This window comes from Amycolatopsis thailandensis (genome assembly GCF_042723255.1).
Taxonomy (GTDB): domain Bacteria; phylum Actinomycetota; class Actinomycetes; order Mycobacteriales; family Pseudonocardiaceae; genus Amycolatopsis; species Amycolatopsis thailandensis.
Genome location: NZ_JBHXJK010000033.1, coordinates 1 through 57,671, shown reverse-complemented (window position 1 = coordinate 57,671; position 57,671 = coordinate 1). Strand labels below are relative to the sequence as shown.

44 protein-coding genes and 4 tRNA genes (1 of these 48 running past the window's edge) are annotated in these 57,671 nt (G+C 67.4%); 22 read left to right on the top strand and 26 right to left on the bottom strand.

Annotated elements, in window-relative coordinates; translation table 11 throughout:
- Nucleotides 1–181, bottom strand: the start of a protein-coding gene (locus ACFWMR_RS15835) for an AzlC family ABC transporter permease (protein ID WP_378378877.1). Its footprint begins 533 nt before the window's first position; 181 of the gene's 714 nt are visible here — the first part of the coding sequence; its start codon is at nucleotides 179–181; its stop codon lies off the left edge, out of view.
- 68 nt (nucleotides 182–249) lie between these two features.
- On the opposite strand from ACFWMR_RS15835, the gene ACFWMR_RS15830 reads away from it, so the two are divergent.
- Entirely contained in the window at nucleotides 250–816 is a 567-nt protein-coding gene (locus tag ACFWMR_RS15830) for a helix-turn-helix domain-containing protein (RefSeq protein WP_378279949.1), read from the top strand.
- Here the strand turns inward: ACFWMR_RS15830 and ACFWMR_RS15825 are convergent, their stop codons facing one another.
- The gene (locus ACFWMR_RS15825) at nucleotides 817–2,208 is read right to left on the bottom strand and encodes an APC family permease (protein ID WP_378378876.1); all 1,392 of its coding nucleotides are present in this window, start codon (nucleotides 2,206–2,208) and stop codon (nucleotides 817–819) included.
- A 142-nt stretch (nucleotides 2,209–2,350) separates the two neighbouring features.
- Here ACFWMR_RS15825 and ACFWMR_RS15820 point away from each other — a divergent pair, with 142 nt between their 5' ends.
- Together ACFWMR_RS15820 and ACFWMR_RS15815 are read left to right on the top strand one after the other, a co-directional pair.
- Nucleotides 2,351–2,962: a TetR/AcrR family transcriptional regulator gene (locus ACFWMR_RS15820; protein ID WP_378378875.1), complete on the top strand. Its 612-nt coding sequence runs from the start codon at nucleotides 2,351–2,353 to the stop codon at nucleotides 2,960–2,962.
- Nucleotides 2,959–4,023 (top strand): DmpA family aminopeptidase, encoded by a 1,065-nt coding sequence (locus ACFWMR_RS15815; protein ID WP_378378874.1) that lies wholly within the window; start codon nucleotides 2,959–2,961, stop codon nucleotides 4,021–4,023. Before ACFWMR_RS15820 ends, ACFWMR_RS15815 begins: the two co-directional genes overlap by 4 nt.
- 145 nt (nucleotides 4,024–4,168) lie before the next feature.
- Here ACFWMR_RS15815 and ACFWMR_RS15810 read toward each other — a convergent pair whose 3' ends face one another.
- Nucleotides 4,169–4,408 (bottom strand): hypothetical protein, encoded by a 240-nt coding sequence (locus tag ACFWMR_RS15810; RefSeq protein WP_378378873.1) that lies wholly within the window; start codon nucleotides 4,406–4,408, stop codon nucleotides 4,169–4,171.
- Nucleotides 4,409–4,742: 334 nt separating this feature from the next.
- Between ACFWMR_RS15810 and ACFWMR_RS15805 the strand changes: the two genes are divergently transcribed.
- From ACFWMR_RS15805 to ACFWMR_RS15795, 3 genes are all read left to right on the top strand, one after another.
- Entirely contained in the window at nucleotides 4,743–5,771 is a 1,029-nt protein-coding gene (locus ACFWMR_RS15805; protein ID WP_378278871.1) for a radical SAM protein, read from the top strand.
- A gap of 359 nt (nucleotides 5,772–6,130) precedes the next feature.
- Entirely contained in the window at nucleotides 6,131–7,330 is a 1,200-nt protein-coding gene (locus ACFWMR_RS15800; protein WP_378378872.1) for an MFS transporter, read from the top strand.
- Between the two features lie 52 nt (nucleotides 7,331–7,382).
- Complete coding sequence (locus ACFWMR_RS15795) at nucleotides 7,383–8,846, top strand: M28 family peptidase (protein WP_378378871.1); 1,464 nt, start codon at nucleotides 7,383–7,385, stop codon at nucleotides 8,844–8,846.
- 250 nt (nucleotides 8,847–9,096) lie between these two features.
- Here ACFWMR_RS15795 and pdxS read toward each other — a convergent pair whose 3' ends face one another.
- Nucleotides 9,097–10,011, bottom strand: a complete 915-nt coding sequence (gene pdxS / locus ACFWMR_RS15790; RefSeq protein ID WP_005159101.1) for a pyridoxal 5'-phosphate synthase lyase subunit PdxS — start codon at nucleotides 10,009–10,011, stop codon at nucleotides 9,097–9,099.
- Nucleotides 10,012–10,211: 200 nt separating this feature from the next.
- Entirely contained in the window at nucleotides 10,212–11,636 is a 1,425-nt protein-coding gene (locus ACFWMR_RS15785; RefSeq protein WP_378378870.1) for an FAD-binding oxidoreductase, read from the bottom strand.
- Nucleotides 11,637–11,811: 175 nt separating this feature from the next.
- Here ACFWMR_RS15785 and ACFWMR_RS15780 point away from each other — a divergent pair, with 175 nt between their 5' ends.
- Nucleotides 11,812–13,920 carry an elongation factor G-like protein EF-G2 gene (locus ACFWMR_RS15780; RefSeq protein WP_378378869.1) on the top strand — a complete coding sequence of 703 codons (2,109 nt, stop codon included), beginning with the start codon at nucleotides 11,812–11,814 and terminating at the stop codon, nucleotides 13,918–13,920.
- Nucleotides 13,921–14,144: 224 nt separating this feature from the next.
- Here ACFWMR_RS15780 and ACFWMR_RS15775 read toward each other — a convergent pair whose 3' ends face one another.
- From ACFWMR_RS15775 to ACFWMR_RS15750, 6 genes are all read right to left on the bottom strand, one after another.
- Nucleotides 14,145–14,603, bottom strand: coding sequence for an XdhC family protein (locus ACFWMR_RS15775; protein WP_378378868.1), 459 nt, complete (start codon nucleotides 14,601–14,603; stop codon nucleotides 14,145–14,147).
- A gap of 11 nt (nucleotides 14,604–14,614) precedes the next feature.
- Nucleotides 14,615–15,097, bottom strand: coding sequence for an NUDIX hydrolase (locus ACFWMR_RS15770; RefSeq protein ID WP_378378867.1), 483 nt, complete (start codon nucleotides 15,095–15,097; stop codon nucleotides 14,615–14,617).
- Nucleotides 15,094–16,239, bottom strand: a complete 1,146-nt coding sequence (locus ACFWMR_RS15765; RefSeq protein ID WP_378279639.1) for a glycosyltransferase family 4 protein — start codon at nucleotides 16,237–16,239, stop codon at nucleotides 15,094–15,096. The genes ACFWMR_RS15770 and ACFWMR_RS15765 overlap by 4 nt, the downstream gene beginning before the upstream one ends.
- 22 nt (nucleotides 16,240–16,261) lie before the next feature.
- Nucleotides 16,262–17,179 (bottom strand): phosphatidylinositol mannoside acyltransferase, encoded by a 918-nt coding sequence (locus ACFWMR_RS15760; protein WP_378279641.1) that lies wholly within the window; start codon nucleotides 17,177–17,179, stop codon nucleotides 16,262–16,264.
- Nucleotides 17,176–17,817 carry a phosphatidylinositol phosphate synthase gene (pgsA, locus tag ACFWMR_RS15755; RefSeq protein WP_378279643.1) on the bottom strand — a complete coding sequence of 214 codons (642 nt, stop codon included), beginning with the start codon at nucleotides 17,815–17,817 and terminating at the stop codon, nucleotides 17,176–17,178. Before pgsA ends, ACFWMR_RS15760 begins: the two co-directional genes overlap by 4 nt.
- 102 nt (nucleotides 17,818–17,919) lie before the next feature.
- A complete protein-coding gene (locus tag ACFWMR_RS15750; protein ID WP_378378866.1) occupies nucleotides 17,920–18,462 on the bottom strand; it encodes a MarR family winged helix-turn-helix transcriptional regulator in 543 nt (180 codons plus the stop codon).
- A gap of 107 nt (nucleotides 18,463–18,569) precedes the next feature.
- Here ACFWMR_RS15750 and ACFWMR_RS15745 point away from each other — a divergent pair, with 107 nt between their 5' ends.
- A complete protein-coding gene (locus ACFWMR_RS15745) occupies nucleotides 18,570–19,112 on the top strand; it encodes a YceI family protein (protein WP_378378865.1) in 543 nt (180 codons plus the stop codon).
- Between the two features lie 417 nt (nucleotides 19,113–19,529).
- Here ACFWMR_RS15745 and ACFWMR_RS15740 read toward each other — a convergent pair whose 3' ends face one another.
- The 5 genes from ACFWMR_RS15740 to ACFWMR_RS15720 all read right to left on the bottom strand — a co-directional run bounded on the left by ACFWMR_RS15740 (nucleotide 19,530) and on the right by ACFWMR_RS15720 (nucleotide 25,522).
- Complete coding sequence (locus tag ACFWMR_RS15740; protein WP_378378864.1) at nucleotides 19,530–20,066, bottom strand: HIT family protein; 537 nt, start codon at nucleotides 20,064–20,066, stop codon at nucleotides 19,530–19,532.
- Nucleotides 20,063–22,123 carry a threonine--tRNA ligase gene (gene thrS, locus ACFWMR_RS15735; RefSeq protein WP_093937433.1) on the bottom strand — a complete coding sequence of 687 codons (2,061 nt, stop codon included), beginning with the start codon at nucleotides 22,121–22,123 and terminating at the stop codon, nucleotides 20,063–20,065. Before thrS ends, ACFWMR_RS15740 begins: the two co-directional genes overlap by 4 nt.
- Before the next feature lie 138 nt (nucleotides 22,124–22,261).
- Nucleotides 22,262–22,876, bottom strand: coding sequence for a malonic semialdehyde reductase (locus ACFWMR_RS15730; protein WP_378278336.1), 615 nt, complete (start codon nucleotides 22,874–22,876; stop codon nucleotides 22,262–22,264).
- A gap of 155 nt (nucleotides 22,877–23,031) precedes the next feature.
- Complete coding sequence (locus tag ACFWMR_RS15725; protein ID WP_378278337.1) at nucleotides 23,032–24,558, bottom strand: sugar transferase; 1,527 nt, start codon at nucleotides 24,556–24,558, stop codon at nucleotides 23,032–23,034.
- Nucleotides 24,559–25,450: 892 nt separating this feature from the next.
- Nucleotides 25,451–25,522: transfer RNA gene (locus tag ACFWMR_RS15720), tRNA-Val, on the bottom strand.
- Between the two features lie 400 nt (nucleotides 25,523–25,922).
- Between ACFWMR_RS15720 and ACFWMR_RS15715 the strand changes: the two genes are divergently transcribed.
- The 5 genes from ACFWMR_RS15715 (at nucleotide 25,923) to ACFWMR_RS15695 (ending at nucleotide 27,805) form a co-directional block, all read left to right on the top strand.
- Nucleotides 25,923–26,348, top strand: a complete 426-nt coding sequence (locus ACFWMR_RS15715; protein ID WP_005159130.1) for an SsgA family sporulation/cell division regulator — start codon at nucleotides 25,923–25,925, stop codon at nucleotides 26,346–26,348.
- Nucleotides 26,349–26,484: 136 nt separating this feature from the next.
- Nucleotides 26,485–26,557 (top strand) — tRNA-Gly (locus ACFWMR_RS15710).
- A gap of 25 nt (nucleotides 26,558–26,582) precedes the next feature.
- Nucleotides 26,583–26,653: transfer RNA gene (locus ACFWMR_RS15705), tRNA-Cys, on the top strand.
- Nucleotide 26,654: 1 nt separating this feature from the next.
- A tRNA-Val gene (locus tag ACFWMR_RS15700) sits at nucleotides 26,655–26,729 on the top strand.
- A 932-nt stretch (nucleotides 26,730–27,661) separates the two neighbouring features.
- Nucleotides 27,662–27,805 (top strand): hypothetical protein, encoded by a 144-nt coding sequence (locus ACFWMR_RS15695; protein WP_378378863.1) that lies wholly within the window; start codon nucleotides 27,662–27,664, stop codon nucleotides 27,803–27,805.
- A 391-nt stretch (nucleotides 27,806–28,196) separates the two neighbouring features.
- Here ACFWMR_RS15695 and ACFWMR_RS15690 read toward each other — a convergent pair whose 3' ends face one another.
- Both ACFWMR_RS15690 and ACFWMR_RS15685 read right to left on the bottom strand, forming a co-directional pair.
- The gene (locus tag ACFWMR_RS15690; RefSeq protein ID WP_378378862.1) at nucleotides 28,197–28,529 is read right to left on the bottom strand and encodes a helix-turn-helix domain-containing protein; all 333 of its coding nucleotides are present in this window, start codon (nucleotides 28,527–28,529) and stop codon (nucleotides 28,197–28,199) included.
- Nucleotides 28,530–28,685: 156 nt separating this feature from the next.
- Entirely contained in the window at nucleotides 28,686–28,952 is a 267-nt protein-coding gene (locus ACFWMR_RS15685) for an XF1762 family protein (RefSeq protein ID WP_378378887.1), read from the bottom strand.
- Nucleotides 28,953–29,999: 1,047 nt separating this feature from the next.
- Here ACFWMR_RS15685 and ACFWMR_RS15680 point away from each other — a divergent pair.
- The 3 genes from ACFWMR_RS15680 to ACFWMR_RS15670 all read left to right on the top strand — a co-directional run bounded on the left by ACFWMR_RS15680 (nucleotide 30,000) and on the right by ACFWMR_RS15670 (nucleotide 33,588).
- Nucleotides 30,000–30,524, top strand: a complete 525-nt coding sequence (locus ACFWMR_RS15680) for an SMI1/KNR4 family protein (RefSeq protein ID WP_378378861.1) — start codon at nucleotides 30,000–30,002, stop codon at nucleotides 30,522–30,524.
- Nucleotides 30,525–31,428: 904 nt separating this feature from the next.
- Nucleotides 31,429–32,301, top strand: coding sequence for a hypothetical protein (locus ACFWMR_RS15675; protein ID WP_378378860.1), 873 nt, complete (start codon nucleotides 31,429–31,431; stop codon nucleotides 32,299–32,301).
- Nucleotides 32,302–33,069: 768 nt separating this feature from the next.
- Nucleotides 33,070–33,588: an SMI1/KNR4 family protein gene (locus tag ACFWMR_RS15670; protein WP_378378859.1), complete on the top strand. Its 519-nt coding sequence runs from the start codon at nucleotides 33,070–33,072 to the stop codon at nucleotides 33,586–33,588.
- Nucleotides 33,589–34,257: 669 nt separating this feature from the next.
- Here ACFWMR_RS15670 and ACFWMR_RS15665 read toward each other — a convergent pair.
- The 4 genes from ACFWMR_RS15665 to ACFWMR_RS15650 form a co-directional block, all read right to left on the bottom strand.
- Entirely contained in the window at nucleotides 34,258–34,695 is a 438-nt protein-coding gene (locus ACFWMR_RS15665; protein WP_378378858.1) for a hypothetical protein, read from the bottom strand.
- 611 nt (nucleotides 34,696–35,306) lie between these two features.
- On the bottom strand, nucleotides 35,307–36,341 hold the full coding sequence (locus tag ACFWMR_RS15660) for a YncE family protein (RefSeq protein WP_378378857.1): 1,035 nt from the start codon (nucleotides 36,339–36,341) through the stop codon (nucleotides 35,307–35,309).
- A 76-nt stretch (nucleotides 36,342–36,417) separates the two neighbouring features.
- Entirely contained in the window at nucleotides 36,418–37,026 is a 609-nt protein-coding gene (locus ACFWMR_RS15655; protein WP_378378856.1) for a hypothetical protein, read from the bottom strand.
- Nucleotide 37,027: 1 nt separating this feature from the next.
- Nucleotides 37,028–43,603: a golvesin C-terminal-like domain-containing protein gene (locus tag ACFWMR_RS15650; protein WP_378378855.1), complete on the bottom strand. Its 6,576-nt coding sequence runs from the start codon at nucleotides 43,601–43,603 to the stop codon at nucleotides 37,028–37,030.
- A gap of 622 nt (nucleotides 43,604–44,225) precedes the next feature.
- On the opposite strand from ACFWMR_RS15650, the gene ACFWMR_RS15645 reads away from it, so the two are divergent.
- Nucleotides 44,226–45,890, top strand: coding sequence for a DUF6531 domain-containing protein (locus ACFWMR_RS15645; protein ID WP_378378854.1), 1,665 nt, complete (start codon nucleotides 44,226–44,228; stop codon nucleotides 45,888–45,890).
- A gap of 15 nt (nucleotides 45,891–45,905) precedes the next feature.
- Nucleotides 45,906–47,270, top strand: a complete 1,365-nt coding sequence (locus ACFWMR_RS15640) for an RHS repeat protein (RefSeq protein ID WP_378378853.1) — start codon at nucleotides 45,906–45,908, stop codon at nucleotides 47,268–47,270.
- A gap of 452 nt (nucleotides 47,271–47,722) precedes the next feature.
- Here ACFWMR_RS15640 and ACFWMR_RS15635 read toward each other — a convergent pair whose 3' ends face one another.
- Both ACFWMR_RS15635 and ACFWMR_RS15630 read right to left on the bottom strand, forming a co-directional pair.
- Nucleotides 47,723–48,436 (bottom strand): hypothetical protein, encoded by a 714-nt coding sequence (locus ACFWMR_RS15635; protein WP_378378852.1) that lies wholly within the window; start codon nucleotides 48,434–48,436, stop codon nucleotides 47,723–47,725.
- Nucleotides 48,437–48,624: 188 nt separating this feature from the next.
- A complete protein-coding gene (locus ACFWMR_RS15630) occupies nucleotides 48,625–48,765 on the bottom strand; it encodes a hypothetical protein (protein ID WP_378378851.1) in 141 nt (46 codons plus the stop codon).
- A 49-nt stretch (nucleotides 48,766–48,814) separates the two neighbouring features.
- Here ACFWMR_RS15630 and ACFWMR_RS15625 point away from each other — a divergent pair, with 49 nt between their 5' ends.
- A complete protein-coding gene (locus ACFWMR_RS15625; RefSeq protein WP_378378850.1) occupies nucleotides 48,815–49,147 on the top strand; it encodes an integrase core domain-containing protein in 333 nt (110 codons plus the stop codon).
- Nucleotides 49,148–49,328: 181 nt separating this feature from the next.
- Here ACFWMR_RS15625 and ACFWMR_RS15620 read toward each other — a convergent pair whose 3' ends face one another.
- Nucleotides 49,329–50,111, bottom strand: coding sequence for a winged helix-turn-helix transcriptional regulator (locus ACFWMR_RS15620; RefSeq protein WP_378378849.1), 783 nt, complete (start codon nucleotides 50,109–50,111; stop codon nucleotides 49,329–49,331).
- A gap of 187 nt (nucleotides 50,112–50,298) precedes the next feature.
- Between ACFWMR_RS15620 and ACFWMR_RS15615 the strand changes: the two genes are divergently transcribed.
- Nucleotides 50,299–51,105, top strand: coding sequence for an alpha/beta fold hydrolase (locus ACFWMR_RS15615; RefSeq protein WP_378378886.1), 807 nt, complete (start codon nucleotides 50,299–50,301; stop codon nucleotides 51,103–51,105).
- Between the two features lie 185 nt (nucleotides 51,106–51,290).
- On the opposite strand, the gene ACFWMR_RS15610 is transcribed toward ACFWMR_RS15615, so the two are convergent.
- The gene (locus tag ACFWMR_RS15610; RefSeq protein WP_378378848.1) at nucleotides 51,291–54,110 is read right to left on the bottom strand and encodes an ATP-binding protein; all 2,820 of its coding nucleotides are present in this window, start codon (nucleotides 54,108–54,110) and stop codon (nucleotides 51,291–51,293) included.
- 238 nt (nucleotides 54,111–54,348) lie between these two features.
- Between ACFWMR_RS15610 and ACFWMR_RS15605 the strand changes: the two genes are divergently transcribed.
- Nucleotides 54,349–56,310 carry a S8 family peptidase gene (locus ACFWMR_RS15605; protein ID WP_378378847.1) on the top strand — a complete coding sequence of 654 codons (1,962 nt, stop codon included), beginning with the start codon at nucleotides 54,349–54,351 and terminating at the stop codon, nucleotides 56,308–56,310.
- A gap of 364 nt (nucleotides 56,311–56,674) precedes the next feature.
- Complete coding sequence (locus ACFWMR_RS15600; protein ID WP_378378846.1) at nucleotides 56,675–57,334, top strand: S1 family peptidase; 660 nt, start codon at nucleotides 56,675–56,677, stop codon at nucleotides 57,332–57,334.
- Nucleotides 57,335–57,671 lie beyond the last annotated feature (337 nt).

Sequence of the window (57,671 nt, the reverse complement as noted above, 5' to 3'; positions counted from 1 at the left end):
GCGAGGCACCGGCGAAGACGAGCACCGAAAGCAGCATCGGCGCCCAGATCGGGAAGCCGGAGCCCACCGCGATCGCGCCGTAGGAGATGCCGACAATGGTGTCGGCGAGGCAGACCAACCCGATGTCACGGAGAAGATCGCGCCCCAGGACACGAGTGGTTGTTCGCCAAATCGAACGCATGGTTTCATACAATGAACGAACGCAGCCGTGTTCGTCAAGGCGAACGCAACGACCGATGGAGCGAACGCATGTCCCCGACCGCGTCCGAAGGCGCACCACTGGACGTCATCGCCACGTCCCTGCGCCGGGAACGCGCCCGCACCGGGCTTTCCCTCACCGAGGTCGCGAAACGCGCCGGCATCGCCAAATCCACGCTCTCCCAGCTGGAGTCCGGGGCCGGGAACCCGAGCGTCGAGACGATCTGGGCGCTGTGCGTCGCGCTCGACGTCCCGTTCTCGCGAGTGGTCGAACCCGAACGCCCTCGCGTGCAGGTCATCCGCTCGGGCAGCGGCCCGACGGTGTTCGCCGAACACGCCGACTACGCGTGCACGCTGCTCAGCTCCTGCCCGCCCGGGGCCCGGCGCGACGTCTACCTGATCCGCGCCGAGCCCGGGAAGCCACGGCTCTCGGATCCGCACATGAACGGCATCGTCGAGCACATGGTCCTCAGCGCCGGGCGGGCGAAGGTCGGGCCGCAGGACGACCCGGTCGAGCTGCTGCCCGGCGACTACATCTGTTACCCCGGCGACGTGCCGCACATCTTCGAGGCGCTCGAACCGGGCACGTACGGCGTCGAGATCGCGGAATACACCTGATCAGGCGGGTTCGTCGGCCTTCTCGCCGTCGACCTTCTCTTCGGTGACGTCGGCGAGTTTCCAGCCGCCCTTCCGCCGCAGCACCACGAGGTAGTACGCGATCGACAACAGGACGACGCACGCTGTGACGATCAGGCTGGGCCGTCCGACCGCCGGGTCGAGCACGTTCTGGTAGACCACGAACACCAGCACGGCCAGCGCCAGCACCGGCGCCACCGGGAACCACGGCATCCGGTACGCGGCGTGCGCGGTGGCGCCGGTGCGACGGCCGATGATCGCGCCGAGGCAGAGGGCCGCGTAGACCGCCACGATGGACGTGCTCGTCACCACGAGCAGCAGTTTCGGATCGACGAAGCAGAGCAGCGCGGCCACCAGGCCGGTGCCGACGGTGGCCACCCACGGCGTCCCGAACTTCGGGTGCACCGCGGACAGCGCCCGGTTCACCGGTGACGGCCACGCGCTGTCGCGGCCGCTGCTGAACAGCATCCGCGAGCTGATCAGCACGATCGCCAGCACCGCGTTGATGATCGCGAGCGCGATCGCCAGGCCGATGACCGTGTCGAGGGTTCCGCCGCCGAGCGAGCCGATGAAGTAGGACAGCATGTTCTCCGAGGCGAACAGCGCGTTCAGATCCGGCGCGCCGACGAGGACCGCGGTCACCGGGACGAGTTCGGCCAGCACCGTGATGCCGAGCGCCATCAGGATCGCTCGGGCGATCCCGCGAGAGGCGTCCTGCGTCTCCTCACCGAAGTACACCGCCGAGCCGTAGCCGTTGTAGGCGAAGATCGCGACCGACGTGGCGATCGCGATGGCGCCGACCGTGGCCGGGCCGCCGTCCGGGGCGACCGGATGCGCGAGCAGCTCGGTGAACGAACGCGCCGGGTTCAGCAGCCCGAGCGCGCTGACCACGACCAGCGCGAGGATCTCGATCGCCAGGAAGATCCCGGTGACCCAGGCGTTGAGCTTGATGTCGAACACCCCGACCACGGCCGCGACCACGCAGGTCACGGCGGCGATCACCGAACCCGGCACGCCAGGGAGGAGCACGCCGAGATAGGTGCCGACGCCAAGCGCGATCACCGCCACGATGAGCACCTGCGTGATGATCATCAGGCCGAGTACGGCGAAGCCGGGCAAGCGGCCGAGCGTGCGGGTGACGATCGCGTACTCGCCGCCCGCCAGCGGGAACGCCGACGCGAGCTCGGCGTAGACGAAGGCCATGAACACGCCGACGACCGCGGCGGCCACGAAGCTGTAGAAGGCGCCAGTCCCGGCTCCGGAGATCACCCCCGGCGCGATGATGAAGACCGACGAGGCGGGACTGATCGCGGAGAGCGTGATGAGCAGCGTGCCGAGGGTGCGCAGACCGCGGCGCAGGGCGGGAGTGGACACGGCCGACCTCCTACAAGGTGGGTTCCTTGAATCTCCTTCGAAGAACTGTTGAGCACGCATCAAAGGCCCTCCGCGTTGTGACGTCAAGACCTGATGGTGATCAGCCCTTGCGTTTTTCGAACAAGATTCGAAGAATGTGGGCATGGCGAGACCGAGCAAGGCACCGGAACGACGAGCCGAACTGATCGAGGTGGCCAGACGGGCCGTCCTCGACCGCGGCGTGCTGAACCTGCGGCTGCGGGACATCGCCGAGGGCGCGGGCCTGTCTTCGGGTTCGGTCCTGTACTACTTCCCCACCCTCACCGACCTGCTCCAGGAGGTGCAGCGCGAGGCGGTGGCCCGGTTCTGCTCGGCGAGGGAGCTGGCCGCCGCCACGAAGTCGAGCCCCGCCGAGCGGCTGCGGGCGATGATCCGCAGTGGGCTGCCCACCGGCCCCGCGGACGAACTCTGCGTGCTGCTCTACGAACTCGGCACGATCGCCCGGCGCGATCCCGTGTACGCCGCCCGGCACATCACGCTCTACGAGCAGCAGGTCCGGATCTACACCGGCATCCTCGAAGCGGGCGCCGCCACCGGCGAGTTCACCCTGACCGCCGACGCGGTGTCGATCGCGCGGAACCTCGTCGCGCTGGAAGACGGCTACGGCCTGCATCTCACTCAAGCCGTGCCGACGCTGGAAACCGCGACCGCCGAAGCCCTGTTGCTCTCCTACGCCCGCACAGCCACCTCGAACCCTTTGGAGGACCGTCCATGACCCGCGCCCGTGACCTGGGTATCCCGCTGCCCGGCCGGACCGGCGAGCACAACGCGCTCACCGACGTCCCCGGTGTCGAGATCGGTTTCACGACGCTCGTCGAGGGCGATTCGGTACGCACCGGTGTCACCGCCGTCCTGCCGCGCGGACGCGAGGACTTCGCCGTGCCGTGCGCCGCCGGGACGTACGCCCTCAACGGCAACGGCGAGATGACCGGCACCGCGTGGCTGGCCGAAACCGGGTCGCTGACCCTGCCGGTGCTGATCACCTCCACGCACGCCGTCGGCGCGTGCCACCGCGGCGTGATCGACTGGGTGGTGCGCGAACGGCCCGACGTCGCCGCCGAATGGCTGCTGCCGGTGGTCGCCGAAACCTGGGACGGCTACCTGAACGACAGCACCGCGCCGACCATCCACAGTGGACACGCGATCGCCGCGATCGACGCCGCGCGAAGTGAGGCACCCGCCGAGGGCTCCGTCGGCGGCGGCACCGGGATGACCTGTTACGGCTTCAACGGCGGCACCGGCACGTCCTCCCGCCGGGTGTCCTACGGAGACGACGAGTACACCGTGGGTGTGTTGGTACAAGCCAACTTCGGCTCGCGCCGCGAGCTCACCGTGGCCGGCGAGCACGTCGGCCTGGAACTCGGCGCCGACAACCCGATGGAGGAAGCGTGGTCGGCGCCCTCGGGCGCGGGATCGGTGATCGTGATCGTGGGTACCGACGCTCCCCTGCTGCCCGGCCAGTGCACGTCGCTCGCGCGCCGGGTCCCGCTCGGCCTCGCCCGCACCGGCACCACGGGCTCGCATTTCTCGGGCGACCTCTTCCTCGCGTTCAGCACGGCGAATCCGGGCGCGCTCACCAGCCGGTTCCCGCGGACGGAGGAGGCCGAGTACGAAAACCTCCGGTTCGTCCCGTGGGGCAGGCTCGACCCGTTCTTCGAAGCCGTCGTGCAGGCGACCGAAGAAGCGGTGCTCAACGCGCTGTTCGCGAACGAGGAGATGACCGGCCACCGAGGTCACCGGGTCCCCGCGCTGCCGGAGGCGCACTGGCGCGGCTGATCGCGAGGTGCCTGTCAGTACCTTCTCCGGAGTTGTTCTCGCAGGCAGCACGACAGCAGGTTTCGTCGCCCGGCGGCGCGGTCCTCAGACCCCGCCGCCGTCTCCACACTCGAACGCCCCGGAACGAGCCGCTCTAGACCGGACGTCAGTCACCGCGTTCGTTCAGCGTGGCCCTGTGCTGTGCCAGGTCACGAACCATGGTGTTCGTCAATCCCATGGAACGCGACAACGACGCCTGGTACTCGGCCGAGTTCCAGCGGGCCCGTATTCCCCGCCAGAGGCAGTGCCAGGAACAAAACGCGATGACGCGCCGCGGCGAGCCACTGATTTCCAGTCGGCGTCCGCAGGTGACGCAGCAGTTCACCTTCGTCTGCTTCTTTGCCACCGGCCGAGTATCGCCGCGCCCGCTCCATGGCGCAACGGACGTCACCCGCAGACTCTCGCTCCGCGCCCCATGGGTTAGACACTCTGTTGACGTGTAGCCAATTCCGCATCCAGCGGTGAGCCGACCGAGTTGTTTCGAATCGCGCCGTCAAGCTTGCCCGACCCGATGGAAAAGGGCAGTCGAAGATCATTTCTTACGCAACGTACGACTACTCCGCCAACCGAGTGTAATCGTTATCTCGGCATTGCGACGGCGTTCGCGGCGACAGTAGCGTGCAAAAAGCAAGCCGACGGAGAAGCGGATTGAGAAATACGAGCGCAGGGGGTTTTTGGCAATGAGCGCACCCGCTCGGCCAACCAACATAATTTGGGATGTCACCTACGCATGCCCATTGCGATGCGTCCATTGCTACTCCGAATCCGGACGACGGCCGACCCGCCAATTGAGCCACGATGAACAATTACGAATAGTGGATTCGATCATCGAGCTTCAGCCGGAAATGGTGGCATTGGCCGGTGGTGAACCCCTCGTGGTGAAGGGAATATTCGAGGTCGCGGACCGCTTGTCCCGAGCAGGCATTCACGTCGTGTGCTACACGGGCGGCTGGCCGATGAAGCCGGACATGGTCCAGGAGTTGATGCGGTGCTGCGACACGGTGACGATCAGCCTCGACGGCGCCACCGCGGAGGTGCACGACAAGATCCGCGGACGCGCCGGATCGTTCGAACGCGCCATGGAAGCCCTGCGGATGCTCGACGACGCGGTGTCCGCCGGGGGCAGGCCAGGGTTCGAATTCGGCATCGACACCGTGGTGGTACGCAGCAACTTCGACAGTCTCGAACAGATGTGCACCTCGATCGCGCCCCGCTTCCCGGCACTGAAGTCACTCGCCCTCGGCGCTGTCATCCCGGCAGGCCTGGCAAGCAGGCCAGGATTCGTGGAGCACGAACTTCTGCTCGAATCCCAGGTCGAACAGATGGGCAGCGCCGCGTGGGCCCGGCACCTGCAGTCACTGGCGCCACGGTCGGTGACCGTCACCTGCACGGACAACCTCGACTTGCAAATGAATCCGGCTCAGGGGGTCGAAAACTTCACGGCATTGCAGATCGAGCCCGATGGCGAAGTGCGGGCGATGCCGATCTACGAAGGTACCGTTGGCAGCCTCCTCGACGAGTCCGGCGAGACATTGTGGCGCCGCGCGATCGAACGCTGGAGCCACCCCTTCGTCACCGAAGCACTTTCCACTGTACGAACGGTCGAAGAATGGGCCGAAGCCACCCGGCGGATCGACTACCATTTCGGTTCGGAATCCGTACGCGCCCGCATCGACCGGCGACCGCAATTCTCCGGCACGCCCGGCTGACACCGGAATTCGACTTCCGCGTATCGCCACGCCTTCACCACCGCACAGGTTTCCCGGATCCGGCGCATCGCGCGCCCCTCTGATGTCCCTGTTCCTTCACGGAGAAGAGGAGGTGAACGACCATGGCTTACTGGCCCCCCACGAAGGTGGATTACTGGCCCCCGACGAAGGTCTCCCACTGACCCAGTCAGTGCATACGACCGAGAAGCGCGATGCTCCCGCCTACGGGTGGGAGCATCGCCACGGTCGAATGCCACTAGCATCGGGCCACAGCGTGCGGGACTCGTCGGTAATTCGATTGACGAAGATGAGCTGGGGGTTGGATGCGAGCGTATCGGCGTTTGCTCGGATTCCGCGGTGTGCCGCGGTTGGTCCTGGCGCTGATCGCGAGCCGGCTGGCCGCACCGATTCTCAATCTCGGCATGCTGCTGGCCATCGTGTCGACGCACGGCTCGTACGCGGTCGGCGGGGTTGCCTTGACCGGGTTTTCCATCGCGCTCGCGGTCTGCGTGCCCCTGTCCGGAAGGCTGGTGGACCGGTTCCACCCCCGCCCGGTGCTGCTGGGAGTGCTCGCCGTCCACGCCCTCGCCTACGCGGCGGCGGTGATCGGCATGACGCGGCAAGCCCCCGCCTGGATGCTCGTGGTCGCCGCCATCGCCTTGGGGGCGAGCACCCCGCCGTCGGCGCCGGTCATCCGGTCCACGTGGCCCGCGATCGTTCCCGCCGAACACACCCGGACCGCCTATGCCCTGGACGCGGTGCTCAACGAAGTCATGGTGGTGACCGGGACGCTGCTGGTCTCGGTACTCGTCGCGCTCGCCTCCCCCGTCGCCGCCGTGGCGGTGGCCGGGGTGTGCACGGTTCTCGGGGTATTGACCCTGCTGACGGTGCCGACGCCGCGAGCACCGGCGACGGCCGAGCCTCCCGGCGGGAAATCCCGATCCCGGCGTGCTCTCGGTCCCCTCGCCGATGGCCGCGTCCGGGTACTGCTGGGGATCACCGCCTTCGACATGCTGGCGTTCGGCTGCATCGTCGTCGGGGTGTCCGCCGCGGCCGCGTCGGGCGGGAATCCCGGCCTGTCCGGCGTACTGCTCGGCGCTTACTCGGTCGGCGCGGTGGTCAGCGCTCTCGGGTACGGCATGCGGCATCGCGAGGCCCGCCCCCGCCGCCAGCTCGTCACTTTCCACACCGCCTCCGCCGTGCTTCTCGTCGCCACCGGGGTCGCGCCCGGACTCGTCCTGGCGGGTGTGGCGCTGCTCGCCGTCGGCCTGGTCAGCGGTCCCCGCGACACGCTGCACCAGATCGTGCTCGGTGAGGTGGCTCCGCCCCGGCAGCGGACCGAGGCGTTCGCGTGGATGAGCACCTTCATGTGGGTGGGCAACGGCATCGGCACAGCCGTCGCCGGCCAGCTCGTGACCCGGAACGAGGGCGACCACACCACGACGTTCCTGGCTGCCGCGATCGCGGCGGCCACCGCCGCGGCGTGCTCGTTGCTCCTGCGCTCCACCCTCCGCATCGGCGCGACCGCGTCGCCCGCCCCGGCCGCTTCCCCGCGTTGACCCGCGGCAGGGACCACATCGTCTCGACATCCCGCTGGGAGGAACGATCCCCATGAATGGCCACCCGAGCAAACCGCGTCGGTCCGGTCGGATTCTGTCCTCGCTGGCTGCCAGCGCCGTCCTGCTCACGACGACCGCGACAGCAGCCCCGTCCGCCGCCGCGTCCGACCCTTGGTGGCTGGCGAAAGCGCTGGCCTCCGACGTGACCGGCCCCAAGGCATGGCACCACCTGAAGGCGTTTTCCGAAGCGACTCACGCTCACGGCGGCAACCGCGTCTCCGGTTCCCCGGGCTACGACGCGGCCGCCGCATACGTGACGAAGACCCTGACCGACGCCGGCTATCAGGTGCGGCGCCAGGAGTTCACTTTCCCCGACTACGAAATGGTCGCGGAGACCGCGACCGAGACGGCCCCGGTCGGCCGGGAGCTGCACCCGCTGCTGGCCTACTTCTCCGTCTCCACCACCGAAGCCGGCATCTCCGCCACCCTCGCCGAACCGGCGGGAAAGGCGACCGGATGCACGCCGGAGGACTACACCGGCCGCGATGTCACCGGCAAGATCGTGCTCGTCGACGCCGGGGGCTGCGCCACTTCCCTCAAACAGGTCGTCGCCGCCGGCGCCGGTGCGGCCGCCCTGTTGATGAACGTGAACTACACCAACCCCACCATGAACATCCGGCATCGGATCGTGCCCCCGGAACAGGCCCGAATTCCCACCGCCACCCTCACCCGGGCCGAGGCCCAGGAACTGAAAGCCGACGCCGCCAAGGGCGAAGTCTCACTTCACCTGGATCTGCGGAGCAGGCGGATCACCACCAAGGGCTACAACCTCATCGCCGACACCCCTACCGGAGACGAGGCGAACACCGTCGTCGTCGGGTCCCATCTCGACAGTGTCGACACCACGCCCGGGATGAACGACAACGCCGCGGCCGCCGCGATGCAACTGGAGATCGCGCGACAGCTCGCCCGGCACACCGGCAAGATCAAGAACCGGGTGCGGTTTGCCTGGTGGGACGCCGAGGAGAAAGGCCTCGTCGGATCCCAGTACCACGTCGATCAGCTCAGCCGCCGACAGCGGGACGGAACAAGCCTGTACCTGAACCTGGAGATGATCGGCTCACCGAACTTCGCGCGCCAGGTCTACAACGGGCAGACGCCAGGGGGCCCCGCACCGGCAGGATCGCGCCAGATCACGAAGACCATCGACGACTACTTCGCGCGACAGAACCTTCCCACGGTCGGGCTGGAACTCGACGATCGTTCGGACCATTCCCCGTTCATCAAGGCAGGCATCCCCGCCGGAGGCGTCAACGCGGGCGCGGAAACCCTCAAACCAGCGGAGTGGGTGCCCTTGTTCGGGGGAAAAGCGGGAGAAATGCTCGACCACTGCTACCACCAGTCGTGCGACACCCTCGACAACGTCAACCCGGCCATCTTCGACCAGTTCGGCCGGGCCATCGCCTGGACCACCGGCCACTACGCCGTGAAAGCCCTGGATCCCCGAGGCCGGTAACCGCGGGGCTTCCCCGCTTCGGACTGGCCCTGTCTCAGGTGCCTACGGCCGGGCGATTTCGCGTGACCGGCGGGACGGCACACGTGATCGGACGGACGGCACGCGTGATCAGACGGACGACACTCGATGGACTCGGCCATCTCCGTGTGTCGTCCGTCCGATCACACGTGTCGTCCGTCTGGACACACGTGTCGTCCACTCCGCCGCGCGAAAGTACCGGCTCGGGCAGGACCCAACTTCGCGAGGCCGTTTACCAGCCGCGCTCGGAAAGACGGTGCGGCTCGGGCACGTCGTCGACGTTGATTCCGACCATCGCTTCACCAAGACCGCGGGAAACCTTCGCGATGACGTCCGGGTCGTCGTGGAACGTCGTGGCCTTGACGATCGCCTCGGCGCGCTGCGCCGGGTTGCCGGACTTGAAGATGCCGGAGCCGACGAAGACGCCTTCGGCACCGAGCTGCATCATCATCGCGGCGTCGGCCGGGGTCGCGATACCGCCCGCGGTGAAGAGCACGACGGGGAGCTTGCCCTTCGCCGCGACCTCCTTGACGAGCTCATACGGTGCCTGAAGTTCTTTCGCCGCAACGTAAAGCTCGTCCTCAGGGAGCGACGAGAGGCGACGCAGCTCCGCGCGGATCTTGCGCATGTGCGTGGTCGCGTTCGAGACGTCGCCGGTACCGGCCTCGCCCTTCGAACGGATCATCGCCGCGCCCTCGTTGATCCGGCGCAGCGCCTCACCGAGGTTGGTCGCACCACAGACGAAGGGCACGGTGAAGGCCCACTTGTCGATGTGGTTCTCGTAGTCGGCCGGGGTCAGCACCTCGGACTCGTCGATGTAGTCGACACCGAGCGACTGGAGCAGCTGCGCCTCGACGAAGTGGCCGATGCGGGCCTTCGCCATGACGGGGATCGAGACGGCCTCGATGATGCCGTCGATCAGGTCCGGGTCGCTCATCCGGGCGACGCCGCCCTGGGCGCGGATGTCCGCGGGGACCCGCTCGAGCGCCATCACCGCGACGGCGCCGGCGTCTTCGGCGATCTTCGCCTGCTCGGCGGTGACCACGTCCATGATCACACCGCCCTTGAGCATCTCCGCCATCCCGCGCTTGACCCGGGCGGTGCCGGTGAGCGAGGTGGTGGCCGTGTTCGTGGAGTCGTCAGACACTGCTGGACCTTTCGAAAAGCGCGCGAAGTGGGATGACGCCTCCGAGGGTAGGCCGCTTTTGGACCTCTGAAGCAGGCCAGTTCGCGGCGATTTCAGCAGTCCACTGGGTGATCTGGCCCGCACCCGGCACGCGTTTCGTCCTCTGAGTGCGGTAGTTCGACGTCGAAGCACCGCACTCAGAGGACGAAATGCGCCAGGGGTCAGCGGGCCAGGCCCTGCTCGAACGCGAACAGACCGTGCGGGTCGTACTTGCGCGCTACTCGCCGCAGCCGCGGGAGGCTTTCGCCGTAGTACGCCTTCGCCCAGTCCGGCATCTCCGGGTCGATGTAGTTGACGTACGCGGCCTGCCCATACTCCCGGCCGAGTTCGTCCCGGACCCGGCCGATCACCTGCCGCGCCTTCGCCTCGCCGCCGTCCAGGCCACGGGTGATCTGGATGCTGCCCAGCGCGGACCGGTGCGGGAAGCACGACTCGTTCGACGGCACCCGCGCGATCGCGCCGCCGTACGCGTCCACGATCGAGTACAGATTCGGATCGCTCGTCAGCAACGCCGCCAGCGCGTCCGGATCGGGCACCTCGTGGGTCAGCATCCTCGACGTGGCCACGTACTCCCCGCGCTGCGCGACCGCGGCGGGGAACTGGACCTCTTCGGCGAAGGAACGCATGGTGGCGAGGTGGCCTTGTTCCTTCACCTCGCGCGTGAGCGGATCCGTGCCCACACGGCGGACGAGGTCGTCGAGCAGCGGATTCAGCTGCGCCGCGCGGCCCACGAAACAGCCGCCGCAGTTCACCGCGGTCGAGCCGAGACCCATCCCGGACCACAGTTCGTCGGGCATCGCGGGCTGCCATTCCTGCCACGCCGCGACGAGGTCGGCGAGCACGGCGGGCGGGAAGGTCAGGGCGAAGTTCGTCAGCGTGCGCGCGGCCGCGGTCTTGAAGGTGAACGACGTGACGATGCCGAAGTTGCCGCCACCGCCGCCGCGCAACGCCCACAGCAGGTCCGGTGCGGTCTCGACCGACACCAGACGCAGTTTCCCGTCCGCGCCGACGAAGCGCACGGATTCCAGGTTGTCGCAGGTCAGCCCGTACTTGCGACCCAGGACTCCGATACCACCGCCGAGGGTCAGGCCCGCGATGCCGACCTGCGGGCAGCTGCCGGCCGGAAGCGCCCGGCCCGCCGCCGCCAGTGCCTCGTACACCTGACCGAGCCGCGCTCCCGCCCCGATCGCGGCCCGGCCGCCCGGCAGGATCTCGATCGTGTCGAGCCGGGACAGATCGACGACGAGCCCTCTGTCCACTATGGAATAACCGACGTAGCTGTGCCCGCCCGAGCGGGCCGCGATCGGCACGTGGTGCCTCGCCGCGAAATCCACGGAGCGCCGGACGTCGTCCTCGTTCGCACATACCGCCACACCGGCGGGCAGCCGATGGTCGTACATCGAGAAGAACCCGAGCCGCGCTTCGTCGTAGCCGGGCTCACCGGGCCGGAACAGCGTGCCTTTCAGCTTGGCACGCAGCCGTTCCCATTCGTCCCCGCCGCCGTGCCCGGGGATCGCCGTGGCCGCCGATGCCAGCACCGGGACCGCTCCCGCCAGTCGCAACACGGTTCGCCTGTCGAGCTCCATCGCTCATCCCCCACCCTCGGATTCGGTTCGGATTCGCCTCCGGGTGTCCGCCATCGAGCATAACGGCGCGTCGACATTCGGGGGTTCCCGCGCCGGTCGCCTTGCCGCGACGGCCGTCGCGGGTGTGTGATCGAGGACACACCTGTACGCGGCATCGTGTGGTGAGGAGATCGGCATGGCCGAAAAACAGAGCAAGAACGGAGACTCCGGGGCCGCCGTCGCTGTGGCCGACCCGGCGAAAGTGCGCAACGTCGTCCTGGTCGGCCCGTCGGGATCAGGCAAGACGACACTCGCCGAGGCACTGCTCGCCGCGTCCGGCACGGTGACGCGGGCGGGTTCCGTCGTGGAAGGCACCACTGTCTGCGATCACGACCCCGCCGCGGTCCGGCAGCAGCGGTCAGTCGGCCTTTCGGTCGCGCCGGTGCTGCACCAGGACCACAAGATCAACCTCATCGACACCCCCGGATACGCCGATTTCGTCGGCGAACTGCGGGCCGGGCTCCGTGCCGCCGACGCGGCGCTGTTCGTGGTCTGCGCGGCGGAGGGCGTCGACGCGGCCACGACCGCGGTCTGGGAAGAGTGCGCGGCCGTCGGGATGCCGAGGGCGGTGGTCGTCTCCCGGCTCGACCATCACCGCGCCGACCCCGAAGGCGAGATCGCGGCCTGCCAGGCCGCCTTCGGAGCCGGCGTCCTGCCGCTGTACCTGCCCGCGCGCGACGGCCTCGTCGGGCTCATCACGCGTCGCTACTTCGACTATTCGAAGGGCTTCCCGCCCGAGGTCGGCGAGCCGGCGGAGGACGATCTCGCGCGGATGACCGAGGCCCGCAACGAACTGATCGAGGGAGTCATCGCCGAGAGCGAGGACGAGACCTTGATGGACCGGTACCTCTCCGGCGAGGAGATCCCCGAGGACACGCTGATCGCCGACCTGGAGACCGCCGTCACCCGCGGCTCCTTCCATCCGGTGATCCCGGTGTGCGCGACGACCGGTGTCGGGCTCGCCGAAGTCCTCGACGGGATAGTGCGCGCCTTCCCGTCGCCACTGGAGCACATCCCGCCGGAAGTCACCTCACCCACCGGCGAGCCACACGCCGGTCTCCGCGCCGATCCCGAGGGCCCGCTGGCGGCCGAAGTGGTCCGGACCGCGGTCGACTCCTACGTCGGCCGGGTGTCGCTGGTGCGGGTGTTCTCCGGGACGCTTCGCCCGGAGCGGCCTGTCCATGTCTCGGGTCACGGTCTGGCCGAACGCGGGCACGAGGATCACGACGCCGACGAACGGGTCGCGCATCTGTACTCGCCACTCGGCGCGAACCTGCGCGAAGTCCCGTACTGCGTCGCGGGCGACCTCTGCGCGCTCACCAAGGTCGGCTCGGCGGAAACGGGCGACACCGTCTCCTCCCCCGACGATCCGCTGATCATGAAACCGTGGACGATGCCGGAACCGCTGCTGCCGGTCGCCGTCATCGCGAAGACGCGCAGCGACGAGGACACGCTCGCGCGCAACCTCTCCCGGCTCGTCGCGGGCGATCCGACGCTGCGGCTCGACCGCAACGCCGAGACCAACCAGCTCGTGCTGTGGTGCATGGGCGAGGCGCACGCCGACGTCGTGCTGTCGCGGCTGCGCGCGGGAGGCGCCGACGTGGACACCGAGCCCGTCCGCATCAGCCTGCGCTCGACCTTCGCCGGACCGGGCCGTGGGCACGGGCGGCACGTCAAGCAGTCCGGCGGGCACGGCCAGTTCGCCGTCTGCGACATCGAGGTCAAGCCGCTGCCGAGGGGTTCGGGCTTCGAGTTCGTGGACAAGGTCGTCGGCGGTTCGGTACCGCACCAGTTCATCCCGAGCGTCGAAAAGGGAGTGCGGGCCCAGGCCCAGCGAGGGCTCGTCGACGGGCATCCGCTGATCGACATCCGGGTGACCCTCGTCGACGGCAAGGCGCACAGTGTCGACTCCTCGGACGCCGCGTTTCAGACGGCCGGTGCGCTGGCGCTGAAGGAGGCCGCCGCCGCGGGCAAGATCGCCCTGCTCGAACCACTCGAAGAAGTGGCGGTGCGGCTTCCGGACGAGCATCTGGGCACCGTGCTGGGTGACCTCTCGTCCCGGCGCGGCCGCGTGCTCGGCACCGAAGCGGACGAGGGTGGCCGGACGGTCATCCGCGCCGAGGTGCCCGCGGTGGAGCTCCTGCGCTACGCGATCGATCTGCGTTCGCTGACCTCGGGCACGGCGACCTTCACCCGCAGGCACGCCCGGTTCGAACCGATGCCGGAAGGAGCGATCGCGAACTAGAACCGCTGGTGAGGGGTAGAGCAGAAGTGGCGTGCGCCTGACGCGCTCACCTGCTGTTTCGGGTGTCGCGAAAGCCACTTTCGCGACGCCTGATGTCCCGAAAGTGGCTTTCGCGACCCATCCGAGCCTCGGCCGCCTACGAGAACTCCCGGGCCCGAGGTGAAGGGGACTTTCCGCTCGTGTGATGAGGGGAAAGTCCCCTTCACCTCACGAACCATCGCGAACTAGAACTCGAAGCCGCCCGGCCGTCCGTTCCGATCGGCGAGCAGACCGGCCAGGGTGGCGATGGCGATCTCCGGAGGGGTCCGGGACCCGATGTTCAGCCCCACCGGGCGGTGCACTCGCGCGATCTCGGGGTCCGGAACCCCGAGTGCCTCGAGCGCGGCCACATGCGGGCCGGCGTGGCGAGGGTTGCCGAGCACGCCGACCCACCGGGTCGGGTGGTCCAGCACGGCCTTCAGCACTTCGCCGAGTTCGGGCCGGTCGTGATCGGTGACGACCACGTCGACCCCCGGTCCGAGTTCCGGCACCGTCGTGACGGCCTCGAAGCCGCCCTCGACGTCCGTCGCCCGTGCGCCGTCCGGCTCGAACAACACCGGTGCGTACCCGAGGTCCTTGCCGTAGCGGAGCAGGAAGGACGCCACCGGCGTCGCGAACACCGCCACCAGAACGCGCTCACTCACGGTTCGTCCTCCTAGAGGTCGGGCTCGGCGATCTCGAAGTACTCCGGGAGCCGGGCGGTACCGGCGAGGCCGAAGTACCGGACCTTCCGGCGCCGCCGCAGATGCAGGGTGTCCCGGACGGCGTCGTTGTGCACGCGCCGCGCGATGACGACCCGGTGCTCGGCGTCGGTCAGCTCCTCGGCCAGCGCCGACGGCAGGGCCGCGCGGTCGACGCGCGCCAGCCGCAGCGTCAGTTCGCTCTCCTCGGCTTCGCGATCCGGCCTCTTCGCCCGCTCGGCACGCTCCGCCAGCCCACGCAGGTCCTCGTCGCCCAGGATCACGGCGGCCGCCCTGGCGACGACGGCGCGCCGCGCGAGGGCCGCGTCGAGGGCCGCCCAGCCCGCGTCCGTGCGGACGTGCAGCCGGTCCAGCCGGTTCGCCGTCGCGAGCAGGAACAGCCCGCCCAGCACCACGATCGCGGCCGCCAGACCGCCGATCCACACCCAGGTCGTCATCGGCTGAACTCGCGTTCACCGGCGCCGACCCGACGCGGATCGGCGGCGATCGCCGTCTCATAGACCCGAAGGACCTGCGTGGTGACCACGGACCAGTCGAACATCGCGACCCGCTCCCCCGCGGCCGCCGCCAGGGAGATGCGTCGCGCGGGGTCGCCGAGCAGTTCACGCAACCCGTCGGCCAGCGCCGCCGCGTCACCGGTTTCGGTCAGCATCCCGGCCTTGCCGTCGTCGAGGACCCGGCGGAACGAGTCCAGGCCGCTCGCCAGCACCGGGGTGCCGGCCGCCATCGCCTCGGTGAGGATCATCCCGAAACTTTCGCCACCCGTGTTCGGCGCGCAGTAGACGTCGACACTGCGCAGTGCCCGTGCCTTCGTCTCGTCGTCGACCTGGCCGAGCAGTTCGATGTGCGGCGCCAGCGCCGGCCCCGCTTCGCGCCGGAGCTGATCGGCGTCGCCGCGGCCGACGACCAGCAGCCGCAGCTCCTCGAACTCCGGCAGCAGCATCCGCAGCGCCTCCAGCAGGACCCCCATCCCCTTGCGGGGCTCGGTGTACCGCCCGACGAACCCGACCGTGCCGCCCGCCCGCGGATAGCCGTCGAGCGGGAGCGCGCGGGAGAAGAAGTCGACGTCGACACCGTTGGGCACCTCGACCGCGTCACCGCCGGCGTGCTCGACCTGGACCCGGCGGGCCAGCGCCGACACGGCGATCCGCGCGGTGATCTTCTCCAGCAGCGGCCGCAGCACCGGCTGGAACGCCGCGAGGGTGCGCGAACGGGTCGTCGCGGTGTGGAAGGTCGCCACGATCGGGCCGTCCGCGACCTTCAGCGCCAACAGGGAGAGACTCGGCGCGGCGGGCTCGTGCAAGTGCAGGACGTCGAAATCGCCGTCGCGGATCCACCGCCGCACCCGGGCGTAGGACACCGGGCCGAATTGCAGGCGCGCGACCGAGCCGTTGTACGGAATGCCGAGCGCCTTCCCGGCGGGGACGACGAAATCCGGGACGTCGGAGTCTTCGTCCGCGGGCGCGAGGACCGAGACTTCGTGCCCGCGCGCGAGAAGCGCCTTCGCGAGATCGATGACGTGCCCCTGTACGCCGCCCGGTACGTCGAACGAGTACGGGCAGACGATCCCGATCTTCATGACCCGCGCCTGCGCCATCGGCTCAGCTCGCTTCGCCGAGTTCGGCCTGTTCCCCGGCTTCGAGATCGGAGAGCCAGAACTTCTGCATCATGTGCCAGTCGGCCGGATGCGCGGCGATGTCCCCGGCGAAGATGTCCGCCAGCGCCTGCGTGGCCGCCGGGACCTCGGACCGGTTCGTGACCCGGATCCGCGGATGCAGCCGGATCTGCCAGCCGTCCTCGGTGAACCAGCAGCCCGCCGGGATCAGCGCGGCACCGGTGGTGGCCGCCAGCCGGGCCGGTCCGCCCGGCATCCTGGTCTGCTCGCCGAAGAACTTGACCGGTACCCCGGAGTTCGTCAGATCCCTGTCCCCCACCAGGCAGATCGCCTTGTTCTCCCGCAACCGCTTGAGCAGCACGCGCATCGCGGAGCTGTCACCGGTCAGCGGCACGATCTCGAAACCGAGCGATTCCCGGTAGGACACGAACCGCTGATACAGCGACTCGGGTTTCAGCCGCTCCGCGACCGTGGTGAAACCGCCGAGGTAGTCCGCGAGCCAGACGCCCGCCGCGTCCCAGTTCCCGCTGTGCGGCAGCGCCATCACCGCGCCGTTGCCCTCGGCGAGGGCGGCGTCGAGGTTCTCCACCCCGGTGATCGACTGGGCGACCTTGCGGCTGACCTCCTTGTGGTCCATCGAGGGCAGCCGGAACATCTCGTGCCAATAGCGCGCGTAGGAACGCATCGCGCGGCGGGTCAGTTCGTCGAGTTCGACGCCGTCGGCCTGCGGCACGACCCGGGCCAGGTTTCTCCGCAGCTGACGTACGCCGCCTCCGTCGCGCCGCACGGCCAGATCGGCGCCGAGCCCGAAGGTCACCGCGCCCGCCGACTCCGGCAGCCAGCGCGCGAGCCTCCAGCCCGCCGCGTAGCCGAAGTCGCTGAGCCGCTGGGAGAGCCCGCTCATACCCCGCCCTCCGCGACGGGTGGCCCGGCGGCCTTGGCGGCCCTCGCCGCCTTGGCCACCGCGGCTGTCCGCTGCAGCAGGGTGATCACCGAAAGCACCGCGAGCAGCCAGAGCGTGATGTCCACGGTGTACGGAACGCCCAGACCGTGCAGTCCGGTTCCCACGAGAGCGATGATCAGGCGTTCCGCGCGTTCGACGAGCCCGCCGTCCGCCTCCAGGCCGGAGGCCTCGGCGCGGGCCTTGACGTACGAGATGACCTGCGCGAGCACCAGGCAGATCAACGCGGCGGCCGCGGCCGGTCGGTTGTCGTCGTGGACGAAGCACCACCACGCGATCGCGGCGAACAACGCGCCGTCGACCAGCCTGTCGCAGGTCGCGTCGAGGACGGCCCCGAAGGCCGTGCCGTACCCGCGGGCGCGGGCCATCGCGCCGTCGAGCAGGTCCAGCATCGCGAAGCCCCAGACGGTGAAGGTGCCCCACAGCAGCATGTCGTTGGGGAAGAACCCGAGCGCGCAGAGAACCGCCCCGGCCGTGCCGATGACGGTCATCGCGTTGGGGGTCAGACCGGCGCGCACGAGCACCTTCCCCATCGGGTCGGTGACGCGGGAAACGGAGGCGCGCGCGAAAATGTTGAGCATCGGTTCTTCAGGTGCACCTAAGCAGCAGGGTCGGGTGGCCGCCCGAAGCCTATCCACCCGCACCGACGCCCGTCGTCGTGCCCGTCCCGGACGGGCTCGAGGTCAGTCCGCTTTGGCCAGTTCGGCCGTCTCCCCGATGTCCGCGAGAGACTCTTCCCGCAGCGCCATTTCCGCCTCCGCCGCGGCGCATTTCGGCGACAGCCGCTCCAGCACGGCCGCGCTGATCTCCCCGAGCGCCTTCACCTGTTCGGGGGTCAGCGGATCGAAAAGACTCTCGCGGACGGCCTCGACGTGCCCGGGGGCGGCCTCCTCCAGCGCGGCGAATCCTTCGGGGGTGAGCACCGCCCAGGAACCACGTTTGTCGGTGGGGCAGGACTCACGGCGCACCCAGCCGTTCGCTTCGAGCCGCGCCACCGCGTGCGAGAGCCTGCTGCGCGACGCCTTGCGCGCGTCGGCGAGTTCGCTCATCCGCAGCTTGCGGCCCGGCGCTTCGGAAAGGGCGACGAGAACTTCGTAGTAGGTGTGGGGCATGCCCGCCTCGTGCTGAAGCTGGCCCTCCAGATGGGCTTGCAGCATCCGCGTGGCCGCGGAGAAGTCACGCCAGACTTTTTGCTCCTGGTCGGAGAGCCATCGAGGTTCGGACATGAGACCCATACTACCCCTGGTTGAACGCTCAACCAAACTACGCTACAGTCATTGTTGAGCGCTCAACCAGCTCAGGGTTCACCACAGACTTTTGGAGATCGACTCACATGACCACCACCGAAATCCCGGGTTACGTCGCAGGCAAGTGGACGATCGACACCGCCCACTCCGACATCGCCTACACCGTGAAGCACCTCGGCCTGGCGAAGTCCCGCGGCAACTTCACCGCCTTCACCGGCGAGGTCGTCACCGCCGACAACATCCTCGACTCCTCGGTCACCGTCGAGATCGACGCGTCGTCGGTCGCCAGCGGTGTCGACGGGCGTGACACGCACCTCAAGTCCGAGGACTTCTTCCACGTCGACGAGCACCCGGTCATCACCTTCCGCTCCACCGGCATCCGCGAGGACGGCGGCGACTACGTCATCGACGGTGAGCTCACCTGGCGTGGCAAGACCGTCCAGGTCTCGCTCGAGGCCGAGTTCAACGGCATCGGCACCAACCCGGCCAACAACGACGCCACCACCATCGGCGTCTCGGCCAGCGCCACCGTGAACCGCCGCGACTTCGGCATCGGCCCGGAGGGCAACGCCTTCCTGTCCGAGAAGGTCAAGATCGACATCGAGCTCCAGGCCGCTCTCAACGCCTGAAGCCGGCTTTCGCTTCCGGGCGCCGGTGGACCTCCGGCGCGCGCCATGAAAGGTCCTTTCCTTGCGAAATTTGCAAGGAAAGGACCTTTCATGGCGTTCGGACCGGACCGAACGTCCACGACGCGCGTGATCCGCTTCCGCCACGCTCAGGTCCGTGAAGGCCTCCTTGAGGGAACCTGAGTCCCTTAAGGAGGCCTTCACGGCCTGCCGCTAGTGAGGATTGCTGGACGACACGCGTGATCCGACGGACGGCACGCGTGACTGGATGGACGACACACCGGCGAGGCCGATCCCGGCGCGAGTCGTCCGGCTGGACACGCGAGCCGTCCACCGGTAAGTACGTGAAGGCCCCCTTCACTACGTCTAGCGCAGTGAAGGGGGCCTTCACGTACTTCAAGACCGCGGCCCGCCCCGGGGTTACCAGGCGTCCGCCAGCAGCTGCCGCGTCTCCCCCAGCAACTGCGGCAGCACCTTCGTGTGCCCGATCACCGGCATGAAGTTCGCGTCGCCACCCCAGCGCGGCACCACGTGCTGGTGCAGGTGCGCGGCGATGCCCGCGCCGGCGATCACGCCCTGGTTCATCCCGATGTTGAACCCGTGCGCCGACGACACCTCCCGGATCACCCGCATCGCGTGCTGGGTGAACTCCGCCACCTCGGTGGTCTCTTCCGCCGTCAGGTCCGTGTAGTCCGCGACATGGCGGTACGGCACGGCCATCAGGTGACCGGGGTTGTACGGGTACAGGTTCAGCACCGCGTACACGGTCTTCCCCCGCGCGAGGATCAGCGCGTCCTCGTCACTCTTCTCGGGAAGGTGACAGAACGGGCAGCCCTCGTCGGGCTTCTTCGCCCCTTGCACGTAGGCGAGCCGATGCGGGGTCCACAGCCGCTGCAACGCGTCCGGGACCCCCACACCGTCCTGTCCGACGACTTCGGGGCCATCGGAGCCCGTCACCGGAGTACCGCCTCCAAGCCCGCCACGGTCGGCGAGGAGTTCTCCCGGCGCTGGACCCAGCCGGCGATCGCCTCGACGGCGTCGGCCACCGGGACCCCGTTGATCTGGCCGCCGTCGCGGAACCGGAACGACACCGCGCCCGCCTCGACGTCCTTCGCGCCCGCCAGGAGCATGAAGGGCACCTTCTGCGTGGTGTGGGTGCGGATCTTCTTCTGCATCCGGTCGCCGCTCGCGTCGACCTCGGCGCGGATCCCCTTGGCCCGCAGCGCCTTCTCGGCCCCGCGCAGGTGCTCGACCTGGTCCTCGGTGATCGGGATGCCGACCACCTGGACCGGCGACAGCCACGCCGGGAACGCGCCCGCGTAGTGCTCGGTCAGCACGCCGAAGAACCGCTCGATCGAGCCGAACAGCGCGCGGTGGATCATCACCGGACGCTGGCGGCTGCCGTCGCCCGCGGTGTACTCCAGCTCGAACTTCTCGGGCAGCATGAAGTCCAGCTGGATGGTCGACATCTGCCAAGTGCGGCCCAGCGCGTCCTTGGCCTGCACGGAGATCTTCGGCCCGTAGAACGCCGCGCCGCCCGGGTCCGGGACGAGGTCCAGCCCGGAGTCCACGGCGGCGGTGCGGAGCACCTCGGTCGCCTCGGCCCAGACCTCTTCGGAACCGATGTACTTGTCCTCGTTCCGAGTGGACAGTTCGAGGTAGAAGTCGTCGAGTCCGTAGTCGCGCAACAGGTTCAGCACGAAGTCCAAAAGGGACTTCAGCTCACCGGGGACCTGCTCCAGGGTGCAGAAGATGTGCGCGTCGTCCTGCGTCATACCGCGCACCCGGGTCAGGCCGTGGATCACGCCGGACTTCTCGTAGCGGTACACGGAGCCGAACTCGAACATCCGCAGCGGCAGTTCCCGGTAGGAACGCCCGCGCGAGCGGAAGATCAGGTCGTGGAACGGGCAGTTCATCGGCTTGAGGTAGTAGTCCTGGCCGGGTTTGCGGACCGAACCGTCCTCGTTGTGCTCGGCGTCGAGGTGCATCGCCGGGTACATGCCGTCGCGGTACCAGTCGAGGTGCCCGGAGGTCTCGAACAGCGCGCCCTTGGTGATGTGCGGCGAGTAGACGAAGTCGTACCCGGCTTCGACGTGCCGCTGGCGCGAGTAGTTCTCCATCTCCTGCCGGATGATGCCGCCCTTGGGGTGGAACACCGGCAGCCCCGAGCCGATCTCGTCGGGGAAGGAGAACAGGTCCAGCTCGACACCGAGCTTGCGGTGATCGCGCCGCTCCGCCTCGGCGAGACGCTCCAGGTAGACGTCCTGCGCTTCGGCGGATTCCCAAGCGGTGCCGTAGATCCGCTGCAGCTGCGGGTTCTTGTCGTCACCGCGCCAGTAGGCCGCGGCGACGCGGGTGAGCTTGAACGCCGGGATGAACTTGGTGGTCGGCACGTGCGGGCCGCGGCAGAGGTCGCTCCACACGCGCTCCTTGGTGCGCGGGTCGAGGTTGTCGTAGATGGTCAGCTCGCCGCCGCCGACCTCCATCACCTCGCTGGTGTCCACATCGGACTTGATGTCGACCAGTTCGAGCTTGAACGGCTCGTCCGCCAGTTCCTTCTTGGCCTCGTCGACCGAGTCGAAGACGCGGCGGGAGAACTGCTGCGAGCCCTTCACGATCTGCTTCATGCGCTTTTCGAGCGCTTGCAGGTCTTCCGGGGTGAACGGGGTGTCGACGGCGAAGTCGTAGTAGAAGCCGTCCTTGACCGGCGGGCCGATGCCGAGCTTGGCCTGCGGGAACTGCTGTTGCACGGCCTGGGCGAGCACGTGGGCGGCCGAGTGGCGGATGACGCTGCGGCCGTCGTCGGTGTTGGCCGCGACCGCCTCCACCTCGACCTCGGACTCCGGAGCCCAGGAGAGGTCGCGGAGGTTCCCCTCGGCGTCGCGCACGACGACGATCGTGTCCGGCCCCTTCGTCGGCAGCCCGGCTTCGCGGACCGCGGTGCCCGCCGTAGTGCCCGCCGGTACCACCACGCGCGAGGCGGTTACGGCTGCTACTGACGACGGCTGGGACACGATGGGCTCCTTAGGAAAGTCGTACAACTTTGCTGTGATGTTAGTCGTCACCCACGACACGGTTCACGCGCATTACCTCAAACACCACGAAGGCCTCCTTCCCATCGGAAGAAGGCCTTCGCGTATCGAGCGGCGAGGTCAGATGGTCTCGACGACCTCGTCGAAGTCCAGCCGCGGCAGGCGGTCGAACCAGGGGTTGTCGCCCGGCTTGCCGACGTTGATCACGACGAGGGACTTCCACGCCTTGTCCGCGAAAAACTCCTTGTCGATGCCCTCGGCGTCGAAGCCGGTCATCGGGCCGGCGGCCAGCCCGGCGGCGCGGACGCCGATGATGAAGTAGCCGACCTGGAGCAGCGCGTTGAGCTTGGCGGTCTCGACGCGGCCCGCCTCCTCGGCGAACAGGTCCTTGGCGCCCGGGAAGTGCGGGAAGGTGCGCGGCAGGTTCTCGTGGAACTCGGTGTCGGCGGCCAGCACGACGGTCACCGGCGCGGTCTCGGTCTTCGCGCGGTTGCCCTCGGACATCAGCGGGGCGAGACGCTTCTTGCCCTCTTCGGTGCGGATCACCAGCGCGCGCAGCGGCTGGTTGTTCATCGACGTCGGGGCCCACTTGACCAGCTCGTAGATCGCGCGGATCTGCTCGTCGGTCACCGGCTCGTCGCTGAAGCTGTTCGCGGTGCGGGCCTCGCGGAACAACAGGTCCTGAACGTCCTGCGGGAGGTTCAAGGCTTCGGTCGGCTCAACGCTGGTGGTCATCGGTGGATCTTCCTTCCGTACGCGTCCTGTACTCGCCTTCAACCTAGTTGAGCGCTGAACTATTTCTCGCTCAACTACCTCTGCGTGTGCGCTCGATCACAAGAACGGCCGCCGTCCCGGAGGACGACGGCCGTCGAGCCGTTGCGACGGAAGGATCAGTAGGCCCCGCGCCCCTGGACCACGGCCCGGAAGGTCTTCCACAGGATCACCAGGTCGAGGGCAAGCGACCAGTCTTCGACGTAACGCAGGTCGAGGCGGATGCTCTCGGCCCAGCTGAGGTCACTGCGGCCGCTGACCTGCCAGAGCCCGGTCAGCCCCGGCTTGACCAGGAGGCGGCGGCGCGCGTCGGGGGCGTACTTCACGGTCTCCTCCGGCAAGGGCGGGCGGGGACCGACGAGCGACATGCGACCGCTCACGACGTTGAGCAACTGTGGCAGTTCGTCGAGCGAGTACCGGCGAAGCATGGAGCCGACCTTGGTGACGCGCGGGTCCTTCCGCATCTTGAACAGCGGTCCCGCACCCTCGTTCTCCGCCTGGAGGTCTTGCTTGAGCTTGTCGGCGTTGGTGACCATCGTGCGGAACTTGAGCATGGTGAAGGTGTGGCCGTCGCGGCCGACGCGGCGCTGCCGGTAGATCACCGGGCCGCGGTCGTCGAGCTTGATCGCGACCGCGATCGCCAGCAGCAGCGGGGAAACCAGGGTCAGAAGCAGCGCGGAGCCGAACCGGTCGAGCACTTCCTTGACGAAACGGCGGCCACCGGTGAACTGCGGCGCGCTGACCCGCAGCAGTGGCATGCCGAGCACACCGGAGACGTTCAACCGGGGACCGGCGACCTCCATCAGCATCGGGGCGACCACCATCTCGGCGGAGGTCCCTTCGAGGTCCCAGGCGAGCCGCTGGAGGCGTTTCGGGTTCCAGTGCTGATCGGCGGTCACGGCGACCACCCGGTAGCCGCCACGGCGGACGTGGCCCGCGAGGTCGTCGAGCTTCCCGACGACAGGGACGCCTTCCACCTCGCCGCTCCCCCGGTCCGCGCCGGCGCCGGAGTACGTGCAGACCGCTTCCACCCGCCAGCCGACGTGGGGATCGGCCTTGGTGCGGGCGATGAGATCGGCGACCGTGTCGGGGCTTCCCGCCGCGAGCACCGGCAGCAGGCATTCACCGAGCCGCCTGCGCCGGTGCAGCACCTGTCTCAGCGCGTACCGCTGCAGGAACATGAAGACCGAGATCATCGGCACGACGATGAAGACCCAGGGCTGGACGGCGAGCGCGCCGAAGAGCAGGCCGCCCAGCGCGACGAGGACCGCGGTGGCCACCAGGCCCCGGCCCAGCGTCCGGTACTCCTCCGCACCCTCGCCCAGCACCCTCGGGCTCCAGGCGCGGCAGACCGACAGCCCGAACAGGAAGGCGACGGCGGTGCCGAGGGCGTGCATGTCATGTGGATCGGATCGATCGATCAAGAAGGCGCTCATCATGATGAGCACGAAGGCCGTGAAAACGTCACTACCGACGACCCAGGCGCGGTAGCGCGATTCCCAAGCCGCGTACGGCGGCCGCGCCGACGTCGTGTCGACCGCCGCGGCATTGCCCGCACCCCTTTGCGGGGGGAGCGGGATCGACTGAAGGTCGATGTGCTGCGGCGTCCCGTTAACGGTGGACGACGGCCGCACCGACTCTTCCATCAGACCTCCCGGAGTGGGGATTCCCGAACGCCGGACCAACACGCTGAGTAAATGAGAACGATTTCGAAGAGTGATCGATTCTCAAGATCCTTCAACGGCTGATGGGGCGACACACGCCAAGGTATCGGCCGCTCTCCGGCCATCGTTACAAGGATTTCCAGCCACATCCTGCGCGAGCTTCCGGCAAATGAATGCCGCGTTGATAACAAGATGATGACGATGGGTAATAGACCGTATCCCCCGAACAACTACTCAAAGTAGTCACGAATTCGCAGCTTTCCCGGCCACCCGTGGCGCCACGCCCCCGATCGGCCGAATAGCCCCGAAAGCTCCACAGTGGACGGTTCACGGAAGTCGATCTCCCGCCGGTCCACAGTGGATTTCACGTCCTCCGGGAAGCCCGGTGCGCGAGCCGTCCTCACCGCGGGCGGATCTACCTTGTCAATCGGTCACCGGAGTGGCGTTTCGTCACATCACGTCAGCGTCACGGCGGCTCCCCCGCCGGAGCCGGACGAGTGAGGCGCTCATCCATGCCCTGCATCACTTCCACCATGGTCTGGACCTTTCACCCGGTGTTACCGTGCCGAGGATCACAGTGTCGTCTCGACGGACGGCTCATGTGACGTTTTCGCGGCGCGACGGGAGGTCCCCGGCGAATGTCCACACCGGCCTGAACGTCGGCTTCGGGGATCTTCGAACCGGCGGCGCCCCACCACCCCCGCCGCACCGGACGCATTCAGCCTCGACAGCGGACCGGCCCGCGACGGCAGAAGTACCGTCCCCACATAACCCGCGTCCGACCTGGGGATCGAATGCCTCCGGACGGCCCCCCGCCATTAGTGTCCGGGAATGAATCAAGGCCCCGGACCGATGGTCCAGGGCCTTCATCCGGTGGGCGATACTGGGATCGAACCAGTGACCTCTTCGGTGTGAACGAAGCGCTCTCCCGCTGAGCTAATCGCCCGCTCGCGGTGTTCGGCAGACTGTACCCCACGACTTTAGGGGGCCTGCAAACGGGTGGTTCCCTCCGACCACACTCCGCTCACCAGCAAATACGGAGCGAACAACCACGAGCTAGCCGGGGTTGTCCTGGCCGGGGGGCGCCTGCGACGCGTTTCGACATTCGTGCGACGGTGCTATCGCGTGACGACTAAACCGCGCAGTATGTACATGTGGACTGCCTGCAGGGCGCATGTAGGGCTGCGCGTCGCGCGGGTGATGATGGGGTGACGAAGTAGGGAGCCGGGGTCCGATGACCCCAACCGGGTGATCTGCGGCAAAACCGCGTTCCGATCGGCCGCCCGAAACGTCACATCATCGCCACTCGGTTCGACCGGGCCGGGAAGGAGACGAAGGGTAGGACGATGCGCAACGATCACGTGACGCTCCGCTCGACGGCGGTGTTCGACCTCCTGGCACCGCGGACGCCCGCGGTTCCGGTCAAGGTGGAACTGCGATACGACACACGCGACCCCTACGCGGTCGTCGCCGCCTTCCGCACCGGCCGCGCCGGCTGGGTCGAGTGGGTCTACGCGCGCGATCTCCTCGCCGACGGCCTCCTGGCCGACGCAGGCGACGGCGACGTCCGCATCCGCCCCTCCGTCGAGGACCCCGAGTCCGTCCTCATCGAACTGAACTCGCCTTCCGGGCACGCCATGTTCGAGGCGTCCGCCCAGGAGCTGGCCGACTTCCTCGACCGGACCTACGACGTCGTGCTCCCGGGCAACGAGCATCTGTGGGTCGACGTCGACGACGCCCTGACCCACCTGATCCCCAACGATCTGGCCTGATGACGGGCTTGCGAACAGCAAGTGGCACCCCGGTTGCAGGGCCGATTCCGGGGTCGGATAGTGTTCACACACACCACGGCGACGGGGTGAGGGACAAAACCGCAAGGTTCTGACCTCCAGCCCGTACCGAGGATGTGCGGATGTAGCGCAGCTGGTAGCGCATCACCTTGCCAAGGTGAGGGTCGCGGGTTCGAATCCCGTCATCCGCTCGGAAGGCCCCCTCGGGCCTGTCACGGTGGAGTGGCCGAGAGGCGAGGCAACGGCCTGCAAAGCCGTGTACACGGGTTCGAATCCCGTCTCCACCTCGCGCGATTAGCTCAGCGGGAGAGCGCTTCCCTGACACGGAAGAGGTCACTGGTTCAATCCCAGTATCGCGCACCACCTTTTGACTGGAGCCCCGCTTCTCTTCGGAGAGGCGGGGCTCCAGTCGTTCAATGGCGATGAAAAGGGCGATGGCCCTCGGAGCGGTCTCCAACTGCCCGTCACGGAACGTGGCGTGCAGGTGCGGGAACCACTCCCCCAGCTTCGTCCGCTCGCTCGGCGTGAGCGAGATCAGCGACCCGATCCACCGGGTCTCGAGCGCTTGCAGGATCTGGCGGCGCATGAGCGGCGTCACGTGGTCGTAGACCCTCGCGATCCCCTTCATCTTCTGCCCCAGCCGCGCCCGCCGGGCGACCTCGGGAATGCCGTCCTCGGCCAGCCAAGTGCTGTGACTGTGCCGTCCCTCGTGGAAGGTGAAGGTCGGCAGGATCGGTTGCACCACTTCCGCGGACCGTGTGTGTTCAGCGTCACTGCCATCCCACACCGGGCGCCAGTACCGGTTACGGAAGTTAGAACGCCGCAGAGGCGCGCCCTCGGCACTGCACAGCACGAACGGGAAGCTGTGGCTGTCGATCAGCTCTTCGTAGAAGACCGCGATACTCGGCGGCAACTCCACGCTTCGCGTACCAGCCGGGGTATTGGTCCGCCCCTTCTTCGCCCGGCCGCCCTGTCGTCTCGGTGTCACCGGGCGAGTCGGCCGCGGCCCCAGGTCGGCCATCCGCGAGGTATCGACCCGACCTCCGCCTTTGAACAGGCGTCCGCCGATCTCCTTCAACGGCTCACGGATTTGGATCGAGCGCGCCTCGCTGTCGTACTCGTGGCGCTGCTGACCGACCAACTCGCCCCACCGCGAACCGGTGTAGAAGTCGAGCAACCCGAGCACGAACCTGGCGAGCCCGAGCCCTCTCTCGTAGAGACGCATCGACGCTCTCAGTGCCTGCACCGGCGTCGCGGCGAGGTTCTCGATCTCGAACTCACCCGAGGTCACTCGGATGCCGGCGCACGGGTTCGCCGGGATCTTCCTCGCCTTGACCGCAGCACCCAAGATCGTGGAGAACAGCGAGAAGATCGACGCCACCGATGAGTCCGCGTTGTCCTCGTGCAACTCCGACAGCCACTTCTCGATCTCGACGTAGCTGTTGAAGATCCCGGCCTGCGGCCGGGACGACCACTGCGGTAGTAGATGGTTGTCCAAAAAGGACCGGTACTTGGCCGATGTCATCGGCTCCAGCCGCGGACCGACCGCGTCCATGAACTCTTCGGCGAAGACACCGAACAACATCTCCGCTTCCTGCGGGTCCAGCCACAGGTTGCGCCGGATCAGCGCCTCCTGCTCCACACCCCACGCCTCGGCCGCCTTCTCTGAGTTGAATCCGGCTCGGCTCCCCCACGTCCCATCAGGACGTTTGAACCGAGCACGCCACCCTGGCGTACTACCGCCAGTCGGTTGCGCATAGGCCATGTCGAACACACTCTCTTCCTAGGGTGACTCCCGGATCAGCCGGGACTGAACAGAACGGTCGGCGCTCACGCCGCACGCATGCCACCGCGATCCGGACGCACCTCGCTCTTCGTCAACTGCACGATCTCCGCGCCGTCCTCACGGCTGAACCGGTAGTGCTTACCGAACCGGCGATGCGGAAACACCCCGGCCGCAGCACGATCCTTCAACGTCCTCGGCGACAAGCCGGGCAACGCCCCGACGTCCTCCGCTGTCAGCAGCGCGTCGGGATCGCGGGGCGCATGTGCCCCCAATGCGCGGATCGCGCTGGCGAGCTCCCGGATCGAAGCCGCCAGCGCCGCACCGCCATCGACGGGATCCAGCGCGGAAGCGCTCACACGCGGACTGTCGTCCGTCACAACATTCACCTTCTCCAGTGATGCGGACAGCACGATTCAGCAACGGATCAGCTGATCAGACGCGGTAGCGTCGGCCGATCGCCGGCTGTACCAGCTGAAACAGCTGCCGCACAAGGCAATCCTGAGCGAATCGGACGACCTACCCGATCGCGTGAACTACCGGTCCGCTCGGATCTCCCACCGCGTTCGCCGGATCCCGTCGACACCGCGCGCCTCGCGCGGTCGCGACACAATGGACCAACCCGGCCGCGGCCGAAGGTCGGCGACCGGACGGAAACCGGCCGCGCGCAGACTCGCGCCGCTCTCACCGGCCTGCGTGTAGGTGATCAGTCGCCGAAACCCGAGTGTTCGAGCGATGCGCCACGAGACTCCGTACAGCTTGGAGTTGGCATTCCGGGCCCCGGTCGTGCAGGTGCGCGTCACCTCGACGCTCACCCCGTCATCGAGGTGACGGGCAACCGGCCTGGCAACGGATCACGGTCTGGCTGCGCACCCACGCCCCCGCCACCGCCGCCACTCTCCGGTCCCCCGCACCGGCGCCCGACATCCAGTCCGTCCAGGCCGCGTTAGGACAAGCGCTCCCAGAGGATCTTTCTCGTGTGGTGGAGCCTGGTGGACGGTGTCGATAGTGAACGCGATCTCCGCACCGCGTTCACCGTCCCTGGCAGCTACTTCCCACTGCCAGTAACACAAGTACAGAAGACCTGGGCGAGCCTGAGCGAGCACTCCGACGAGGGCTGCTGCCGACGCGGAGGACACCACCAACGCGCCGCTGGCACCGCCATCGTCGGCTTCTGCTCCGCCCTGATCCCCGTCTTCCATGCCCTCGACGGCGCAGTTCTCGCCGTCGACCTCCGTCCCGGCACCGAGCGAGCGGATGGCCCAAGCAGGCCCTCACCGCACCACCTGGACCAGCATCGGCGCCTTGCTCACCGATACAGCCCAACGCCTGGACCAACATGACAGCGCTCATGGAACCCCGTCCCGTCCCGGCGACCCCGCGACCCGCGAGGGCGTACTGATCTGGACATAAAGCCACGTGGCTTGGTTCAGAACCAGTGCGATGGAATCGATCGCGACTTCGAACCAACAGGCGATTCGCGCCGGAGAGCAACGTGATCCGCAACTGGAACTGGACGAGCTGCTGGGCTGGATCGAGCCAGTGAATACCAACCCGCACACGCGTGCGGCCGCGGAGAAACTGGCCGCGACCGGCCTCTTCACCGACGTGACCGGGGGAACCCATCGACGCCGAGAGCACGATGGTCGAGGCCATCGGAACCCCCTACCTCGCGACCGCGGCCGACTGGTTCGAAGAATCCGCCCGCGGCCGCGAGGACGGCCCCGGCACCTGGCGCCCGATTTCCGACGACGGCATAGTGGAGCTTCGCGAAACCATCGCTCTGCGGCATGCCTCAGGCTGGCGAGGATCGCGTGACATCGGTCAGGGGTCGCCGAGGGAGCTGGCTTGTGTTGGACGACGTGGACCGGTTGAAGGCCTTGCTGGGTGCTCCGGAATTCGCGCCATCGCCTGTGCTGTGGAGCAATGTCGAAGCCGAACTCGGGCTGGCACTCCCGCAGGACTACAAGGCCTTCTGCGACTACTACCCGGCCATGGAACTCGACGACTTCCTGTACCTGACCCACCCCACCGCGCACGACAAGAACGACAACTTCCTCAGCGACGCCGTCATCCAAGGAGCCGCACTCGGCGAACTGGTCGAGGAGGACCCACACCAGTTCGCCTACGGCTCCTACCCCGCCCTGGGCGGGCTGCTGGCGTGGGGCGTCAACGCCTTTGGACAGAACCTCTACTGGGCCACCGAAGGAAAACCCAACGACTGGAAGGTCGTCACCGGAGACCTGGTCGACTACCACTTCGTCTACGACGGAAACTTCAGCTCGTTCCTGCTCGAAACCCTCGAAGGAACCATCCAGAACCCGATCCTCGGACACTACAACAACCGCCTGCAAAAGATCGTCTTCAAAAAATGAGGCCACCTCGTGGCAGGCTCCACTCACCACAATCGACAGACTTTTCAGATTAAGTACATGGCACACAAGCACCGTCTTCGCGAGCGGCGTCCGCACAGGGGTACCGAACCGGAACAGCAGTCTGGCCAGCCGCCTTCCCGCCTGGATCAAGTCGTAAAAGAACCGTGACGACGTCTTGCGCGCCTTGAGCCGGATGCGCGCGTCCTGGCCCGCCGGGGAACGTCAGCCGGCCTCGCGTAGCTGCGCGGCTGCCTGCGCCGCCAAGGGCGGCGCAGGCAGCAATGACCTGAAAGGGTGCTTCGGGCGGAGGGCAACGGCGTCACGCGGCCATACCGTGGGCGCCCGCGAGATCTCATCCAGGACGGGCGTCGTTCACAGAAGCCGGAGTACGGTAGCGGCGAACTGGTGAAGAGGTTGCACGAGGTCGAGGTGATCGCCGCCCTCGCCCCGGCACAACAGCTTCGGGGTCGGCCAGGGCGACGGGATCGCCGAAGCAGTACCACGAGGGACCAGCGTCAGGACCCGGCCCTGCAGGTGGATGTCCAGGGCGACGGGGTAGGGGGTTTCAAGGATCCGATCATCGGCAAGCCACAGTGCGACCGTCCCGGCAGGGACGCGGCCACCTGCGAATGGACCCGCATGCTCCGGGTGACCGCTCGTGAATCCGGCCCGCTCGCAATCGTCACCGTGTAACTTTGCATCGCACGCCGATGAGATCCGGGGGCTGGTTGTGGCGGTTCGGTACGGGATCCTGTCCATCACACTCGGCCTGGTTCTGTTGGCCTCGACGTCCGGTTCAGGTCCGGGACTGGTTGGGGTCGGCCTGTGGTGGTGTGGTGCGCTTTTGCTCGTTCATTCTCTTCTCGGCACGGGTCGTGCCGCGCGGATACTGTGGGCGGGCGGAGTGGCCGCAGCAGCGGTGGCGTACGCGGCGGGCTGGACGGTGTACGTGACCGGCGGGCTCGGCGGGCTGATCGCCCTGGTGCTGACCGCGCCACTCGGCTTCTACGCGTTGATCCGCTCACCTCGGCCAGGCAAACGAGCGACGGCGGTCAAAGCCAACGACGACAACATGCGGCTGGCGTTGTCGTACTGGGCCTCGGCCCGCGACAAACGGGCGGCCGGCCACCATCTGCGCGCGGGCCTCGCCTACCAGACAGGCATCAACCATCTGCTGACTCACGTCAGCGCCGCCCGGCTGGCGACGGGAGCGGCATCGCGGGACGACCTCGTAGCCGCCTATCACGCCATAGGCGCGATGGGCGCGGAAGGCATTCCCCTGATGGAACAAGCGAACGCGTCGACGGCACTGCGGTTTCACGGCAGGATCGTCCTCGCCGCAGCGCACCTCGCGGACCCGACCGGAGGGCGCCCGGATCTGATCACTGAAGCGTTGGCCGCCGACAGCTCGGCGCGACCCGACTTGAACGGCGACGGCCAGCTCACCGCCGCGACGCGGATCGCCGGCGCGGCCGAGGCACGTCTGCTCCTGGCGCGGCTCATGGCGCAACGACCCGATCTCCGCTGGGAGGCGAAGCCTGCTTGGCTGGTCGGTAGCGGTGCCCCGGAGCCGTTCACACGCGAGCGTGCTCGGTTCCGGCAGGCCATGCTGCCGAGCTGCTCCAGCCTCGCCCCCGCCGAGGAATCGGTGAGACTCGCCACGGAAAGCGTCCTCATCTACAGCGAACTGAGCCGGTCAGTACCCACCCACGCCACCGACCTGTCCCGAGCCGAGAAGGTCTTGGACGCCATTCGGAACCGGAAGAGCTCCGCGTGAGAGATCCTCACGTCGAATGACGACACGACGAAAGAACCCCGTACTGGGAGACTATGTCGAACCGCTGAGCGAAGTCTGATTCTTCAAGCAGGGGAAGGAAACGGAACCAGCCGTCCCACCCACCTCGCACAGTCATCAGAAACCACCACCGCCGATCTCCGCACCTGATCACCCGCGCCGCCGCCCCGCCCGACCAGCGTGCTGCCGACACCTGCCAGCACTGCCACCTCGGAACTGGTCCTCGCCAGGCAACGCGGGGAATGGCTCCCCCGAGCGGATTGCCCACTGGACAGCCCACTGGCCCGTGTACGACCACGGCGGGCACAGCCAGAAACGACCAAAAGATCCCAACTAGACCTTCACGACGATCGGCACCACGCCTCGCAACTGCCGCACTATGGTCACACGCTCCCTCGTCCACGTGAGACCAGCCCACGCTACGTGACTGTTGATGGGACCTCCGGCGACGTAGCCGTGGTCGTTCGCGGACCCCCTTTTCGGGATCCACCGAAGGTCGGGATCGCCCGGTCGTGGTGGCCACCGGGCCGTTCCAGAAACCGGCGATCCCCGCCTGCGCAACCGGTTTCGCGTCCCGTTGCGGTGCGCCGGTTGCAGATTCGCTTCTCCGTGGCAAAGGTGGTTCCGGGGCCCAGCGAACCGACCGGCTATGTTGCCGGTATGAGGGCAGTGGACTGGGACGAGGTACGGGATCGAACCGTCGCGCTGTACGCACGGCCTGGGTTCGGTCGCCGACATCTCCCGGACGTCTTGAGCGAGACCCAGGTACACCAGGCCGAAAAGCACTTCGGCATCGAGTTCCCCGAGGATTACCGCCAGTACCTGGTGCGAGTCAGCGCGGGCGGCCAGGTACGGCAGTTGCGGTCCGATGGTTCGTGCTGGGACTGGGACGGCGCCCGATACAAGGACCACGACACGCTTCATGTCCCCTTTCCGGCACCTGACAGTGCATCGGTCGCTGAGGACGTGCTCGACGACGATCGGGTCCCTGGGGCTGTCTTCCTGCAGGACGACGGCTGCGGCTACTACACGCTGCTCGTGGTCAGCGGGCCCATGCGCGGAACCATGTGGTTCGACGGCCGTGCGGCGTCCGACCGCCTGCACCCGCTGCTCAACGATGACCGTCGAGCAGCAACGTTCACGGAGTGGTATCTGGACTGGCTCACCCACGAGGAGGCATTGACTACTCCTCAACAGCGCCGCGCAGCCTTCCAGCGCTGGGACGCTGGCTTGGACAAACCGATCTGGTACCGCTGGTTCGGCGCTTAGAGACACCTGATCGCTATTTCACCAGCTCACCTCGCCCAAGCCCGCATCGCCGCCAACTCCGAGCAGTTCGCTGGCGCGTATCCCTGCCGCTCCTACAGGTGCCCGCATCCGCTTGATCACTCGAGATCATCCGCCCGGATCGCTCGAAGTCCCCTCTGCGCGTCGCAGCCGATGTTCAGGCCCCACCACCTCGCCCCGGCGCCTGGAATCTCGCCCAGCGGCCGACGAGGACATCGACAAAAATCGCGAACACCATCGACCGGGAGGCCCGCGCATGGCACTGACCACTCTCGCCGCCGAGACCCGGATGTGCTGGGATCCGAGCAGACCCCATTGACAAAAAGCGCCGTCCCCGCCACCTGAGAATCGAATCCACTGGATCGTGGAGCCGGATGGTCAGTCACAGCCGTCGTTCGCAGTGAGCTGGCGAGCCGCGGTGGCCCAGCATCATCGGCATGGCGGGCCAGCGCAGGTGAACACCGCCGATGCCCTGGCAAGCAGGACAGCCAGTCAGCCCTGGCAGGAATCGTATCGACGCCGTCATGTACCGCGCCTTGGCAATTGCTGAAGCATATTCGCCAGCCTCAAGCGCGGCTACAGGCCGGGAGTCGGGAACTGGCAGCATGCGGCCGATTGTCCCGACCCGCCCAAGCCGGACGGCATGGAAATCTAGGCGGATGGCGACAAGCAGTCGACGGCCCAGTGCAGTTGACTCCCGAGCACTGCCCACTCCAGCGTCGACGTGGGCGTCACCAGCCGGATCACATCAGTATCCGGACTCACGGAGAGCGCCTCGCGGACAGTGGGACTACGGTGTTCGCTCACCTCGATGTCAGCGACCTGGATCTCCACCGCGCGCCTTCGCAGGAACCGCAACCCGCCGGTGAACCGAACGAAACGGATCCGCCCGGGAGACAGCGTGGCCTCACCTGCCCACCACTTTCCGCTCAGGCCGACGTGCTCACCGTCGACGACCCGGACGCTGCACTCGAGTCTGCTGACGCGCTGCAGACGCCCGGCGCGGCGGCGCTGCATCACCACACCGATTCCGAAGGCGACAAGTCCACTGACGAGCCCGATGAGAAGGATGCGGGCGAGATCGGACAACGCGGTCCCCTTCCGGTGATTCCCACACTCGGCGACGCGGCCGACTTCGGAGCGGTTGAGCACGCATGGTCATTACACCAGCACGTCTGGATCTACCGAGCACGACGCCCGCCATAGCGCCCGCCCCCCGTGCACGTCGACGTGCTCACCGACGCTGAAGCGCACTCCCTGCTCGCCTCTGCGCTCGAAAACGCTCACGCTCGCGTCACCACCTCCGAACCGTCGGTGTCCTACGGTCACCCGCGGTCTGGCAAGGGCCCGGTTCAGTGGCCAAACTTCCGCTGCCCGACGGTTTCGCCGTGGGGAGGGCCTACGCGATCAGCGAGGCCGGCGCGACGACGACCGATACCTGCTGATCACCGAGTTTTCCGACCGTCCCTGCGTGATGTGACCGCACGGTTTCGAAGCTTGCCTCGTTCGACCAGTCCCCTCCAGCCGCGGACGGCACCCGCTCCAGGAACCCAGTGCGCGGCAACCGCATGGGCCCGGTCATCACACGGTCGCGGACGGCGGGACCACCGCGCGTACGCGGCTGATATGGACCCTGCCAGGCAGGCTGCTGAACCGGCAGGAGAACCGTGTCGATCACGGCGCGCCGCGCCGCACGCCGTTCACCGGCCGGCCGGATGCCTTTCCACTTCGAGATGCGGCTCGGGATCGTTCTGGTATCGCGTCACGACGAAAAGGTGTTCCTTGTCCGCCGACCAGGCCAATCCCCTCGGTTGCACGGTTTCACCGCTGTCGAGCGCGACCGTGTCGACGGGGGTCGTGCCACCCACCTCATACACGAGAACGTCATTCGGGTCCGTGGTCAGTGCGCCGACGGCGAGATGGCGGTCGTCGGGAGACAGCGCGGCCGCGACCGGGCGCGGCCGGGCCGCATACGCGCCTCGCCGGGCCAAGTCCGCGGACGCGAACGCCTCCGCCCGGTCACGGCCGCCCGCCGCGCTGTAGAGAGTCGTCCCGTCGGTGGTCACGTCGACGTCGTACAGGCCGGCACCGACGACGTCCCCCGTGGCACCGACGGTCAAGCCGCCACCGTCCACGCTGTACACCTGCACCAGGGACTGGCTGAGGGACAGCTGTCCGGCCACCAGCGGGCCGTTCGCCCCGCCGCCGGAACTCACCAGGGGCGCGCGCTGGTATCGCACGTCTTTCTGCTGGTCGCCGGAAACCGGCTGAGCCGCCGCGGGGTCCAGTTTCCCGATCTTGCCCGACCAGGTTCCGTCGACGCAGCCGTAGCCGAACCAGACGAGGTCGCTGGTCCGCGCCAGATGTGTCGGGCAGGTGCCCGCCCCCGTCGCGTAGCGCGCGGTCTCGGTCAGGGTCGCGGTGTCGATCACCGAGATCGCGTCGCCCGCGGACAACGCCGCGTACAGTCTGGTCCCGTCCGCGCTCAGCACCAGCCCGTCGGCACCGAGCTGGTTCGGAATCGTCCGGCGTACCCGGCCGGAGAAGTCGGTGACGACGATGCCGTTTCCGGCGCCACCGCCGGAAACGAAGACCCGCTCGTGCGCGTCGTCCACCACGATGTCCCCGAACCCCGGCAGCGGCAGCTCCTGCCCCGCCGAGGCAGCGGGTGCCACGAGAGCGGAAGCCGCCATGGCCACCACCGCACCCAACCCCGCCAGCACACTTCGTCTCATCGCCATGCCCTCCCTCGATGCCCTCGACGAGACCCGCGGGCTTCGTCGAGGGTTCCGTTCTGTGTCCCCGATTTCCTCAGATCTTGCGGTCGGTCTCCCGGAACTCGGTGGCCCGGCGGTCGCCGTAGCTCCCGTCCGCGGAATCCCACAACGCGGTGAAACACAAGCGCGACAGGCCGGCTTCGGCGATTTCGCCGACCAGTGTGTCGGTGAAAAGCACAGTTCCGTTCGACTGTTCCGGCACCACGAACGCCCCGAGCCCGTCGACCTTGTCCGCGTCGAACACATACGAGCGGATGCGCTTCACCCGGCCGCTGCTGCGGAAGTGGTCGAGTTCGGACTTCTCGGTGTCGAGTGCGTCCACGACGGTCGTGCAGTTGAACACCGCCACCTGGAGGTCGTCGCCTTCGAGAGGCAGCACCTCCCCGTACGGTTCGAGCAGCGGACCGATCTTCTCGATCGCTTCGTCCCTCAGCACCAGCCGATCCGAGCCGCTCCAAGGGAAATGCGTGTACTTGTCGCTCGGTTCGTCACCACGGGTGTCCTCGGTGACCAGCTCCATTTCCACCGGTTCCCAGGAGGATTTCCTCGGTGTCCCGTCGAAACGCAGCTTCCCGAGATCGTCGGGATCCGCGGGGTTGATCCAGTGATACCCGTCGAGCGGGTCGCTCCGGTACACGCGCACGTCATCCGCCCTTCTTCGGGAATTGCATCCCGGAGTTCAGCGCTTCCTTGATGTCCGCGAGGATATCGAACACCTCTTCCTTGGACCGTGCGGCTTTCAGCTCGTCGGTGATGTAGTCGTAATAGCTCTGCCGGAACGTCTGGTTGTGCGGTGTCCTCGACGATCCCAGCGCAGCCGCCGACTTCGCGTTGTGCGGCAGGTTGATCCCGTTCTCGGCGCTGTTGATCCCGATTCCGGCGTCGTCGAGGATCTTGCGGGCATCGGCCGCCTTCGGCGACGCGTGCGGCACGATGTGATGCGATTGCTCGCCCGTGCGCCGGAACTCGCCCTGCTTCTCCATCGCCCGGTTGAGCTTGCAACTCTCCCCCGCGTTGTGCACCAGTACGTCTTCGCCACCGACGGAGACGTAGTAGGTGTGCACGTCCTCCACCGTGAGGTTGCGGACCTTCTGCCACTGGGTCCACGCCTTCGTCGAAAGCACGCTGAGCCGCTTGCCGTCGTCGGCGCGGACCTGGTCGCCGGCGCGCAGGTCCTTGGCGTAGACCCACCGTCCCTGCTGGTCCGCCCAGAACGGGTGCTCGCCGGTGGCGATGACGATCCCGGTGGAGTCGCCGAGGTCGCCGTCGGTGTCGACCGTGACCTCGACGAGGTCCTTCGTGCCTTCGCCGTCGATCACCGCGGTCACCGGCCGGGTCAGCGTGTCACCGGTTTCCGGGTCCGTGGTCAGTACCTCGTCCCCGACCTGGACGTCCTCGATGGGTTTCTTGCCGCCGTCGGCCATCATCACCGTGGTGCCGGGCACGAAGCTGTTGCAGCCCGCGCCTTTCGAGGCTCCGCCACCGGATCCCTTGGCCGCGCTGCTGCCGCCTCCGTTGGCGGCCTTTCCGCCGCCGGAGCCGCCGCCGGACGACTTCTTCCCGGTCGAGGCCGTCCCGCCTGCCTTGCCGCCGCCCGCGCCGGATGGTTTCCCACCGCTGCCGTTGCCCGCTTTCGGCGCGGGTTTCGGTGCCGGAGCCGTCTTGGCGCCGTTGGCGCCCGCGTCGGCCGCCTTGCTCGCGGTCTTCGCCGCCGTCTGCCCGGCGTCGGCCGCCTTGGTCGCGCCCTGCACGGCCTCGGCGCCTTTGACCGCGTACTTGCCGGCCTTCACCGCCGTGGCGCCCCAACCCGCGAACGGGATCGCCGAGGCCGCCGACAGCGCCGCGTTGGCGGCGTCGCCCTCCGCCGCGTACCAGGCCGCGTTGGCCAGGTCCGCGGCCTCGCCGACCACGGGAATGACCCCGGCGACGTCCAGCGCGGCGTGCCCGATGTCCTTCGCGTTGTCCTTGACCCAGTCCACCGCGTCGTCGAACCAGCCGTGGCCGTCGATCTCGACCTGGGACAGCGGGTTGCCGGCACCGAAGGTGTACCGGTTGTTGGTCCACGGGTCGGCCGACATCGACAGATCGGCGAGCGCGCCGTTGTAGAGGTCGAGGGTGAGGAACCGGTTCAGCCCCGGGGAGTAGTCCCGGAAGCCCATGTCGTAGGTGCCGGTCGACTTGTCGTGCCGGGCGGTGTTGAACCGGTAGGAGTTCTCCTCCTGCTTGTCCGGGTTCGCCTGGTCCGGCTTGTCCTCACCGGAGAACTGCTTTTCGTCATCCTTGCCGTAGGCGGAATAGCCGTAGGTGGACTTCGTGTCCCCCTGCGCGTCGGTGACCTGCTCGACATCGGAGTGCGGGGTGAACCCGTAGACCGACTCCTCTTCGGTCCCGTCGTCCTTGAACTTGACCTGCGCCAGCAACTCGCCGTCGGCCCCGTACTGGTAGGCCTTGCGCAGCTTCCCGTTCTCGTCCTCGGTCAGCACCTGGTCGGACAGGCCGAGGTGGTGGAACGCGGTGGTCTTGTCCCCCACCTTCTTCGTCTGCTGCCGGTCGAGCGGATCGTAGGTGTAGGTGGTGGTCTTCTTGCCGCCACCGTCGTCCTTGACATGTTCGGTCTTGCGATCGAACCCGTCGTAGGTGTACTTCTCCAGTTCCTTGCCCGACTGGGTGATCCGGCTCAGCTTGCCGAAGGCGTCGTAGTCGTAGACCGCCTTCTGCCCGTCGGTGGTCGACGACATCAGCCGGTTGCGCTGGTAGTCGAAGGTCGTGCGTTTGCCCGCGACCTCCTGTTCCCACACGTTGCCGTTGTCGTCGTTCTTGTAGGTCTCCTTGCGTTCCCCGTCGCCGCCCTTCTTGGTGACCTCGCGAACGCGGTCCCGGGGGTCGTAGCGGTAGTCGGCGTCGGTGTCGATCGTCTTGCCGTGATCGTCGGCGTTCTGGATACGCCCCTTGTCCTTGACCCGGTTGGAGTTGGAGTCGTACTCGAGGTTGTGTTCGGTGACGATCGGACCGTTGTCCTTCTTGCGCTCCACCTGGGACCGCAGCAGGCCGTCCAGGTAGTAGGTGAAGCTGACGACGTTGCCGTTGCTCTTCACCTGCCGGTCGACGTGCCCGCGTTTGGTGTAGCCGAACGTGGTGACCTTGCCCGGATCGGCCTCGTCACGCTTGTTCGTCGTCTTCTCGACCTGGTCGAGCGGGTTGTAGTCGTAGGTCGCGATCTTGTCGCCGAACTTCGCCGACTTGAGGTTGTCGTTCTCGTCGTAGGTGTAGGCCGTGCTGTGCTCGACCTTCCCGCCTTTCAGCTCCTCGACCAGGTCCGCCAGGTTCACCGCGTCGTAGCGGACGCGGTAGGTGTCGATCGGGGTGCCCGAGGAGGAGTCGGTCAGTTCGACCAGGTTGTCGTTGGCGTCGTAGCGGTGCGCGAAGGTCTTCTTCTCCGCGTCCACGTCGGCGCTGTTGTCTCGTGCCAGTTGCACCGCGTCGGCGGCGACCGAGCCGTTCGCCTGGCCGGACAGCGTCACGTTGCGCACCTGTCCCGCCGACATCGGGTACTTGCCGAGACTGACCCATTCACCCGCCCGGGTGGTCTGATCCACCCGAACCGTGGAGGCGCCTTTGTCGTGCTCGACGGTGTACGCGGCGTCGGTGGCGGTGCCCCGCGGGTATCGCACGAGGACTTCGTAACTGCCGTCGGTAGGAACCGGGGCCGTCCAGGTGAAGGAGGAGCCGGCGGCCCGGCCGTCCGTCGCGCGGTACCGCGTGCCCTGGAATCCCTTGTCCGAGTCGGCGGTGCCCCAGTCACCGGTCGTGCGGGTGCGGTCCGGATTGGCGTTGTCGACCACGACGACGTTGCGCCCGACCGGGACCCCTTCGTCCGAACGGGTCTTCAGCTTGCCGTCCGGGTAGTACTCCCAGGTCTGTACCCGGTTGGCGCCGCCACCCGCACTGGTCAGCGTCCGGTTCGCCTGTTGCCCGGTCGGCGTGTAGTCGTAGCTCGTCCTGATGTCCCACTGGTCGGCCGAGTTCCGCAACCAGCCGTTGTCGTAGTAGGTCATTTTCGTGACATTGCGGACCTGTTCGCCGTGTGACGGCGGCGCGCTGATCTCCTTGACCTTGCCGACCTCGTCGTAGGTGGTGATCGTGCCGACCTGCGTCCGGTGCTCGGAGTCGGCCGGGTCGTAGGGCAGGATCTCCTCACGAACCCGGTTCAGCTCGTCGTAGACGGTCTCGGAGACGAAGTCGTCGGCCACCGCCGGGGTGTCCACACCGCGGGGGTTGACCGTCCTGGTCAGGTTGCCCACCTGGTCGTATTCGTACCGGGTGGTGAAGTACCTCAGGCCGTTGTCGTTGCTGTGCGGGGAACGGACCTCGGTCTGCATCGCCCGCTCGTCGAGAGTGATGAGGGTCTTCTGCCCCTCCTCGTCGGTGCTGGCCACGACGTTGCCGTCCCGGTCGTAGTCGGTCTTCACCGCGTTGCCGTTCGCGTCGAACGTCTCCACCACCTGGTGGTTGAGGTCGAAGCGGTACTTGGTGGTGTAGTCGCCGGGGTCGGGTGTCTTGTTCTTGCGGGCGTCGGCGTGGGTCACGAGGTTGCCCACGTCGTCGTAGCGAGCCGTGATCTGCTCGCCCTTCACGTTGCTCGCGCGCAGGAGCTGGTTCACCTCGTCGTAGACGAAGGTGTAGGTGAAGTCACCGGGGTCGTTCGCCGTGAGGACGCCCTTGGGCTCGGTCTGCTTGATCAGGTTGCCGACGGGGTCGTAGCCGTAGGTGGTGATCTTGTCCGGCCCGTCGGGGGTGTCCTTCGGCGCGTGTTCGGCGACGCGCCGGTCCATCGCGTCGTAGGTGGTGCGGCTGACCGCGCCGTTGGCCGCCGTGCTGGTCACCACGTTGTCGTTGCGGTCGTAGCGCGGGCCGGGGGTGACGATGTAGGAGCCCGCGGCCTGATCCTTCGGCTCCTTGGTGTCGAGTGGCCGTTTGAACACGTCGTAGGTGTACGTGCTGGTCTTGCCGCGCGCGTCGGTGACCGCGACGACGTTGCCGATCTGGTCGTAGCGGTAGAGCGTCGCGCACCCCAGCGGATCGGTGATGACCCTGGGATAGCCGTTGGGGTCGTAGTCGCCGTAGGTCGTGGTGTGACCGTTGGCGTCGACCTGGTCGACGAGGTGCCCGAAGCCGTCGTAGGAGTAGCGCGTCGTGTAGTCGCCCTGCTGGGCCGTCGCGGTGCCTTTCGGATCCGTGACCGCGACGAGGTTCGCCTTGTCGTCGTAGACGAACGTCCACTTGCGACCTTCGGGGGTGGTTTTGTCCGTCAGTTCGGCGACGTGACCGCCGAGGCCGGTGCGGTAGCCGAGCCTCGTGGCGGGTGTGCCGGCGCGGGTGGCCTCGGCGTCCTTGATCTCCAGCGGATAGCCGGTCTTCTGGTCGTAGACCCAGCTCTGCGTCGCGCCGTTGTTCTCCACCATCCTGATGACGTTGTTGTCCTCGTCCCAGTGCAGGTCGGTTTTCTCGTTCTTGGCGTTGACTATCCGTTCGGGACGGCCGTAACCGTCGAGCGTCGTCTTGCTGGTGTGCCCGTTCCCGTCGGTGACCGAGGACTCGACCTTCGACCCGGTGGCCCCGTCGGGATCGGTGTAGTCGAAGGTCATCGCGGCGGGGCCGCGATCGGTGACCGTGCGCACGTTCCACTTCCGCCGTGTGTCGCCCGCGTCGGTGAAGTAGTCGATCCGGGTGCTGTGGCCGTTCGGGTCGACCACCGAAGCCGGTTTGACGTTGTTCTCGTCGTAGAAGAACGTGAACGGTTTGGCGTCGGCGGTGCCCGCGCCGTCGACGACCTCGCCGAGCGCCCCGCGGTCGGTGTAGGTGAACGTCACGGCCCGCCCGGAGACGTCGGTGACCGACTTCAGCTTGTCGATGATGAACAGGTTGTCCAGATTGGTCCCGGTCAGCTTCTTGCCGCCCAGGATGTAGGCGAACACGTCGCCGCGCTGGTAGTAGTCCAGGGTGAGGGTGCGGCGCCCGGTGGCGTCGGTCACGTGCTTGAGCACGCCGGTGTTGCGGTTGCCCAGCAGCGCTCGTTCGTAGGTGAACGACATGGTGTTGCCGTTCTTGTCCACTGTGGACGTGTGATAGCCCTGGGAATCGAAGAAGAACTCGGTGCGTTCGGGGGTGGTGAACACCCAGCGGCGCTCGTCGGCGCCGCCGGGGAGGTAGCGCAGGTACAGGTGGACCCCCGCGGGGCTGTCATAGGTCCACTTCGCCGAATCGGCCGAGTCGTTCTTGTTCAACTCGAAGACGTGACTGGTCCCGTCACCGTCCACCAGGGTCACCGTGGACGGCCAGCCGAGCAGCCCGGGCAGCAGCCCGCCGAACTCCAGTGGTGTGCCCAGCCGGTTCAGCGTCGACGCGGTGACCGACCAGCCGCTGCCCGCGTAGGAGTCCGAAGTGTCCGCGCTGTTGCTGCTCAACCGCAGGAAGCTGGCCAGGCCGCGGCTGGGATTGGTGAAGACGTCGTAGTTCCAGACCGCGTTGCCGGAGAACTGGTTGACCGAGAGGTTTCCGCCCGCGCCGGTGGGCACCCCGACGTAGGAGTAGAACTGCTCCAGGCCGAGCTGATCCGACGTCGGGCGTTCCACCCGGACCTGCTGGTCGAGGGTCGGTACCCCGGCTGTCTTGGACAGCCACTGGCGAGTCTCACCGTCGTAGATGTCCCAGCGCAGCACGAACTGCTCACGCTCGTTGCCGATGTCGGCCAGGTCGGGCGCCTTGACCTTGGCGTCCACGGTGACCGTCGCGCCGGGCGCGAGGTCCGCGGGCAGGGGTGTTTCGAGCCGGGTGCCCGCCGTGGCGTCTTGGCCGTTCGGCAGTTCCCAGCGGTACGACAGGACGTGCCGCCCGGCCACCAAAGGGAACTTCACCGTATTGGTCACCGCGACCCGTACCGGATGGACGTCACCCGGGATCATCCGTCGCGCCGTGTCCGGAGCCGAGTAGGCGGCCGACGCGGCCTGCGCGACGACCGGTCTGGTCAAGGGCGCCTGCGCCGGCGCGCTCTTCGTCTCCGGTGGCGCGGCCGTCCGCGGACAACGCGGCGACGGCGGAGCCGCCGCACGCGAAGCCTGGCCGGTCTCCGCCAGGGCGGACGGCGAGCGCACGATGGTCACCAGTGCGAAAACGATCGCGATCAGCGATACGACAGCACCGAAACGGACTGGTCTCCCCATTATCCCAGTTCCTTCCACCCGCTGAATTCGGGCGTGTTTCGATCCCCGGCCGCAGAATGGACACGGCGGACGGCATGACCGACTCGTAGAAGTCTTTCCCCAGTAAGCGCTCCGCGGCGTCTTCACGACGCGCTCCCCAGCCCCGACGTGTCCACCAGGGACACCGCGTCCAGTGAAGCACTCGAGGACGAGCGCCGGAATAGGCCAAACAGGTGGCCGGGACAACCGGTTAGCTGTTCACGGCGCAGGCCTCTTCACTTCTCGACATGAGGCGAAATTCCGGACCACCGAAATCGTGGTCAAACCGTGCGCGCGTTCGTGAATCCGCATCACGCATTCTTCCGGCGGTGCCGCAGGATAACAGCGGACCGAAGCGGAGTATTGGAAGAATGTCAGATCTCCGCAAGCGACCGAGCAGTGCGAACACCCGTCCGCCGGCCTTCGTGGGCTGACCGGGTGATGTTGCCCCGATCGCCTGGAACACAAGGCTTTTGGCTGCGTAGCGTCCGCGATGTGCTCGAACGCCAGGAGGCGTTGTCCGGGGCGGCACCACAGAAAGGCCCTTCATTCCATGAGATCGAGATGTCTTCACCGATGGCGGCTGCGCGGATTCTTCGCGGTCGTGAGCGCGGTCGTCCTGGCGGTGAGCGGAACCGCCGTCCCCGCGAACGCGGTCACGCCGAAGCCACCGCGGCCGGTCGCGAATCAGGCATGGCACCCCGGGACCGAAGTCGACCGGACACCTGATGGCGGCTCGCCACCGTCGAGCGGCTGGACCCCTCATGGGTCACGGCCGCGAACCGAGGCACAGGCGGCGGGCTTGGCCTCCTGCGGCGACCGGACCGGGATCCGGCCGTTCCATCCGCTGGAGCGGTTCAAGGTCAGCGACCGGATGGAGATCCTCGTCAATCTTTCCAGCGGGAACCTGGTGGTCACCCAGGACGACTTCACCCTCAAGGGCACCGGTCTGGACCTCGCGATCAGCCATGTCTACAACAACCTGGTGCCGAATCGGGGCTCCTTCGGGCTCGGCACGACGATGTCGGTCGGGGCGGACGTCGGCCTGGAGCTCTCCGGCAGCGACGTGATCCTGCACGGCCCCAGCAATTACTGCGCGACCTATGTGCCGAAACCCGGCGGTGGGTACACCACCCCGAACGGGATGAACGCCCAGCTGCGCAAGGAAAGCGACGGGACCTTCACGCTGATCTTCGACTCCTCGGAGGAGAAGTGGCGGTTCACCGCCCAGGGCTGGCTGACCTCACAGGCCGACCGCAACGGCAACGCCAACGGCTACAGCTACCATCCCAACGGGACGCTCGCGTCGATCACGGACTCGCAGGGACGGGTCACCACGGTGGCGAGCGACCCCCAAGGCCTGGTGAAACGGATCATCGACCCGACCGGCGCCGACGTCGGAACCTACGAGTACAACGGACAGGGCCAGCTGACGTCCTTTGTGGACCGTAACGGGCACACGGTCACCCTCGGCTGGGACGCGGCCTCCAACCTGGTGTCGATCACCGATCCGTCCGGCAACGTCTGCCGCTTCGCCTACGACGGCACCGACCGGGTCACCAAGGTTACGGTTCCCCACAGCGCCAAGGCCTTGGACACGACCTTCGACTACCAGAGTGGCCGGACCGTGACGCGGGACCCGAAGGGCAACCCCACCACCTACCATTTCGACGGCGAGGGCCGCCAGGTCAAGGCCGTCGACGCGCTCGGCCACGAACAGTCACGGTCCTGGAGCGCCAACAGTGACGTCCAGTCCACGACCGACAGCATGGGCAACAGCGGCAAGCGCCTCTACGACCCGCTCAACAACCTCGTCGGCACCGAACTGCCGACCGGCGCGAAGAACACCATCGGCTACACCGATGCCGCGCACACCCACTCCCCCACGTCCCTGAAGGACCCGGCAGGGCGGGAACTCGTCCGTGAGTACGACTCGCCCGGCAACCTGACGAAGATCCGGTCGACCGGCGGGCTGACCGCCGATCTGGACATACGCACCTACAACTATCCCCGAGGGACACTCGCCACGGCCAAGGACGGCAACGGCAACGTCACGAGCTACGGATACGACGCGGCGGGAAACCTGACATCGGTGGCGGAACCCGCGCCGAGGGGAGTCACTCGCTACCAGTACGACGCTCTCTCGCGGATCGTGCAGGTCACCGACGGCCGAGGCCGCAAGATCGGCTACGACTACGACAAGTTCGACCGCGTCGTGCGGGTCACCGACGACTCCGACGGCGACAAGACCTTGCTCGAGATCTGGTAAGACCACCAGGGCAACGTGATCTGGAAGATCGCGCCGACCTGGAACATCTACTACTCCTGGGACCGCTATCCGGTGGGCAACCAGGTCAAGACCGCCGAGCGGACCGAGGGAACCGGCAACGAGCACGTCACCTACGACTACGACGAAGCGGGCAACATCGACAACGTGTGGACCAGCGAAACCGGCCAGCCGCTGCTGTTCTACTACGACGCCGCGAACCGCCTCGTCAAGATGACCGATCCCGGTGTCCAGGACACCACGTTCACCTACGACGACGCCGACCGCCGCACCTCGATCCAGTGGCCGGGAGCGGGCACCCAGACGATCACCTACGACAACTCCGGCCGCCAGACCGGGATCACGGTGAAGAACACCGCGAACACCGAAACGTTCAAAGCCACGTACGGCTACACCACCTCCGGCGGCGCGGACAGTGACCAGCTGCAATCGAAGACGATCGCGGGAGTCACCACACCGTACAGCTACGATCCGCTACGGCGGATGACCCAGGCCGGCCCGGAAACGTTCGGCTACGACCTGGCGAACAACCTGACGAACCTGGCGGGAACCGCCTTCACCGTCGACGCGGCCGACCAGTTCACCCAGGCCGGGAGTTCCGTCAACGGCTTCGACGGCGCGGGCAACCTCACCAGCCGGACCAATCCCGGTGAGACCTACGACTACAGCCCGACCAACCAGCTCGTGCGGGCCACCTCCGGCGGCACAGAGACCTACCGAGCCGCCTACGACGGCCTCGACCAGACCCAGCCGCGGTCCATCACCGAGCAGGTCGGCACGACCACCAGCACACACGTCTTCGGGCAGACAGCCCTCGGCGCGATGTGGGTCAAGGAGAACGGCTCCACCACCACCTACAGCCGAGATCCCCGAGGCACCGTGATCACGGTCCGGACCGGTACCGGCGCGCGCCACAACGCCATCACCGACTACCAGGGCACGATCCTCGGCCTGGTCGACACTTCCGGCACCGTCACCGCCAACTACACCTACACCCCCTACGGCGCCTCGACCTCGAGCGGCACCGCCGCGTCCGCGAACAAGCTGCGCTACCTCGGGCAATACCAGACACAGCGAGGCGACCTCCTGCTCGGCTATCGGAACTACAAGCCCGACTGGGGGCGCTTCACCCAGCCGGACCCCACGCGTCAGGAGCGAAACGACTACAACTACGCGACCTGCGACCCGATCAACAACAGCGACGCCTCCGGCGCGCTGTCGATCAAGACCATCGCCAAGACGGTGTGGGGCGGCATCAAGAAGCTCAAAGCCCCCGTCTGCTACGTCAACCGAGCCCTGGAAGACACCGACGATTCACTCAAGGACGAGTTCAAAGACCTGACCGAATGCTTCCTGAATTAGCGTTCCCGTGTTCGAGTGGCCGTCCGCCGATCGGAACACCGGCGGGCGGCCCCACCACGAATTCTCGATCCCCGCGACCGCCAATGCCCCAGCTAGGACGACTGCGATGGCCACGACGATGGCGGCGTAGGCAGCCCAGCGTTTGCGCCCTCAACGCCGCACCAGCACTACGGTCCTCGCATTCCATGGCAGCTTGCTGTTGCCCCTGTCTAGTGTCCCAGCCGCCGGTCTCTCCTCTGCGTGTCGGCCAGGAACCTCGGAGCGCACACCGACACCGCTTGACTTGAAACCGAGATATCGAGTTGCACAAGGCCGCTGAAACTGATGTCGGAGGCTGGCCTTACCGGAGATGTCGACGACTTGCTTTGCCGCCGGCGGCAGCGTCCTCCTGGCAGATCAATCGCAGAAAGCTTGTTGGATCGCAAGAAGGACCCGCGTACCGTCCCTTGCGGCTACCTCGGCGGGGCGTCCGTATCTGTCGTTCTCACCTTGACGAACTCAGCGAGATCTGTCCCGATAGTCCAGAGCTGGTCGAAGCGGTTCTGATGGAACTGCACGAGCTTAGGAGCATCCTCCCGGATACCTCCGATCTGTTGGTCAGTGGGACCGGAGAACGCCATGAACATCGTGTCGTCGTCGATCAGACAGACACTCATCGGTTCCACCGTCTGGTTCCTAGTATCTATGACCCGGACGTTGTACCGCGGATTTCGCTCGACCTCGCCCACCTGGGCGACACACCAGTCTGCCATCGCATCACTGGATATACCGATTATACGCCGGACATTTCCCTTGTTCCGAGCAAAGTTGATCACCTCGCGGAAATACTTACGCGACTCAGCGCTCGACAGCGCCGTTGGCGGCACATGTCGGAAGTACGTCACGCGGACCTCGCGCTTCGCTCCATGGACAGCGTCCTGCGCCGAACTGTAGAACTCTTCGTTGGTCGCGAAGAATACTTCTTCCGGCCCGCCGTTCTGAACCTCGATGCGCAGGTCACGGATCTGCTTGAGCACGAAAAAGACCGCTGCGAACATCGCTGCAGTGAGGCCCTCATCAAGGACAGGGAACAGGTCTTTGAAGAAGGCGAGCAGGAAGCAGACAAGCAGGAAGATAGAGAGCGCCAACTCCTCCCACCTGTCCGACTTGGCGCGGGGCTTGATCAAGTCTTCCTCCCGAGGGCGCAAGCGACGACCGATACCACGGAGACAGTCAATTCGATCTTGATTCTTGTTACGCCACGCTACGTATCGTCACCCAGCTGTGCGTCCGCACCGCATACTTCGCGACCGAACAAGCCGTTCGCAGCCCGGAGACAGCGGCGTGCTTCGCGCGACCGGGCCGTGTACGGAGTTCAGTCGTGGCGGGGGTTTCGCGCCATTTCTGCCGTCGTTTCGGCGATCTTCCACTCCAAGCTCGGTTCGTCGGAGAGCAAGGCGAGAATCTCGTCAGTACTCAGCTTCAGCAGCGTCCCATTGACCTGCGCCGCCAGCACGGGCTGATACCTCTGCACGCGAGGAAGCAAAGCTTCCCCGAGCCACACCTTGCGTTGCTTCGACGAGGCGGAACGGGTCCTCGACCTCGATGATCTCCGCGCCGACCGGGGCTGGATGGATGTCATCGACGCCGACGACTTCGTCATCGGCGAAGCGCCCGCACCGGTCGCGGTGGTCACCGACAACGGGCCGTGCTTCCGCGGGACCGTGTTCGCGGAGGCGTTCACCGGCGACGGCAACGCGTTGGCCGTCGAGATCACCTGCTTTCGCCACACCTACAACACGTTGCGACCGCACCAAGCCCTCAACGACCGGACGCCGCAGCAGGTGTACCTCACCAGCCGGAGAGCCAGTAGCCACCCGGTCCGGTCGTCCCGTTAGGGGATGGGCTACTGCGACAAGCCGATCGTGCTCGGTCGTGGACCAGTGCCAGACATTGAGCTGCGGGTCGCTATCCAAGTGGTGCGTCGTCGTCTCGGCGATGAGTTCCGCGAGCCCGCGGAGTCTGAACTGTCGGCCGGCGTAACCTCGCCACCGATGTCCGGGGTCCGCGGACTGCCGCTCACCCCCGACGACTTCTTGCGCTGACGGCGAGATCCGGGTGTTCGGCGTTCGGTGACTCAGGGCTGGGTGAAACGGGGCCCGGCGACACGGGATCCGGCGGCCCGGGGTCCTGTGGCGCCGGATACCGCACGGCTGCGGGAAAGCAGCGCAGCAGTGCGGCGAGCCGCGCGGTATCGCCCGCCACCTCGGTGTCTGCCCGCTCGACGGCGTCGTGCAGCGCCGCACCGGCGAACACCAGATCGCGCAATGTCGCCGCCTCCGGCACGGTCAGCCACGCTTCGGGTTCGGCGTGCTCACCGCGGTCCAACTCAAGGCGCCCGCCCGCAACGGTGATGCGGAACCGATCGCCCGCGACGTCCAGCTGGCAGCGCAGTGACAGCTCACCCGCCAGTGCCGGATCGAAGGTCGCGCGCAGGGCGAACAGCAGCGCGTCGACGCTCAGTTCCGCCGCGCCGTCCTCGGGCAGCGGTGCGCGGCTGCCCCAGTGGGCGAGCGCGCGGAGCACGGGCTCCAGTTCCTGCCCGCGCTCCGTGAGTTCATACACGGCGGCGGGCGCAGGCGGTCCCAGGCGCCTTCGCCGCACCAAGCCGTCGGCTTCGAGCTCGCGCAACCGCTGCGCGAGGACGTTCTGGCTCATCTGCGGCAGCCCGCGGTGCAGGTCGGAGTAGCGCTTCGGGCCGAAGACCAGCTCCCGCACTACGAGCAACGCCCACCGCTCGCCGACCGCATTCAGCGCTCGCGCGATGCCGCAGGGATCGTCGAACAGCCGCTTCTTGCTCATGCACCCGATTGTACTTGCACAACAGGTGTGAGTGCTCCTAAATTAGGAGTGTGAATCTGTGGCCTTCGTCGACGGCACCGTCATCGGCTACACACGGCACGGCGACGGGGCCCCCGGGTGGTCCTTGGTCGACATGCTCCGACGGTGACGACCACGCATCGAGAAATGGGGAGAAGCAGTGAACGAGATGACACTTCGTGTGACGTCCGCCGACGGTACGAGGATCGCCTACGACCGGAAAGGCACTGGCCCGGCGGTGATCCTCGTCGGCGGCACCCTGGACGACGGCGCTGAGAACGCGCCTCTGGCCCGGCTCCTTGCCAACCATTTCACGGTCTACAACTACGCACGACGCGGCCGGGGCGACAGCGGCAATACACCGCCGTACGCCGTGGCGCGGGAGGTGGAAGACCTCGACGCGCTGATTGCGACAGCCGGCGGCCCGGCTCACGTGTACGGCGCCTCATCTGGCGGCGCCCTCGCACTGGAGGCAGCGGCGGCAGGTTCGGCGATCGACAAGATCGCGGTGTGGGATGTGCCGTACGTGATCGGGGACGACCTGTGGCCGAGGTTCAACCAGTACATCGCGGACACCCACGAGGCATACAAAGCCGGCCGGGACGAGGAGCTCCTGGAACTGTTCATGAGGCTTACCGGCGGACCCGACGCGGACATCGCGGCTGGCAAACAGCACCCGCTCTGGGCCTCGTCCGTCGCGCTCGCCCACACGCTCGTCAAGGACGCCATGGTCCTCAATGACTACAAGATCCCCACAAACCGACTTGCCCGCATCACTCAGTCGGTCCTGGTGACCACCGAGGGCCCGACCACCCAGCCCCAGTTCGCAGGCCTCCCGACCGACTTCTTCAACCGCGCCGCGAAAGCGATAATTGCTGCCGTCCCCCAGACCGAACGACACACGCTCGACGGGCAGGGACACGTCGTCGCCCCCGAACTCATGGCCCGTGTACTGAAGACGTTCTTCAACCAGTAACCCGTCGACTGATCAGGTCGCGCCCGTGGGTCGCTGATCGTTCCGGCGTCGATCTCGACCCGCGTGCCTGGTGGCAGGCCCTCCATCCGCGGTTCGCGACACGGCGCACTGTGATCTCCCAGCGATCCCGCCGCGATCCACCGCGTGGCGGTGATGCCGCCCCTTCCGGCCCGTTCGGCAGGCGGTCAGGGATGAGAGGTGGTCATCCAGGGTGAGTGGAGGAGATCACGGCGGGAGGTGGCCCCGGTTTTGCGGAGTGCGCGGGCGACGTGTTGTTCGACGGTGCGGATGGAGAGCCCGAGACAGTGGGCGATCTGGGCGTTGGTGTGGCCGTCCCCGGCGAGGGCGGCGACTTCGGCTTCGCGGGGTGAGAGGTCTGATCCGTAGCCGGGGCGGCCGCGTTTGCGAGGTGTCCTGCTTGTCAGCAGGTCCTGGCAGCGACGGTAGGCGGGAGTGGCGCCCAGTGTGCCGTAGATGCCGGCGGCGGTGGCGAGGTCGTCGGTGTCCTGGTGGAGGACGTTGTGGGTGTAGCGGTCCCGCAGGACGTGGGTGGCGGCGAGCCAGTGCGGCCGCGGCAGTTCGGTGAAGCGGACCAGGGCCTGGTCGTAGGCGCCGAGCACAATTGTGGCCGGGCGTTGGGTGAGGTCATCGGTCATGGCCTGGGCCAGAGCCAGCCCGGCGCTGGCGGCCGGGGCGTCGATGTCCTCGAGGTCGGCGGTGGCGGTGTCGAGCAACTGCCGCAGTTCCTCGGTGCGTCCCGCGCAGGGAAGCAGCTCGGCGGCGACGGGGAGGATGTCGCCGGCCCAGACCCACATTCCGGTGTCGGTGATGACACCGAGGGCGGCGTCGAGGTGGCGCATGGCGGTGGTTTTGGCGCCGCGGCGGTAGTAGTGGTGGGCCAGCAGCGCGGCGGCGGTGGCGCTGATCGGGGGTGCGGCCGGGGTGCCGGGATGTGCGGCGCTGATGTCGGTGAGATGCGCGAAGGCGGTGGCCGTGTCGCCGTGTTCGAAGGCCAGGGCTCCGGCGACGAGGCGGCATTCGGACTCGACCGAGGGAAGGGTGGCGTAACGCGCGATCAGGGTCTCGGCGTTGTCGCGGACATGGGTCCGGCTACCGCGCAGCCAGTCCAGCAGCACACTGGCGACATGCAGTTGTTCGGTGAGGTAGGCGGCGCCGAGCTGCCGGGACCACAGGTGACCGCGGGCGAGGTAGTCGCGGGCGGCGGTGTAGCGGCCGAGCCAGCTGGCGCAATCGGTGAGGTTGAGGCAGCCGCGTAGCCGTTGCCGGGCGAGTCCGGGATCGTCGGTGTCCTCGATGAGGAATTCGGACGCGTCCCAGGCTTGGGGTGAACCGGTGCTCATGAGCGTGGTCAGTTTGTTGACGTGGATGGTCTCGGCGGTGAGCGGGTCCGGCCGGCGGGCGGAATCGAGCAGACCTGTTTCGACTCGGTCCAGCCAGGCACGGTGGGTGCTGATGTGGCGTCGGCCGGTGTAAGGGATGGCCAGGGAGGACATGACCTTCAGGGCGAGGGTGGGATTGCTGTGTTCGAGTTCGCCGGCGGCGCGTTCGAGTTCGCGGTATCCGGTGTCGTGGTCGCCCGCCTGGCTGAGCAGAAGGATGCCCAGGTTGTTCCGGAGTTCGCCGCGGACGGCGTCCGGGAGGGGAACCTCGGTGAGGAGCTCGCGGACGGTGACCACGATCTGTTCGGTGTCCAGGCCGTCGAAGGCGGCCCGGCTGAGTGTCATCGCCAACTCGACGCGGTCTTCGGTGGTGAGTTCAGCACGGCGCAGCACGTCGCGCAGCAACTGCACGGCGGTGCTCCAGTCACCGGCTTTGACCGCGGCCTCCGCGCTGTGTTCGCTGTGAGCGCGCCAGCGGTCGTGGTCGCCCGCGTGGAACAGGTGGTGAGCGACGCGGACAGGATCGTCCGGCCAGAGGGTCGCGGCGGTGCGGTGGAGCCGCCGCCTGGCGGAAACGGGTGTCGTGCCGTGGACGGCTTGCCGAGCCAGTTCGCGGTGGCAGCCGAACCGGTTCGGCCTTAGCTCGCGCAGGATCCCGGCGGTGAGCGCCGAGGTCAGGGCCGCGCTGACCGCGGCCTCGTTCAGCCCCGACAACGTCCGCAGCTCGGCTTCGCTGGCGCCGTCGTCGCAGACGGCGGCGGCATGCACCACGCAACGGAGATCCCGGCTCTGCTGTCGCAACGGTTCCAGGTAGGCGTCTCGTAGGGCCGCGGGAAGGTCCGGGCTTTCTCCAGGGGTTCCCGCGCGGGTATCGCGGGCCAGGGCGGTGATCGCGAGGGGTATGCCCTCGGTCAGCGTCAGCCGCGCGCACATACCTGCCGGCAAGGGGCCGCGCCGGCGGAGTCGTGCCGCCAAGGCCGTGGTGTCGGCGTCGTCGAGCGGCTCGAGCAGGGTGTGTTCCACGGGGAAGCCGGGGGTGGCCAGGTGTGCGAGCCCGGGGGCGTTCTCGTGCGGGCGATAGGTCAGCATCATCGCCAGGTTGCCGGGTGGGCGGCGCGCGACGTACTGGAGAAACGCGCGGGTGCCGGGGTCGGCGTGATGCACGTCGTCCAGGAGCAGGACCACGGGCCCCGAGGCCGAGAACAGGACGCGCAGCGCTCGCAGGCGGCGGGCGAGGTCGGCGCGGGGGTCGGGCAGGGGCGGGAGCGAGGGCGGCAGCCTGTCGGCGAGTTCGGGAAGCGACGGCACCAGAGCGCCGAGCACAGGATCTCCCCGGAGGGGGATGAGCTCTGGGGAGTCCAGTACGGCCTCGAGCATCGGCTGGAGGGGGCCGCATCCCGGCGTGCAACGGCCGGTCACCATCCTGCGCCTCAGGCTCATGGCCGAGGTCCGGATCCGGTGCACGAGATGGGTTTTCCCGATACCGAGTTCCCCCTCGACCACCACGAGGGCCGGGGCGTGCTCGAGGAGCGCCAGAATCCTGTCCTCGACCTGCCGGCGCCCCACGGAGAGCACCGTGTTCGCCGCCGCACTCCCCGTGGTCATCGGCACACCATAAGCACGGCCCCGGTGGAGAACAACCCGCAGAAAGTCCGGTCGGCCACCTTCTTTCAGCAGTTCCCGCAGCGTCGTCTTCCTGCTGGTCACGAGGCAAGTGGCGTCGACTTTTGTGCGTGCCGGAACAGACTTTTCGTGCGTGTCAGCACGGATTGAAACCGCTGTCCGAACTGAGGATTGTCGTGGTCTCAGAGGAACGGACGTTTCCTCGAGGAGGTTCCCCGCCATGACACGAACCCGGCTTTGTCTCGGGACGAGAACCGCAGCCGCGCTCGCGGCCGCAGTCGCGGTCGCCACCCTGTCGGCCCAGGGATCGTCGGCGACGCCGCTGTCCGGCACACAGGTCGCCGACAGCGTCCGCGCTTACCTGGTGCTGACCGGTCCCGGCAATACCGACGCCGTCGCGAAGGCGGTCGCCGCCAACGGCGGGAAGGTGCAGAACACGTTCGCCCAGATCGGTGTCGTTCTCGCGCATTCGGGAGCCGACGACTTCGCGGCCAAGATGCGCAAGGTGACCGGGGTGCACAAGGTCGGTGACACCCGGGGCGGTTACGACGTGCCCCCGGAAGGCACGCGATCCGCGCGCACAGAACAGAATTCGACCGCGCGCCGCTACCTCGAACCCCAGCTGGGTTCGGCGATCACGGCGCCCGCGGAGCCTGTCGACTGGAACATGCAACAAATGGGCGCGGACAAGGCCTGGGCGATCAACCCCGGCAGCCGGACCGTCACCGTCGGCATCCTCGACACCGGCGTGCAGGGCACCCACGAAGATCTTCGGGACAACTTCGACGCCGCGAACTCGGTGTCCTGCCTCTACGGCAAGACCAATACCACGCCCGGCGCGTGGGAACCCGACCCCGGAGCGCCCGCGGCCGGGCACGGCACCTCCGTCGCCGGGATCGTCGCGGCCGCGAAGAACGGCAAGGGCGTGGTCGGTGTCGCCCCGAACGTGCGGATCGCGGCGGTCAAGGTGATGGAACCGTCGGGGAACATGTTCCCGGAGAACGTGGTCTGCGGCCTGCTGTGGTCGGCGGAGCACGGTTTCAAGGTCACCAACAACAGCTACTACGTCGACCCGGTCATGTTCAACAGCCCTGACGACCCCGACCAGGCAGCGGTGATCGAAGGAGTCCAGCGCGCCGTGGACTACGCCCGCGGCAAGGGCAGTGTCACCGTCGCCGCGGCGGGCAACTACTCCACCGACCTCGACACCCAGGCCGGTCTGTTCCTGCCCGGCGACCTGCCCAACGCCATCTCGGTCACCGCGGACACCGTCGACAAGAAACTGGCCTCGTACTCCAATTACGGCCTCGATTCCGTCGAGCTGACCGCGCCCGGCGGCGAAGGCTCAGCGATGATCAACACCACCGCGCTGGGCGGCGGGTACACCACGTTCAACGGGACGTCCGCGTCGTCGCCGCACGCCGCCGGGGTCGTCGCCCTTCTCGCGTCCGCGCACCCACAGGCGACCCCCGACCAGCTGCGCACGATGCTGCTCACGCAGGCCATCGACACCCCCTGCCCGGCCGGCGACAGCCGCTGCACCGGCACCACGGCGAGGAACTCCCACTTCGGCGAAGGCATCGCCAACGCACTGGCCGCCGTCTCCAACGGAGGCCCTGGACCAGGACCCGACCCGGAAACGCCCGTCTACACCTCGGACTTCGAGGACCCCGCGGCCTGGACGATCAACCCCGGTGGCACGGACACCGCGACCTCCGGCCGGTACGAGGTGGCCGCGCCGTCGGCCACCAGCTACAACGCGCTGACCATGCAGCGCGGGGACGCCACCAGCGGCACGCGCACCCTGGTCACCGGTGCCGCGGCGGGAGCGGCGGTGGGTGACAACGACCTCGACGGCGGCGTCACGAGCGCGCTGTCCGGCCCGGTCCAGCTGCCCGCCACCGGCACGCTGTCGCTCAAGCTGTCCTGGTACCTCGGCTACCTGTCCAATTCCGCCGGCGCGGACTACCTCCGTGTCCGGGCCATCACCTCCGACGGCGCCACTGTCCTGCTCGACAAGAAGTCCGGCTCCACCGACACCGCGGCACAGTGGTCCACCGCGACCGCCGACCTGACCGCGCTGGCGGGCAAGACGATCCGGATCTCCGTCGAGGCCGCCGACGCGGCAGGCGGCAGCCTGATCGAAGCCGGCGTGGACGACATCCGCATCACCCGTCGCTGAGGCACCCTGCACCAGCACACCTCGCCACGCCCTTCCACCAAGGACAGTGAGACGATTTGTTGCGGCCACGAAAGAAACATTTCTGATTGCGCAAGATGTACGCGTCGACCGTTTTTTTCCGGGCAAGCAGTTCACACAGTGGCCGTCTCCAACGACTGACACGTTCTCTCGCACCGTCTCTGTCCACATCGGACTTCTCCCTTCTTCAGTCGCTATAAACAGGAACATCCACCTGTCCAGCATAAGAAATCCGACGTCGGATCCGACCGGGTGACCCCCGGCGATCCCGCTGCGGCCATGAAAGAGCGATCCGCTGATCCCCTTTACTTTTCGTTTCCCTACTTCCCCGCATTGGAGAAAATTCATGCGCATCCGAGGTCTCCTCACCGCGCTGCTGTGCGCCGCCGGTCTCGCCGCGGTCACCCCGGCCGCCGGCGCTGCCCCCATCATCGACGGCGGATACGCCCGGTCCGCCCCGTGGGCCGCCATGATCGAACGGAACAGCCAGCAGTGGTGCTCCGGTTCGATCATCAGTGCCGGCTGGGTACTCACCGCCAAACACTGCATCGACCACCCCGGTTCGAGCTACTCGGTCCGGGTGGGCAATGTCGACCATCAGGCCGGAACCTACGCCGGGGTGAGCACCATCTACACGCCCTACAGCGGTGCCGACATCGCGCTGCTGAAGCTCGACCGCTCGGTCACCACGACCTACGCCTCGCTCGGCACGTCCGTCGCCACCGGTGACACCGAGTACGTCTACGGCTGGGGCTACACCAGCAATAACAGCAACGTTCTCGAGCGTTACCTGAAGGTCGCCCGGATGTCGGTGACCAGTGTCGGGAATGGACTCATCGGCGCATACCGGGGCGACGGCGTGACCGCCGGCGGCGACTCGGGCGGACCGGTCTTCGTCGGCGGAAAGCAGGTCGCCGTACACATCGCCGGCGACGCCAAGGCCAACTCCACGCACACCAGCATCTCCGCGAACCGTACCTGGATCCGAAACACCTCGGGCGTCTGAGCCGAACCGGTCCGCGAGCGGAGTTGCCGGCCGCTCCCGGACCGGTATCACCGCGCGCAGGTCGTCGCTGTCGACCGTGATGTTGGCGGCTGCGCGTGCTGTGGTCGAGGCGTTGAACGCCTACTTGAGGACAGGGCTCGGATTGGTCGGCGGACCGGTCGCGGCCGAGTGTCCACGTGGGACGCTTAGCGGGGATTAAGTGTCCGATTTATGCTTTTATTGGCTTTTCTGTGTGGGTTCGTGAGTGATAAAGAGGGGTAAGGCAAAGGTGTCTTGCTGGATGTGATGTCCGTGAAGGCCTCCTTGAGGGACCCTGGGTCCCTCAAGGAGGCCTTCA

What these genes read in the sequence shown, in the direction of transcription:
- ACFWMR_RS15620 (WP_378378849.1), bottom strand. Translation starts at nt 50,111, where the DNA reads ATGAGCAAGAAGCGGCTGTTCGACGATCCCTGCGGCATCGCGCGAGCG.
- ACFWMR_RS15795 (WP_378378871.1), top strand. Translation starts at nt 7,383, where the DNA reads ATGAATGGCCACCCGAGCAAACCGCGTCGGTCCGGTCGGATTCTGTCC.
- ACFWMR_RS15805 (WP_378278871.1), top strand. Translation starts at nt 4,743, where the DNA reads ATGAGCGCACCCGCTCGGCCAACCAACATAATTTGGGATGTCACCTAC.
- ACFWMR_RS15730 (WP_378278336.1), bottom strand. Translation starts at nt 22,876, where the DNA reads ATGACCACCAGCGTTGAGCCGACCGAAGCCTTGAACCTCCCGCAGGAC.
- ACFWMR_RS15605 (WP_378378847.1), top strand. Translation starts at nt 54,349, where the DNA reads ATGACACGAACCCGGCTTTGTCTCGGGACGAGAACCGCAGCCGCGCTC.
- ACFWMR_RS15660 (WP_378378857.1), bottom strand. Translation starts at nt 36,341, where the DNA reads ATGAGACGAAGTGTGCTGGCGGGGTTGGGTGCGGTGGTGGCCATGGCG.
- ACFWMR_RS15815 (WP_378378874.1), top strand. Translation starts at nt 2,959, where the DNA reads ATGACCCGCGCCCGTGACCTGGGTATCCCGCTGCCCGGCCGGACCGGC.
- pgsA (WP_378279643.1), bottom strand. Translation starts at nt 17,817, where the DNA reads ATGCTCAACATTTTCGCGCGCGCCTCCGTTTCCCGCGTCACCGACCCG.
- ACFWMR_RS15830 (WP_378279949.1), top strand. Translation starts at nt 250, where the DNA reads ATGTCCCCGACCGCGTCCGAAGGCGCACCACTGGACGTCATCGCCACG.
- ACFWMR_RS15725 (WP_378278337.1), bottom strand. Translation starts at nt 24,558, where the DNA reads ATGGAAGAGTCGGTGCGGCCGTCGTCCACCGTTAACGGGACGCCGCAG.
- ACFWMR_RS15615 (WP_378378886.1), top strand. Translation starts at nt 50,299, where the DNA reads ATGACACTTCGTGTGACGTCCGCCGACGGTACGAGGATCGCCTACGAC.
- ACFWMR_RS15695 (WP_378378863.1), top strand. Translation starts at nt 27,662, where the DNA reads ATGCCGGCGCACGGGTTCGCCGGGATCTTCCTCGCCTTGACCGCAGCA.
- ACFWMR_RS15820 (WP_378378875.1), top strand. Translation starts at nt 2,351, where the DNA reads ATGGCGAGACCGAGCAAGGCACCGGAACGACGAGCCGAACTGATCGAG.
- ACFWMR_RS15765 (WP_378279639.1), bottom strand. Translation starts at nt 16,239, where the DNA reads ATGAAGATCGGGATCGTCTGCCCGTACTCGTTCGACGTACCGGGCGGC.
- ACFWMR_RS15650 (WP_378378855.1), bottom strand. Translation starts at nt 43,603, where the DNA reads ATGGGGAGACCAGTCCGTTTCGGTGCTGTCGTATCGCTGATCGCGATC.
- ACFWMR_RS15785 (WP_378378870.1), bottom strand. Translation starts at nt 11,636, where the DNA reads ATGGAGCTCGACAGGCGAACCGTGTTGCGACTGGCGGGAGCGGTCCCG.
- ACFWMR_RS15745 (WP_378378865.1), top strand. Translation starts at nt 18,570, where the DNA reads ATGACCACCACCGAAATCCCGGGTTACGTCGCAGGCAAGTGGACGATC.
- ACFWMR_RS15770 (WP_378378867.1), bottom strand. Translation starts at nt 15,097, where the DNA reads ATGACGACCTGGGTGTGGATCGGCGGTCTGGCGGCCGCGATCGTGGTG.
- ACFWMR_RS15750 (WP_378378866.1), bottom strand. Translation starts at nt 18,462, where the DNA reads ATGTCCGAACCTCGATGGCTCTCCGACCAGGAGCAAAAAGTCTGGCGT.
- ACFWMR_RS15760 (WP_378279641.1), bottom strand. Translation starts at nt 17,179, where the DNA reads ATGAGCGGGCTCTCCCAGCGGCTCAGCGACTTCGGCTACGCGGCGGGC.
- ACFWMR_RS15715 (WP_005159130.1), top strand. Translation starts at nt 25,923, where the DNA reads ATGCGCAACGATCACGTGACGCTCCGCTCGACGGCGGTGTTCGACCTC.
- ACFWMR_RS15610 (WP_378378848.1), bottom strand. Translation starts at nt 54,110, where the DNA reads ATGACCACGGGGAGTGCGGCGGCGAACACGGTGCTCTCCGTGGGGCGC.
- ACFWMR_RS15600 (WP_378378846.1), top strand. Translation starts at nt 56,675, where the DNA reads ATGCGCATCCGAGGTCTCCTCACCGCGCTGCTGTGCGCCGCCGGTCTC.
- ACFWMR_RS15780 (WP_378378869.1), top strand. Translation starts at nt 11,812, where the DNA reads ATGGCCGAAAAACAGAGCAAGAACGGAGACTCCGGGGCCGCCGTCGCT.